Consider the following 57,554-nt stretch of genomic DNA (forward strand, 5'->3'; position numbering starts at 1 on the left):
GCCACGCGCTCGGTCGACGAGTCGATCCGGCAGGCGCGCGGCGACATGACCATCCGCACCGCGATCCTGGAGACGCGCTTCCTTACCGGAGACCGGCCGCTCTATGACGAGCTGGTTGCCCGCTTCGACAAGGAGGTCGTGCAAGGCACCGCGTCCGAGTTCGTCACCGCGAAACTCGCCGAGCGTGAGGAGCGGCATCGCCGCGGCGGCCAATCGCGTTATCTGGTCGAACCCAACGTCAAGGACGGCAAGGGTGCGCTCCGCGACCTGCACACGCTGTTCTGGATCGCGAAGTACGTCTACCGCGTGAGCGACACCGACGAACTGGTCGACCGCGGCGTGTTCGACGCGCAGGAATACCGCACCTTCCGCCGCTGCGCCGACTTCCTCTGGTCGGTGCGCTGCAATCTTCACTTTTACTCCGGTCGCCCTGAAGAGCGCCTCTCCTTCGACCTCCAGCGCGAGATCGCGGTCCGGCTCGGCTACACCTCGCATCCCGGCATGCAGGACGTCGAACGCTTCATGAAGCACTACTTCCTGGTCGCCAAGGAAGTCGGCAACCTCACCGCCATCCTCTGCGCCAAGCTCGAGGACCAGCAGGCCAAGCCCGCGCCGGTGCTGAGCCGGATGATGGCGCGGCTGCGCCCCACCGCGGTGAAGCGGCGAGTGCCCGACAGCGACGACTTCATCGTCGACAACAACCGCATCAACGTCGCCGCGCCCGACGTGTTCAAGCATGATCCGGTCAATTTGATCCGCATCTTCCGCCTGGCGCAGAAGAACAATCTCGCCTTCCACCCGGACGCGATGCGCGACGTGACGCGTTCGCTCGGCCTGATCAACGCGCAGATGCGCGAGAATCCCGAAGCCAACCGGCTGTTGATGGAGATCCTGACATCCGACAACGCGGAAATCGTGCTGCGGCGGATGAACGAGACCGGCGTGCTCGGCCATTTCATCCGTGCCTTCGGCAAGATCGTCTCGATGATGCAGTTCAACATGTATCATCACTACACCGTCGACGAGCATTTGATCCGCTGCGTCGGGTTCCTCCAGGACATCGAACGCGGCGGCATCGAGGAATTCGCGGTGGCGAGCGACCTGATGCGCAAGATCCGGCCGGAGCATCGCTCCGTGATCTACATTGCGACGCTGCTGCACGACGTCGCCAAGGGCCGGCCCGAGGATCACTCGATCGCCGGCGCCAAGGTGGCGCGACGGCTCTGCCCGCGGCTCGGCTTCAGTCCGGCCGACACCGAGCTCGTGGCCTGGCTGATCGAGGAGCATCTGACGATGTCCACGGTCGCACAGTCGCGCGATCTCTCCGACCGCAAGACCATCGAGAATTTCGCCGCCGTGGTGCAGTCGGTCGAGCAGATGAAGCTCTTGACGATCCTGACCACCGCCGACATCCGCGGCGTCGGCCCAGGCGTGTGGAACGGCTGGAAGGCGCAGCTCTTGCGCTCGCTGTACTACGAGACCGAACCGGTGCTGACGGGTGGCTTCTCGGAGGTAGACCGCGGCAAGCGGCTCACGGCCGCGTATGCCGAATTCCGTAACGCCTTCGCGGAATGGCCGGCGGAAGAGCTCGACGCCTATATCGCCCGGCACTATCCGGCCTATTGGCTCAAGGTCGAGCTGCCGCGCAAGATCCGCCACGCGCGCTTCGTCCGTGCCAGCGAGCAGGCGGGCCACAAGCTCGCGATCAATGTCGGCTTCGACGAGGTGCGTGGCGTCACCGAGCTGACCATCTTCGCCGCCGACCATCCCTGGCTGCTGTCGATCATCGCAGGCGCCTGTGCCTCGGCCGGTGCCAACATCGTCGATGCCCAGATCTACACCACGACCGACGGTCGCGCGCTCGACACCATCTCGATTTCCAGGGAATACGACCGCGACGAGGACGAGGGACGGCGCGCCACACGCATCGGCGAGATGATCGAGGACGTGCTGGAAGGCAAGCTGCGTCTGCCCGAAGTGGTGGCCCGGCGCACCGTGCGCGGCAAGGCGCGGCCGTTCGTGATCGAGCCGGAAGTGACCATCAACAACCAATGGTCCGACCGCTACACAGTGATCGAAATGTCCGGCCTCGACCGCCCCGGGCTGCTCTACGAGCTGACCACCGCGATCTCGAAGCTCAACCTCAACATCGCCTCGGCCCATGTCGCGACCTTCGGCGAGCGCGCGCGCGACGTGTTCTACGTCACCGATCTCCTGGGCGCACAGATCAGCGCGCCGACACGTCAGGCCGCGATCAAGAGCGCGCTGACCCACGTGATGGCCGGCGACAAGGCGGTTCAGCCAGCGGCCTGACTTCTCTCGTCATTCCCCGCTGAATCATCGCGCCGACTTTTGTTCGGAGAATCGCAGCGCGTTCACCAGCGCAGACAGCGTCGCCGGTTGATGCCGACGACTGGGATAATACATGAAGAAGCCCGGAATTGGCGGAGTCCAATCCTCCAGCACCCGGACAAGGCGGCGCTTCGCAACATATTCGGCGACCTGCTCTTCATAAGCGAGTCCCACACCAACCCCGGCGAGCGCCGCCTGGATCACCAGGTGGGTATCGTCAATGATGAGTGGGCCGTTCACGTTGATCGTGACCGACTTTCGTCCCTGCTGAAACTCCCACCGATATGGTCCACCCGCAAGACGCAGCGTAACGCACCGATGATCGTTCAGATCCTTTGGTTTCTTGGGGATGCTTCGTGAAGCGAAATAGCTTGGCGAGCCCACTACCGCCAATCGCAGTTCGGGCGTGAGGCGAACCGCGATCATATCCTTTTGAATGTACTCGCCAAGCTGGATACCGGCATCGAACTCGCCTGCAACAAGGTCCACGGGGCCAGTGACGGTAACAACGTCCAGAACGATGTCCGGGTAGGACTCAGCGAAAGCTCTCAACCGCGGCAACAACACCATCACGGCAGCTGATCGTGACATTACGATTCGGAGACGACCTTCGGGTCGCTGCCGAACACTTCGGGCCTTGTCGAGGGCGTGACGAATTTGCTCAAGCGCCGGAGACAAGTCTTCCAAAAGAGCTGCCCCCGCAGCGGTTGGCGCAACGCTCTTGGTTGTTCGAGCGAGCAGCTGCAGCTCAAGCCGTTGCTCAAGCCTCCGGATTGTGTGACTCAAGGCAGACTGAGACACACCCAGCTTTATCGCAGCGCGCGTAAAGCTTCGTTCACTGGCCACGATTGCGAACGTCGCGAGCTCGTTCAATTCGTTTGTCATCGTCTATGAATATCGATCATAAGCCCATGCCGCGCAAGTCGGCTGGCTTCATAAACAACTATGCCGTAGGCTCCCACCCGCAATTCGACGACCTACGGTGCTTTTCTGCACGGGCGCCAGGCTGACGCTCGGCACGGCTGGCCGGGCCGGGCCGCATGAATGCCCGGTGTAACGGCTTTGAGGATGACAATGAATACGGACGTTCCCGCCTTGCACTCCCTTGCGCAAACCTATTTCGATGCTGCCTATGAAATGGATGCCGAGAAATTTGCATCCATATTTCACCCCTTGAGTTCCGTGACGAAGGTCGCCGAGGACGGCAACGTGGGCGTGACGCCGATTGCGACCTGGCTGGCAGCGGTCCGCGACATGAAAGCTCCAAAGCAACAGGGCTTCGAGCGAGACGATCAGATCCTGTCGACGGATGTTGAAGGAGAGCTCGCGCTTTTGAAGGTGAAATTGCGCATCCCGCCGCGTTACTTCACAGACCTGTTGTCGTGCTTGAAGGTGAACGGGACCTGGAAGATCGCGCAGAAAGTAATGACGTCGAACGTCTGATGGATTCGGTCACGGCGGGGGAGAGCGGCCGAAGGCTCGCTCGACGGCCCATCGCCGGCCGCCGCCAATCGCTCAACCGTTGTCAAACAGGCGCTTAGACCGCCACGCCTTCATGCCGCAGCAGCCAGCGCTTGCGCTCGAGGCCGCCGCCATACTTCACCAGAGAACCATCGGCGCCGATCAGGCGGTGGCACGGCAGCACCACGCTGATCGGATTGGAGCCGTTGGCATGGCCGACGGCGCGAATGGCTTTGGGCGTGTCGATCCTTGCGGCGAGCGCGCCGTAACTCATTGTGGTGCCGGCAGGGATTTGCGCCAATGCATTCCAGACCTTCTGCTGGAACGGCGTGCCGGCGATGCGCCAGGCGATGTCTGAGAGCTGGCCGAGATCGCCGTCGAAATAGTCCGACAGCGCAGTCCGCATGGCCGCGGGCGCGGGCTGGTCACTCAGGTCCACCAGACCGTAATGCAGGCGCAAGAGCTCGCGCATGCGGTGCTCGTAATCCTCCCAGTCGAGCGCGCGCAAGGCGCCCTCAGCGTCGGTGATCAGCAGCGCGATCCCGATCGGCGTCGCCAGCCGATCGAGGCCGAAGCTTACAGGCGGTTTGGTCGGTCGCGCGGGCATTGCGGCACCATTGCATCGAAACACGCCATCGCACTTGCCACGCCAGCCGTGCTAGCGTCCACCCGAAAGCTGACGCTGGGGGAGCTCAACTTGATCTGGATCGCGAATATCCTGGTGGCGCTGGTCGCCGCACTGCACGCTTACTTCCTGATCCTGGAGATGTTGCTCTGGGACAAGCCGCAGGGCTTGAAGGTTTTCCGCAACACGCCGGAGAAGGCAGCGATCACCAAGGTGCTGGCCGCGAACCAGGGACTCTATAACGGTTTCCTGGCCGCCGGCCTGGTCTGGGGGCTGGTGCACGGCAATCCGGCCTTCGCGTTCCAGATCAAGGCGTTCTTCCTGCTCTGCGTGATCGTGGCCGGCGCTTATGGCGCGGCGACCGTCAGCACGCGGATCCTGATCGTGCAGGCGCTGCCGGCGGCGCTCGCGCTGTTGGCCTTGTTCCTGACCTGAGATGCCATAGCGCGGCACCGCGATCCTTGCGCGGCGCCTGCCGTTCCTCCACAATCTCCGACAGCGATGGCGACCGTTGGCAATCAACGGGACAAGACCGTCGGTCGGAAATTCCGTCAGGAGGAACAAGCCCACATGAGCAATCGCAGAGCCTTCATCACCGCCACGGCGGCGCTCGCCTTCGCGTTCTCCGCCAACCAAGCTCTCGCCCAGAAGAAATACGACACCGGCGCGAGCGACACCGAGATCAAGATCGGCCAGACCGTGCCGTTCTCCGGGCCCTATTCCGTCTACGCCAATATCGGCAAGACCCAGGCCGCCTACTTCAAGATGATCAACGATCAGGGCGGCATCAACGGCCGCAAGATCAATCTGATCCAGTATGACGACGCCTATTCGCCGCCGAAGACGGTCGAGCAGGTGCGCAAGCTCGTCGAAGGCGACGAGGTGCTGTTCACCTTCCAGATCATCGGCACGGCCGCGAACGCTGCCGTGCAAAAATATCTCAACGGCAAGAAGATCCCGCAACTGCTGGCCTCGACCGGCGCCGCGCGCTTCAACGATCCGCAGAACTATCCCTGGACCATCGCCTATAATCCCAACTACGTGTCCGAGGGACGCATCTACGCCAAGTACATCCTCAAGGAGCATCCGAACGCCAAGATCGGCGTGCTCTACCAGAACGACGACATGGGCCGCGACTATCTCGCCGGCCTCAAGAGCGGTCTCGGCGACAAGGCCGCCAGCATGATCGTCGGCGAGGTGTCCTACGAGGTCACCGATCCGACGGTGGACTCGCAGGTGGTCAAACTGAAGTCGTTGGGCGCCGATCTTTTCTATGATGCCTCGACACCCAAATTCGCGGCGCAGGCGATCAAGAAGGTCGCCGAGCTCGGCTGGACGCCGGTGCACATTCTCGACATCAACGCGAGCCCGATCTCGGCGACGTTGAAGCCGGCCGGTCTCGACATCTCCAAGGGCATCATCTCCACCCAATACGGCAAGGAGCCCGGCGATCCGCAGTGGAAGGACGATCCGGGCGTGAAAGCGTTCTTTGCCTTCATGGACAAGTATTTCCCCGAAGGGGACAAGCTCAATACCGTCAACACCTATGCTTATTCAGTCGCCGAATTGCTGACGCAGGTGCTGAAACAGTGCGGCGACGACCTGTCGCGTGAGAACGTGATGAAGCAGGTCGCTAACATCAAGGACTTCACCCCGAGCTTCGCGCTACCCGGCATCAAGATCAACACCGGGCCGAACGACTACCGCGTCAACAAGCAGATGCAGATGATGAAGTTCAACGGCGAACGCTGGGAGCTGTTCGGCCCGATCATGGAGGATGCGGGTCCAGCGGGTTAGCCTCTCGGATATCTCATAGGGCGGGTTACGCCCGGCGGACTGCACTTCGCGCATCCGCCGGCGCTGCCCACCTTACAAACCTGCTGCGCAGCCGCGCATGCTACGAACTGCGGGCGCACGCCCAAACTTGCGTTGCAACAACGCCTCATCCACTATCGCCGTCAGCGGTGACATCAGGTGCGCACAGGCGCACCTGATTGATCACCGGCAACAAACATTGAGGAAATGCGAATGAGGAATGGAATGCTGCATCTGGCCACGGCAACGGCGCTGACCCTGGCGCTATCGGTCTCGGCGGCCAATGCCCAGAAGAAATATGATCCGGGGGCCAGCGATACCGAGATCAAAGTCGGCCAGACCGTGCCGTTCTCGGGACCGGCATCGGCCTACGCGTCGATCGGCAAGACCCAGGCCGCCTATTTCAAAATGATCAACGACCAGGGCGGCATCAACGGCCGCAAGATCAATCTGATCCAGTATGACGACGCTTACTCGCCGCCAAAAGCAGTGGAGCAGGTGCGCAAGCTGGTCGAGAGCGACGAGGTGCTCTTGACCTTCCAGATCATCGGCACGCCATCGAATGCGGCCGTGCAAAAATATCTCAACTCCAAGAAAGTGCCGCAGCTGTTCGCGGCCACCGGCGCCTCGAAGTTCACGGACCCGAAGAACTTTCCGTGGACGATGGGCTACAACCCTAACTATTTCGTCGAGGGCCGCATCTACGGCCAGTACATCCTGAAGGAATATCCAAACGCCAAAGTCGGCGTGCTCTATCAGAACGATGATCTCGGCAAGGACTATCTGAACGGCATCAAGGCCGGGCTCGGCGACAAGGCCGCCAAGATGATCGTCAACGAGTCCTCCTACGAAGTCTCGGACCCGACCGTCGATTCGCAGATCCTCAAGATCAAGGATGCCGGCGCCGATCTGTTCTTCAGCGCCAGCACGCCGAAGCAAGCGGCGCAGGCGATCAAGAAGATCGGCGAGATCGGCTGGAAGCCGGTGCAGATCGTCGACATCAACGCCACCTCGGTCGGCGCGGTGATGAAGCCTGCCGGTCTCGACGCCGCCAAGGGCGTGATCAGCGTCAATTACGGCAAGGATCCGCTCGATCCGACCTGGAAGGACGATGCCGGCCTGAAGAAGTATTTCGACTTCATGGCGAAGTACTATCCGGACGGCGACAAGGATTCGAACTTCAATACCTACGGCTACGGTACCGCCCAGCTTTTGGCCCACGTGCTGCAGCAGTGCGGCGACAACCTGACGCGCGAAAACGTCATGAAGCAGGCGGCTTCGCTGAAGGACGTGACCAGCGATATCGCCCTGCCCGGCATCAAGGCCAACACCTCGGCGACCGACTACCGCGTCAACAAGCAGCTTCAGATGATGAAGTTCAACGGCGAACGCTGGGAGCTGTTCGGCCCGCTCCTGGAAGATGCGGGTCCGGCGGGTTAGTTTTCTCGGAGCAAGCAGGTGAGGCGTGGATGGCCGAGTCAAGCCCGGCCATCCACCTTGAGGAGGGAGTTCCGCCGACGCCGCTCAGGCCGGCACCTCGCCAAAGTTCTTGCCCACCGGCAGCACCGCGTGCCGAATGAGCCGTGAATCCTCCACGGCGGCCTGCCTGTGCTTAACCGCTTCGCGATAGACGGGATCGCGGATCATCTCGACGAACGCGGCGACGCTTGGGTATTCGGCGATGAAGCAATGGTCCCAGCGCTCAGTCTCGGGGCCGATCAGCATCAACTCGAATTTGCCTTGCCAGACGATGCGGCCGCCGAGGCGTTCGAACACCGGGCCGCTCTCGCGGCCATAGGCCGCATAGGCTTCCGCGCCGCTCGCCTTGCGGCCATCTGGATAGGCTGCCTCCTTGCGTAAGCGCACCAGGTTGAGCATGTGGATCGGGCCGGGACGGTCGTTGTCCCGGAACTGCGCGAAAATCTCCTTGGTTGGATCGATGTGGCCCATCTGAGTTTCCTTTTCTTTTATGCCGGCGATCCTAGCTCTGCCGACCTCCCAGCGGAACTGCGGCCAGCGAATGCCGCACCTCCTAATCGCGCGTTAAGCTCTGGGTAACCGGGCCTTAAACAGCGACCGCTAGCGTGCGGCGGGGCGGGCTGACCGGGCGTTTGCGTATGGGGTTGGGAAAGAAAAAGGGTGGGCGGAAGGAGCCGTTGTTCGGCTTGCCTGCGGCACTCGCCGATCTGCGCCTGACCGCGGCCGACCGCATTCCTGGCGGCGATGAGAAGCCGAAGAAATCAACGAAGTCATCTGCCAAGCGCAAGAGCGAGGATGCCGGCGACGAGCCGCCGCGCGAGCGGAAGGCGCCAGCCGGCCGCGGCAGCCCCAAGCGGCGATCGAAGTCACGCATCGGCGCGAGCCTTGGTCGCCTGGTCTATTGGGGCGCGGTGCTGGGCCTATGGGGCGCCATCGCCGTGATCGGCGTCGTGATCTATGTCGGCGCTCATCTGCCGCCGAGCCAGTCGCTGGAAATCCCCAAGCGGCCGCCGACGATCCAGATCGTCGGCATGGACGGCAGCATGCTGGCGCAACGCGGCGAGATGGCCGGCGCCAACGTCTCGCTGAAGGATCTGCCGCAATATCTGCCCAAGGCGTTCATCGCCATCGAGGATCGCCGCTTCTATTCGCATTTCGGCATCGATCCCGTGGGCATCCTCCGCGCGCTCGTCACCAACGTGCTCCATCGCGGCGTGTCGCAGGGCGGCTCGACGCTGACGCAGCAATTGGCGAAAAACCTGTTCCTGACCCAGGAGCGCACCATGGCGCGCAAGCTGCAGGAAGCGGAGCTCGCGATCTGGCTGGAGCGCAAGCATTCCAAGAACGAGATCTTGGAGCTCTATCTCAACCGCGTCTATTTCGGCTCCGGCGCCTACGGCGTCGAGGCCGCCGCGCAGCGCTATTTCGGCAAATCGGCCAAGAACGTCACCGTCGCGGAAGCGGCGATGCTGGCCGGTCTCGTCAAATCGCCCTCGCGGCTCGCGCCTAACCGCAACCCCGAGGGCGCAGAAGCGCGCGCGAAAATCGTGCTCACGGCGATGGCGGATGCCAAATTCATCACCGAAGCGCAGGCGCAGGCCTCGATCGGCCAACCCTCCTACAATGTGAAGCCGGTCGGCGCCGGCACGGTCAATTACGTCGCCGACTGGATCGGCGAGGTGCTGGACGATCTGGTCGGCCAGATCGACGAGAGCATCAAGGTCGAGACCACGATCGATCCGAAGCTCCAGAGCGTGGCGGAAGCCGCCATCATCGACGAGCTCGCGGCCAAGAGCGTGAAATTCAATGTCAGCCAGGGCGCACTGGTGGCGATGACGCCCGACGGCGCGGTTCGCGCCATGGTGGGCGGGCGGAACTATTCCGAGAGCCAGTACAACCGCGCGGTCACCGCCAGGCGCCAGCCGGGCTCCTCGTTCAAGCCGTTCGTGTACCTGACCGCGCTCGAGCAGGGGCTGACGCCCGACACGGTCCGCCAGGACGCGCCGATCGAGGTCAAGGGCTGGAGGCCTGAGAACTACACCCACGAATATTTCGGCGCGGTGACGCTGACCCAGGCGCTCGCGATGTCGCTCAACACGGTCGCCATTCGCCTCGGCCTCGAGGTCGGGCCGAAGAACGTGGTGCGCACCGCGCACCGGCTCGGCATCTCCTCGAAACTCGAGCCCAACGCCTCGATCGCGCTCGGCACCTCCGAAGTCTCGATGGTCGAGCTGGTCGGCGCCTATGCACCCTTCGCCAATGGCGGCTTCACGGCGACGCCGCATGTCGTCACGCGGATCAGGACGCTCAGTGGCAAGCTGCTCTACATGCGCCAGGCGGACGAGCACAACCAGGTGGTCGACCCGCGCTATGTCGGCATGATGAACGCGATGATGCGGGAAACGCTGATCAGCGGCACCGCCAAGAAGGCGGAGATCCCGGGCTGGCCAGCGGCCGGCAAGACCGGCACCAGCCAGGACTACCGCGACGCCTGGTTCATCGGCTACACCGCCAACCTCGTCACCGGCGTGTGGCTCGGCAATGACGACAACTCGCCGACCAAGAAGGCCACCGGCGGCGGCTTGCCGGTCGAAGTCTGGTCGCGCTTCATGCGCACAGCGCACGAGGGCGTGCCGGTAGCAGCCTTGCCGAGCTCTCCAGGTGGCTGGGGCCTGTCGAACCTGGCGCAGGCGACGTCGCAGGTGTCGCCGCCAACAGCGGCAGCGCCCGGACCCGCACCGGCCAGCAACGGCGGCTATCGCCCACCCCCCACGCGCGCCAATGCGCGACCGGAGGCAGCCGCAGGACTCGATGGCTGGCTGATGGACCGGCTGTTCGGCGGGAATCGCTAGCGCCGACCTGAGGTCCGGGTGACCTCAAAACAAAAACAAGCGAAAACAACCCCATGCACAGTAGCCGAGGATAACGAAATCAACGGCTTGCGTGAGGCGCAAGACGGCTGATTCTGACAGCAAAGCCATTTGACACCTCGGGCAAAACAGAACCGTTCCGCCATCATCCCGAACGCGGCCGCTATCTCGGCTCTCCCGGTTCGCCACCGGTGTCGTCTTCGGCAAGTCCTGCCTACCATGGCAAAATCGGCCGATCCCCGCAGCTCCCGGAACGCAAAAACACCAGTCTCTTCAAGCTCCGGTCGGCGGCCCGGGATTTGCTCTCACAGGTTGAGCAAGTATCGGAGAGCGTTCCATGATGTCGGGTGTATCCAGCGCGGCGTTGCCTCATCTGCGACCCGCATCAACGTCCGCTTCGAATAGGACATCGAGTCTTCAGCCGGCGGGACCGGATGCGACTGATGCTGCGACCGACGGCTTTCGGATTGACGTCTCGCAGGTCAAGCCCCTGACAGGCGCCAAGTCGATATCGGCGGCGGACAATCCTCACCTGCGCGACCTCATGGCATCGAACTGGCTGATGACCCATGACACGAGCGCAACTCAGTCGGTCGTCTCGGACGATGCCCCTGAGAACACCTATGCTCAGGTGAAGGTCGACGGCAAGGTGGTCGCCACCCTGTACAATGGCGGGTCCTCAACGATGACCAACGAGGCGGCTGGAAAGATCGGCAAGCTGGAGGATCCACCCGATCTGAGTGGACCGGATCTGGCGCAGTGGCGGGCCGACAGATACGCCGAGCGGCTCGGTGGCACCGTTGAAAAAGCTTCCACCGCGATCACGCAATCGCAATGGACCCCGCGTGAAAGCAGCTCCGCAACCTATAGCCGCGATCAACTCGACGCAGCCTTCCAGGCGATGCTGGCCGAGGGCCAGAAGGCCGGCGTGCAATTGCAGTCATCCTATCTCGCCTCGCGCACGCAGCCGGGGACAAGCGCGGATGTCAGCGCCTGAGCAGAGGGATGAATTGAGTACGCGCGGACGTCGCTGCATTCTCAACTGTCATTCCCGCGAACGCGGGAATCCAGTACGCCGCGGCCTCTCGGTTCAATAACAACCGCCTCGGAACACTGGATCGCCCGGTCGAGCCGGGCGATGACAGCGTCAGATGGAGGTTGGCAGCGAGGGCCTAATCCTCGACCCCGTAGCGGTGCAGGTCGTTGCCGTACGTATCGAGCCACTTCTTGGCGCGCTCCATCGACGGGCAGACCTTGCCGCAGACGCGCCAGAACCGCGCCGAGTGGTTCATCTCAACGAGATGGGCGACCTCGTGGGCGGCGAGATAGTCGAGCACGTAGGGCGGCGCGAGGATCAGGCGCCAGGAGAACGACAGCGAGCCGGCCGAGGTGCAGGAGCCCCAACGACTGGATTGATCGCGGATCGAGAGCCGCTTGACCTTGACGCCGAGCTCGGCGGCATAGGATTCCGCCGCACGCTGAAGGTCGCGGCGAGCCTCGCGCTTGAGGAAGTCGCTGATGCGACGGTCCGCATGCTCGACGCCGCCGGCGACGCAGAGAATGCGCTCCCCGCTGTCGCGCACTTCCGTCCACACCGTACCGCGCGTGCCGGCGCGATGAACGATGCGATGGGCCGTGCCGCGAAGTGGTATCACTGTGCCAGGCTGGAACGGCGCGGCCTTCGGCAAACGGCCGAGACGTGCCGCGATCCACGCGCCGTGGCGCTGCGCGAAGTCTTTTGCTTCGGCGAGCGTGCCGCGCGGCGGCATGGTGAGGATGGCTTCGCGATCGCTCGGATGAATTCTGAGCGTGTAACGGCGCGCGCGGCGATGCCGGCGCAGTCGAATCGCAAAATATTGCGATCCATGGGTGATCAGGAGGGTCTTCGGCTCGTGGGGCCGCCGATAGAGGAGTGCGCGAGTGGCCATGTCTGTCAGTCCGGGGGGCAGGAGAGCGCCCGGATTCTGCCATAACCGCCGCCAGGGAAAGCGCTCGGCGCAAAAACAAATCATTTGCCCAATATACAGGGGTCTGGCGTCCGGGAGACCCTACAGACTGGGGCTGGAACCGGCTTTTTTCGCCCCCGTTCGGCGCATGTGGCACCTCCAAGGGGTGAGGTTGGACTCACTCCTACAAAGCTACCTAAATACCGCGAATCTAGCGGGAACTCGCCCCTGTCGGAGCCTCCGACAGGGCGTCGATTTTCAGCGGGAAAGCCGAAAAACGCGATTATTCGGCCGCGAGAGCCTGCAATGAGCTCGGATTCGCCGCCGAGACCATGAAGTCGTGGATGCGCGGCACGATTTCCGATTTGAAGCGCGAGCCATTGAACACGCCGTAATGTCCGACGCCCTTCTGGACGTAATGAACGCGGCGGTGATCGGGAATCGAGCTGCACAATGTGTGCGTTGCTTCGGTCTGACCGATGCCGGAGATGTCGTCGTTCTCGCCTTCGACGGTCATCAACGCGACGCGCGTGACCTTGGAGGGATCGACGCGTGTTCCACGATGGGTCATCTCGCCCTTCGGCAGCGAATGCTTCACGAACACGGTGTCGACGGTCTGCAGGTAATACTCGGCGGAGAGATCCATCACCGCGAGATATTCGTCGTAGAAGTCACGATGCTTGTCGACGAGGTCGCCGTCGCCCTTTACCAGGTTGGCGAATAGCTGCTTGTGGGCATCCATATGCCGGTCGAGATTCATGCTGATGAAGCCGTTGAGCTGCAAGAAGCCCGGATAGACGTCGCGCATCATACCCGGATGCGGGAACGGCACCTTGGTGATGACGTGGTTGCGGAACCAGTCGATGCCGCGCTCCTGGGCCAGGTTGTTCACCGCAGTCGGATTGCGCCGGGTGTCGATCGGGCCGCCCATCAGCGTCATCGAGGTCGGCACAAAGGGATCGCGTAGCGCTTCCATAATCGAAACGGCAGCGACGACGGGAACCGAGGGCTGGCACACCGCCAGCACATGCGTGTTGCCGCCGAGGACATGCAGCATCTCGATGACGTAGTCGATGTAGTCGTCAAGATCGAAGCGGCCGTCGCTGAGCGGCACCATGCGGGCATCGGCCCAATCGGTGATGTAGACCTCATGCGCCGGCAGGAAAGCCTCGACGGTACCGCGGAGGAGCGTCGCGTAATGGCCGGACATCGGAGCGACGATCAGCACGCGTGGATGCGGACTGCGCAGTGGACGGGCGAACTTGCGATCGAAGTAGAGCAGGCGGCAGAACGGCTTTTCCCAGACCGAGCGGACCTCGACGGGAACGCGGATGCCGTTGACCTCGGTGTCGTTGAGGCCCCATTCCGGCTTGCCGTAGCGGCGGGTGGTGCGTTCGAACAATTCGCAGGCCGCGGCAACCGACTTGCCAACCTCGGTGCGTGCCCAGGGGTTCAGCGGATTCTGAAACAGGAGCTTGGTCGCGTCCGTGATCGCACGCGCCGGATTGAGAGAGGCTTGCCCCATCTCGTACATCCAGTACATCGGCGTCGTCAGGACAGGACTGCCTTCGGCCACCAGGGGCGGCGCCCCGCCAAACTCACCAATCGGCATCGCTATATTCCTCTTCGCATCGCAGCATACTGCCGAATGCGTAATATTGCGTCAATGCATGGTTCCGTACATCTACGTGGCCGAGGTGCCCAAACCGGGCAGAATCCACGAGAAAGTGACGTTATTCGCCGCCTGACAGCAGCGAGCCCTGCATCCTGGCGCTGCGCAAAAGGGCAAGGAATGCCCCAAAAGATGCAAGCAACAGCACCGCGTTGATGGCCAACGCGCTCAGCATCAGATCGGTCCTGAAGGTGTTTTCGATCAGCAGCGCGCGCATCCCTTCGAACACGTAGGTCGGCGGCAGCGTCCAGGCGATGTATTGCAACCAGACCGGCAGCACGCTGACGGGATAGTAGACGCAGGCGAGCGGCATGATGCCGAACATCAAGGTCCAGACGATGCTCTCGGCGCCGAGGCCGTTTCGCAGCACCAGTCCGGAGACGAAAATGCCGACCGACCAGCTCGTGAAGATCAGATTGCAGAAGAACGCGATCAGCGGCACGCCGAGCGCATAAACATTGAAGTGAAACAGGAATAACGCGAGCAGCGTCATGGGGATGACGCCGATCGCGAGCCGGATCAGGCTCATGATCATCAGGGACAGCAGAAATTCGATCGGCTTCAACGGGCTCATCATGAGATTGCCGAGGTTGCGCGCCCACATCTCTTCCAGGAACGAGATCGAAAAGCCGAGCTGCCCGCGAAACAGGATGTCCCAGAGAATGACGGCGCCGATCAGGGTGCCGCCGGCACGCGCGAAGAAGTTGGCATTCTGCGCGATGTAAAGCTGCAGAAAGCCCCAGGTGATGACCTGCAGCGCCGGCCAGTAGAGCAGCTCGAGCAGCCGCGGCCAGGACGACAGCAACAGGTACCAATAGCGCAGGATCATCGCGCCAATGCGGTGGACGGAGATGCCGCGGTGGAGGGAGAGTTCGGTCATTGCGGCACCGCGTAGCCCGAATGAGCGAAGCGATATCCGGGACCTTGCTGGCGGCGTTCCCGGGTATCGCTTCGCTCACCCGGGCTACGGTCGCAACATACGGCCTGGCTCATCGTGCCACCTCCTGCGCGCCGTTCACCCTTCCGCGCGCGACGTCCAGAAACACCTCTTCCAGCGTGGTGCGGTTGTAGCGGGCCATGATGGCTTCGGGCGTATCGTCGTCCTCGATACGGCCGCGCTTCATGATGATGACGCGATCGCAGAGCCGCTCGACCTCGAGCATGTTGTGCGACGCCAAGAGGATGGTGGCGTTGTTCGCCATGCGATAACGCTCCAGATGCCCCCGGACCCAGTCGGCGGTGTCGGGATCGAGCGAGGCGGTCGGCTCGTCCAGCAACAGCAGCTCGGGCTGGTTGATCAGCGCCTTGGCAAGCGCAACGCGCGTCTTTTGTCCTGCGGAGAGCTTGCCGTTGGCGCGGTCGATGAACTCGGTGAGATCGAGATCGTCGGCGAGCTCAGCGATGCGATCGGAGAGGTTCTTCACCGCATAGAGCTTGCCGAACACCGTGAGGTTCTGACGCACCGTGAGCCGCATCGGCATGTCGACATAGGGGCTCTCGAAGTTCATCCGACCCAGCACGGACGCGCTGTCCTCCGGCATCCGATGCCCGAGCACCTGCACGCGGCCGGAGGTCGGCAGCACGAGGCCCATGATCGTCGCGATGGTCGTGGTCTTGCCGGCGCCGTTGCCGCCCAGCAGCCCGGTGATGCTGCCGCGCGGAAGCGAAAAGGAGATGTCGTCGACGGCGCGGGTCTGCTTGTAGACCTTGACCAGGTGATCGACCGCGATTGCCGCGGAGAGGCTGCGATCCGCGACAGTCGGCCAGCTTGAAGCCTTGTCATTCTCCGTCATGCTGGGCGTTCTTCTGCTATTGCAGCGGAGAGCGCAAGGCTTGTAATCCGGCGGTTCCGTGAGCCGCGCGCTTGTGATCGAGAAGGCACCGCCCCATTGGCCGAAATGACCGAACTTGCCGCTTCCGACTTTCGCCCCGCGCAGCGGCATATCCGCCTGGATACGATCCTGCGACTGCGCTGGCTCGCGGTGCTCGGCCAGCTCGCCGCGATCTTCATCGTGGCGCAGGGACTGGAATTCAATGTCGAGATCGTTCCCTGCGTCAGCATCATCGCCCTGTCGGCGGCGCTCAATCTGGCGCTCCAGACCGTGTCCAATCCGCTGCAGCGGCTGGAGCCGATGCAGGCGGCCGGACTGCTCGCGCTCAACATCGTGGAGCTGGCGGGTCTCCTGTTCTTCACCGGCGGACTCCAGAACCCGTTCTCGTTCCTGTTCCTCGCGCCCGTGCTGATCTCCGCGACGGCGCTGCCGGCCCGCTTCACCTTCGGCCTCGGCGTGCTGGCTGTCGCCTGCGCCTCGGTCCTGTTCTTCTTCCATCTGCCGCTGCCCTGGGATTCTGATGATCCGCTGGTGCTGCCGCCGATCTATCTCGTCGGCGTCTGGCTCTCGATCGCGCTCGCGATCGGCGTGACCAGCCTCTACTCGTTCCAGGTCACCGAGGAGGCGCGCAAGCTCGCCGACGCGCTGGCCGCGACCGAGCTGGTGCTGACGCGCGAGCAGCATCTGACCCAGCTCGACGGCCTGGCCGCAGCCGCAGCGCACGAGCTCGGCACGCCCCTCGCGACGATCTTCCTGATCTCGCGCGAGCTGGAGAAGACGGTGAAGGAGCCGAACTTTGCCGCCGACCTGAAGACCCTGCGCGAGCAGACGCAGCGTTGCCGCGACATATTGAGCAAGATCACCCAGCTCTCCTCCACCGGCGCGCCGTTCGACCGCATGAAGCTGTCGGAGCTGATCGAGGAGGTGGTGGCGCCGCACCGCGATTTCGGCGTCGATATCAAGGTGCGCATCGCCGTCGCCATCGTGGCCGAACCGGTCGGCTCGCGCAATCCGGCGATCCTCTACGGCGTCGGCAATATCGTCGAGAACGCGGTCGATTTCGCCCGCACCACCGTCGAGGTGAATGCGTGGTGGAACAAGGACACAATCGAGCTCGTGATCTCCGACGATGGTCCCGGCATTCCGCCTGACATCCTGAACCGGATCGGCGAGCCCTATTTGTCGCGGCGGCGCAGCAAGGACGAAGGCGGCGGCCTCGGGCTCGGCGTGTTCATCGCGCGCACCTTGCTGGAGCGCACCGGCGCCAAGGTCTCGTTTACCAACCGGACCTTTCCGGACCATGGCGCAGTGGTCCAGATCACGTGGCCGCGAGACCGTTTTGAGGCTATCGAGACCTTCGAAGAAACAATAGGATAGGCCGCGACCTTGCGTCGCACAACGGGGCCGATCGACCATTGGCGCCCTTGGCACCGCCCGATTGCGCCGCCATATGTAGACGCGCTGGAGAGAGGACCAAACCTTGAACGCCATCGCCGAACTGAACGAACAGACCGACCGCTCGCTGCTGATCGTGGAGGACGACAAGCCGTTTCTGGAGCGGCTGTCGCGCGCCATGGAAACGCGCGGCTTTGCGGTGACGTCATGCGACACCGTCTCGGACGGTCTGGCGCAGATCGGCAAGGCGGCGCCGGCATTCGCCGTGGTCGATCTGCGGCTCGGTGATGGCAACGGTCTCGACGTGGTCTCGGCGCTGAAGAAGAAGCGCCCCGACGCCCGCGCGATCGTGCTGACCGGCTATGGCAACATCGCCACCGCCGTCACCGCGGTGAAGATGGGCGCGGTCGATTATCTCTCGAAACCCGCGGACGCCGACGACGTCGTCGCGGCGCTGCTGTCGACCGGCTCGGACAAGTCCGAGTTGCCGGCGAACCCGATGTCGGCCGACCGCGTGCGCTGGGAACACATCCAGCGCATTTACGAGATGTGCAACCGCAACGTCTCGGAGACGGCACGCAGGCTCAACATGCATCGGCGCACGTTGCAGCGGATTTTGGCCAAGCGCGCGCCGCGATAACGGTGCCGTAGGGTGGGCAAGGCGCAAAGCGCCGTGCCCACCATGTCTGCTTCAATCTTTGACCTGGATGGTGGGCACGCTCCGCTTTGCCCACCCTACGGCATCGCGCTCGCGGCGCCGCTATTCCCAAAACTCCGCATGCCCCTGCGGATCGACCAGCCGGTTGATCCGCAACGCCGCCGCCATGGCGAACCGCACCGTCATCTGCTTGCGCGTGGCCGCAGCGAGCTTGTGCTCGGGCGCCTCGCATTGCAGGTGCGCACCATAGGCATCCGCGATGATCAAGCCGGTATCTTGCGGAAAGATCTCGCAAGGCAGGTCCTGCGTGAAGGCGAAGAACAGCCGGTCGCAATGCGCCCGGTATTCGTGCCATTTCTGATCGGCGCGCAAATCCTCCACCGACGATTTGATCTCGACGATCCAGACCTCGCCGCGTTCGTTCAGCGCGACGAGATCGGCGCGTCGCCCCGAGGGCAGCGGCAATTCGCTGATGCAGGTGAAGCCGAGCGAGCGCAGCAACCGCGCCGTCCCGCGCGCGATCGCCAGCGCCGTCTCGGATTGTCGGCGGTCCGGCGGCGGTACGAGGGCAATGCGGGCGGTGTTGTCCATCGGGGGAGGATAGCCGATTCCTCCGTCGTCGTCCTGGCCTAGTGCGCAATTGCGCACGGGAGCCAGGACCATGACCCCAAGGGATCGTTGGTGCACGAGGGGATCACCACCAGTCCTCGTCAAATTTCGGCCTGTGGTATTCGGTCCTGGATCTGCGCTTCGCTTGTCCAGCACGACGGCGGGGTACGGAACCGCTCTCGCTCTTAACACTTATCACGCAGCCGCCGCACCTCGGCGGAACCACCGAGGCTGCGCGCGCATGATCGACGATCTCTGGTACAAGAACGCCATCATCTATTGCCTGTCCGTCGGCACCTATATGGACGCCAACGGCGATGGCATCGGCGATTTCAAGGGCCTGTTGCGCCGGCTCGATTATCTGCACGGCCTCGGCATCACCACGATCTGGCTGATGCCGTTCCAGACCTCGCCCGGCCGCGACGACGGCTACGATGTCGCGGATTATTACAGCGTCGATGCCCGCTACGGCACGCTCGGCGATTTCGTCGAGTTCACTCATGGCTGCAAGCAACGCGGCATTCGCGTCATCATCGATCTCGTCGTCAACCACACCTCCGACCAGCATCCCTGGTTCAAGGCGGCGCGGAGCGACAGGAATTCGCCCTACCGCGATTGGTATGTCTGGTCCGACAAGAAGCCGGCCAACGCCAATCAGGGCATGGTCTTTCCCGGCGTTCAGAAATCGACATGGACGCGCGACAAGGAAGCCGGCGCCTGGTACTTCCACCGCTTCTACGATTTCCAGCCCGACCTCAACACCTCGAACCCGCGCGTGCAGGCCGAGATTTTGAAGATCATGGGCTTCTGGATCCAACTCGGCGTCTCGGGCTTTCGGATGGATGCCGTGCCTTTCGTCATCGCGACCAAAGGCGCCAAAGTGAAAAAGCCGGCCGAACAATACGACATGCTGCGGACGTTCCGTGAATTCCTGCAATGGCGGCAGGGCGATGCCATCATCCTCGCCGAGGCCAACGTGCTGCCGAAGACGGACATGGAATATTTCGGCCGTGATGCCGACCGCATGCATATGATGTTCAATTTCCAGGTCAACCAGCATCTGTTCTATGCGCTGGCCTCGTCCGATTCCCGCCCGCTGGGGAAAGCGCTGAAGGCGACCAAGCCGCGGCCCGCCTCGGCGCAATGGGGCCTGTTCCTGCGCAATCATGACGAGCTCGATCTCGGGCGATTGACCAAGGCGCAGCGCGACACCGTGTTCAAAAGCTTCGGTCCTGACAAGGACATGCAGCTCTACGACCGCGGCATTCGCCGTCGCCTGGCACCGATGCTCGGTGGCGACCGCCGGCGGCTCGAGCTCGCCTACAGCCTGATGTGCACGCTGCCGGGAACGCCCGTGATCCGCTACGGCGACGAGATCGCGATGGGCGATGATCTTTCGCTCCCCGAGCGCAATTGCGCGCGCACGCCGATGCAATGGTCGACGGAGCCGCATGGCGGCTTCACCACCAGCGACAAGCCGGCCTTGCCCGTCATCGACGAAGGACCGTACGGCTATCCGCACGTCAACGTCGCCAAGCAGCGGCGCGATCCCAACTCGATGCTGAACTGGACCGAGCGCATCGTCCGCATGCGCAAGGAGGTGCCGGAGATCGGCTGGGGCGATTTTTCGATCATCGCGACGCGCGATCCCGCCGTGTTCATCATGCGCTATGACTGGCGCAACAATTCCGTGCTGTTCGTGCACAATCTCGACGAGAAGCCGCGCGAGATCGCGTTCTCGGCGGGGCTGCCAGGCGAGGCCGGCGCGCACCTGATCAATCTGCTCGCGGAGGACCACAGCCACGCCGACAAGCGCGGCCAGCACCGCGTCGTGCTGGAGCCCTATGGCTATCGCTGGTACCGCGTCGGCGGATTGGACTATCTGTTGAAGCGGAGCGATATCGACGGGACGGTGCGAGGGAACAAGCATCCGGGGTAGTCAGTGCGACCACGCACTCCGTTGTCGTCCTGGCGAAAGCCAGGACCCATTACCCCAATAGGTGATTGTTGTACGAAGCTATCACCACGAATCTTCGTCAAACCACTCCCTGGGGCAATGGGTCCTGGATCTGCGCTTCGCCTTGTCCAGGACGACGGTCAGGGTGGCGTGATGATCACGCCCTCGTTGCCGCGCAGATCCAGCACGCCTTCGATCCGCTCTCGCTCGCGATCCAGGAATGTCGACAGCAGAATCTCGCTGCCGAACCTGATCGCGCTGGTGGTGACCGCGATCGGCTCAGGGCCGAGATTGAGCACCACGGTCACCGCCCTGCCCTCGGCCTCGCGGCGATAGATCAGGAGATCGCCTTGCGCGGCAAGCGGATGATAGTCGCCCGCGACCAGCGGCGGACAGCCCTGCCGCAACGCGATCAGACGCTTATAGAGCGTCAGGATCGAACGTGAATCGGCCTCGAGATCGACGACGTTGTTGCGGATGTGATCCTCCGGCAGCGGCAGCCATGGCCTGACGTCCGAGAAGCCGGCGAAGTTGGAAGAATCCCACTGCATCGGTGTGCGGCAGCCGTCGCGGCCGACACCGATGCCGGGCACGTTCTTCTCGAAGGGGTCGCGCACGTCCTCGGGCGCGATCGCGAGCTGATGCATGCCGATCTCGTCGCCATAGTAGAGCGTCGGCGTGCCACGCAGCGTCAGCAGCAGCATGGCGGCGACGCGGGCCTGCTCCGGCCCGACGCGGCTTGCGACGCGTGGACGGTCATGATTGCCGAGCACCCAGTTCGGCCAGGCGCCCTTCGGCAGCGCCTTCTCGTAATCCTCGACGATTTTCTCGATCGAGCGCGCGCTCCAGAAGGTCGAGAGCAGCGCGAAGTTGAACGGCATCTGCGCGCCGGTGAGATCGTTGCCGTAATAGGCCATGAGGCGATGCAGCGGCAGATAGATCTCGCCGATCAGGACGCGGGCATCATAGGCATCCGTGACGCGGCGCATCTCGGCGATGACGTCGTGCACCTCCGGCTGGTCGGTGGAATATTGCGTCATTATCTTTTCGTTCGGCGGCCGGCCCTCGGCATAATGCGGATTGGGCGGGTTGTCGCGGAACTCGGCGTCCTTAATCAGATGCCAGATCACGTCGACGCGAAAGCCGTCGACGCCTTTCTCCAGCCAGAACCGCATCACGTCATAGATTGCCGCGCGGACATCGGGATTGCGCCAGTTGAGATCCGGCTGCTGGGCGAGGAAGGCGTGATAGTAGTATTGGCCGGTGGTCTCGTCGAACTGCCACGCGCTACCGCCGAACTCGGACAGCCAATTATTCGGCACGCCGCCACCCTCGTCCGGGTCGCGCCAGATGTACCAGTCGCGTTTGGGATTGTCGCGCGAGGAACGGCTCTCGACGAACCAGGGATGCTGGTCCGAGGTGTGGTTCGGCACGAGGTCGAGGATCAGCTTAAGGCCGTTGTCGTGCGCGGCGGCGAGAAGCGCATCGAGATCCGCCATCGTGCCGAACAGCGGCTCGATGCCCGTGTAGTCGGAGATGTCGTAGCCGAAATCGGCCATCGGCGAGGGGAAGATCGGCGACAGCCAGATCGCGTCGACGCCGAGCGATTTCACATAAGGTAGCCGCTGCAAAATGCCGGCGAGATCGCCGACACCGTCGCCGTTTGAATCCTGAAAGGAGCGCGGATAGACCTGATAGAAGATGCCGTCGCGCCACCAATCGCTGCCGCCCTGAGCCATGCGGGAAATCCATCCAAAACTGCTTGTTGCGCGGGAGAACGCGGAAGGAGCGCTCCGGTTCAAACCAGCAGGCGAATTGGGACGGCCGTGTGACGATGTCTGCGGTTGTTCCCAGGCCCCGGGGAGAAATCTTTTGCTTGGCGGCATGGCAAAAATCGGCATTGTGGCGCCATGACCGAGCAAAACGAGACACAAGCTGAGGCCAGCGCGAAGGCAGGCGCGATCATCGTCCCCGTGACGCTGTTCGAGCAGAATTGCACCATCATCTGGGACGAGCCTTCCAAGAAGGCCGTGGTGATCGATCCCGGCGGCGACGTGCCGAAGATCCTGGACGCCATCAAGCAGACCGGCGTCACCGTGGAGAAGATCTGGCTCACCCACGGCCATATCGACCATGTCGGCGGCGCGGCCGAACTGCGCGACGAGCTGAAGGTGCCGATCGAGGGCCCGCACGTCGCGGACAAATTCCTGCTCGACAACGTGGTCGAGAGCGGCGCGCGCTTCGGCATGACGGGGGTGCGCAATTTCGAGCCGGACCGCTGGCTCGACGAAGGCGACAGCGTGGCCATCGGCGATCTCCAGTTCGAGATCTATCATTGCCCCGGCCACTCGCCCGGCAGCGTGGTGTTCTTCAACAAGGACTTGCGCTTCGCCCATGTCGGCGACGTCCTGTTCGCGGGCTCGGTCGGTCGCACCGATCTGCCCGGCGGCAGTCACGCGACGCTGATCGACTCGATCAAGACCAAGCTGCTGCCGCTCGGCGACGATGTCGGCTTCATCTGCGGCCATGGCGCCGGCTCGAGCATCGGCCAGGAGCGGATGACAAATCCGTTCATCACCGGCGAGATGTGAGCGCCTATTCCGCGGCGTCTGCGAACGCCGCGGGCTGGCTCAGGTTGCGGTCACCCCATTCGCGGATCGCAGCGACGACGGGCACAAAACTCCTGCCTTATCGGCGCGACGGCCTGAGTTACTTCATCAATCCCGCGGCCGTGAGCGCGCGCGTAATGATCTGGCCGAGATCGAAGCCGCGGGCCTCCTCGCGCTTCGGCTCGGCCGGCTCTTCGGCGATCGCGGCGCGGATCGAGCGCGCCAGATGCGGCGCGGGCGAGCGGGCCGGCGTCGGCTTTGCCTCCGCCTTCTTCGCAGCGTCGGGAATCCAGCCGGTGAGGCCGAAGAATTTGGCGATGTGATAAGACGAGGAGATGCCGGCCTCGATCAGGAACGCGCCTTCCACGCCATAGCGCTGGTCGTTGTCGGCAAGGCCGAGCGGCGTGCCGTGGGCCATGTCGGTGATGGCGTAGGACTCGACGAGCGTCTCGCCGTCCTTGTTCCACCAGGCCTGGCGCGGATAGCCGTCGATGTCAGTTTCCGCCATCGGCGCCTCGGGCAGATCGTGCAGGTCGAGCCATTGCTTGACGATCTCGTTGGCATTGCCGGGATTGACGGTGCGATCGGCGCTGCCGTGCCACACCGAGATCCTCGGCCAGGGCCCGCGATGATTCGAGGCCCGCCGCACCAGATCGCCAAGTTCACGCGCCGGCCGCTCCGGGGAATGAAACATGCCGTCGAGCGCCTCGCGCAGATTGGTCGCGATGCCGTAGGGAAGTCCCGCGATCACCGCACCGGCCGCGAAGACTTCAGGGTAGGTCGCGAGCATCACCGACGTCATGCCGCCGCCGGCCGACAGGCCCGTGATGAAGATGCGCTTGGGATCGACGCGATGCGTTTCCGTCATATGCGCGATCATCTCGCGAATCGAACAGGCCTCGCCACTGTCCCGCGCCGTGTCTTCCGGATGGAACCAGTTAAAGCAGGTGTTGCTGTTGTTGATGCGCTGCTGCTCGGGCATCAACAGCGCGAAGCCGTAGTGCTCGGCGAGCGTCGACCATCCGGCACCGAGGTCGTAGCTTGCCGCCGTCTGACCGCAGCCGTGCAGCACGACGACGAGCGCGCGCGGCTTCTGCAGTTGCGGCGGCACGAACGCGAACAGGCGCAGATTGCCGGGATTGTCGCCGAAGCCCGTGACCTCTTGCAACGGACTGGACGCATCGGCGCTCCGGCCAAACTCGGCGAAGCGCAATCCGTCCAGCTTTGGCAGACGTCTCAAGAGATCGACATTTCTGGTTAACGACACGGCAGCTCCTAGCAGGCGACGTTCAACGTCCACCCAAACCAAATAGTTGCTGCAGCGCAAAATAAAAAGACCGTGTGCTGTCGATGAGGTGCTAAATCTCAGGAAAGCCTGCAGAAATCAGCACGCATTAACCGCAATGCCTCAACTTCATGCAGATACCCGGCGCATCCACGCCAGGAATGCGGCGCAGATCATGATTAATGTTGCGAACAGTGCGAGCGAGACGAGAAATCCTGCGCGCGCTGATTGCACCGCTTCGACGGCGAAAAACATGGCGCCGATTGCGGCCACTCCGGCCGCATTTCCGACTTGCGCCGTGGTGCCGTACATGCCGGAGGCAGAACCGGCGGCCACAGGCTTCACCGTCGAGAGCACCGCGCCGGAGAGCGGCGCCATCACCAGCCCCTGACCGTAGCCGAACACGATCATGGTGAGCGCGAGCAGGAGCGCGGACGGCGCGTCGACAGAGAACGCGACCAGCGCAAGGGCCGCGAGGCCCGCGATCTGAAGCGCGCAGCCTTCGATCAAGACCCTGGTGCCGCGATGGCGCGCCCGTGCGCCACTATGGCGCGAGGCCACGACGAAAGCGAGCGCGAGCGGAATGAAGGCCATGCCGGCCGCGAGCGGCGGGATTTCAGCCCTCGCTGCATGAACAGCGTCATGACCAGATAGAACGAGAGATTGGCGGAGAAGAAAAAGAACGCCGCGCCAAGGCCGCGCAGGAAAGCGGCGTCCGCCAGCAGCGAGAGATCAATCAGCGGCATGCCGCCGGCGCGTGTCACCGCATGCTCCAGCTTCGGGAACCCCAGGAGGATCGCGGCGCCGACCGCCATCACCAGCCACAGCCACGGTGCCCAGCCGACATCGTGACCCAGCAGCAGCGGACCGATCATGCACAGCAATCCGGCGAACAGGACGATGCTGCCCGTGATGTCAAGCCGTGTGCCGGCGCGATGCGGTGCCGAGGGCATGATGCGCCAGGCCGCCACCGCGATCACGAGACCGCACGGCACATTGACGAAGAACACCGAGCGCCAGCCGGTGCCGGCGAGATCGATCGTGACCAGGAGACCACCGAGCAGAAAGCCCGCGGCACCCGCGAGTCCCAGCACGATGCCGTAGATGGCGAAGGCGCGGTTGCGCTGTTCGTCGGTGAACAGGAGATGCAGCGTCGCCAGCACCTGCGGCACCATCAGCGCGGCGGAGGCACCCTGCGTCAATCGCGCGACGATCAACTCCGAACCGGATCGCGCCAGTCCGCACCACAGCGACGTCAGGGTGAAGCCGAGCAGACCTGCCAGGAACACGTTCCTGGTGCCGTGAATGTCGCCAAGCCGGCCGCCGGTGACGACCAGCGTGGCATAGGCGATCAGGTAGATCGCGATGACGGATTCGATCTGAGCCGGCGACGCCTTCAACTCGACCGCGATGGTGGGAATGGCGACGTTGACCACGAAGGCATCGACGCCGAACATGAACTGGGCGGCCACGACGATCGCCAGCACCCACCAGCGACGCGACGTGTCGACCTGCTTTGTGACGGTTTGATGCATCGGCGCGTGATCCTCGGATGTCCTTGCCGATCATCTCAGACCGCATGCGGCGCCGCGATTACCTCGAAGGTAGGATCCTCGCGCGTTCCGCCTCTCTCAGCGTGCCGGGAGAGGAAGACGACATACGCATGGCTGCATTCCGCCGCGCGGGACATCGCACGATTGCGTTCGCTGTCTCCAGCACGTAGCTTCGCGCCACAAACAAAAAAATGTAAGCCGGAGAGAACGCCATGGCGCGCCTGAAGTTCGGAGCCTTCCTTGCCCCGCATCATCCGATCGGGGAGCATCCGATGCTCCAGTTCCGGCGCGATCTCGACCTGGTCGAGCAGTTGGATAGCCTCGGTTATGACGAGTTTTGGTGCGGCGAGCATCATTCCTCCGGCTGGGAGATGATCGCCTCCCCCGAGATGTTCCTGGCGGCCGCCGGCGAGCGCACCAAGCGGATCAGGCTCGGCACCGGCGTGGTGTCGCTGCCCTACCATCATCCCTACAACGTCGCGCAGCGCATGGTGCAGCTCGACCACATGACCGGCGGCCGCGCCATCTTCGGCTCGGGTCCCGGCGCGCTCGCCTCCGACGCGCATACGCTCGGCATCGATCCGATGACGCAGCGCGACCGCCAGGACGAAGCGATCGGCGTGATCCGCCGCCTCTTCAGCGGCGAGCGCGTCACGGCGAAGAGCGACTGGTTCACCATGAACGACGCCGCGCTGCAGCTCCTGCCGTTGCAGGAGGAAATGCCCTTCGTCGTGGCCTCGCAGATCTCGCCCTCCGGCATGACGCTCGCCGGAAAATACGGAATCGGCATCATTTCGCTGGGTTCGATGACGACTCAGGGGCTGATGTCGCTGCAGCAGCAATGGCAGTTCGCCGAGGACGCGGCGAAAAAGCACGGCACCAAAGTCGATCGCGCGAACTGGCGCGTGCTGCTGACCTGGCACATCGCCGAGACCCGCGAGCAGGCGCGCCGCGAGGCCGGCCCCGGCCTAATGCGCTGGCACAATGAATATAATGTCGGCACGCTGCAACGGCCCGGGCTCACCGCGTTCGCCTCACCCGACGAGGCCGTGGACAAGACCGCTTTCGTCGACGGCGCGGCCTCCGTCATCGGCACGCCCGACGACCTCGTCAAGATGATCAAGAACGTGATGCAGGTCTCCGGCGGAATCGGCGCCGTCATCGGCTTCGTGCACGACTGGGCCAATCCGGAGAACACGCGCCGGAGCTGGGACATGGTCGCGCGCTACGTGGTGCCCGAGATCAACGGCTACATCGACGGCTTGCGCAAGTCGCAAAAATTTGTGATCGAGAACCGCGCGATCTTCGAGCGCGCGGGACAGGCCGTGATGGCCAAGATCATGGAAAACGAAAAGGCCGCCGAGGCGCTGAAGGTGACCGGCGCCGGCCGCGTTGCGATTCCGGCCGTCAATGCGCCGGATTTGCAGAAGGAAGCGGCGAAGCGGTAAGCGCGGAGTCATCGCAGCTGGATTGTGTTATGTTGGCCGGGTCTAGCCAACCGGAGCAATCGTCATGTCGATGCAGAATGTGGCCGCCCCTGCGCACGGCTTCACTCCGCCCAAGCGCAACGAGCTGACCCACATCCCCGGCGACGAAGGCTGGCCGATCATCGGCAAGACCTTCCAGGTGCTCGCGGACCCCAAAGGGCATATCGAGGCGAACGGCGCCAAATACGGCCTCGTCTATCGCACGCATTTCTTCGGCGAGACCAATATCGTGCTGCTCGGCCCCGAGGCCAACGAGCTCGTGCTGTTCGACCAGCAAAAGCTGTTCTCCTCGACCCATGGCTGGAACAAGGTGCTCGGCCTGTTGTTTCCGCGGGGATTGATGCTGTTGGATTTCGAGGAGCACCGGCTGCACCGCAAGGCGCTGTCGGTCGCATTCAAGTCCGGCCCGATGAAGTCGTATCTGAGCGATCTCGACCGCGGCATCGCCGCCCGCGTCGCGCAGTGGAAGGCCAAGCCCGGCGAGATGCAGCTTTATCCGGCGATGAAGCAGCTCACGCTCGATCTCGCCGCCGCGTCCTTTATCGGCGCCGATATCGGGCCGGAGGTCGACGAGATCAACCGGGCCTTCGTCGACATGGTCGCCGCTGCCGTCGCCCCGATCCGCCGACCGCTGCCCGGCACGCAGATGGCGGCCGGCGTCAGGGGACGCAAGCGCATCGTGGCTTATTTCCGCGAGCAGATTCCGCTGCGACGCGGCAATCTCGGCGGTGATGATCTGTTCTCGCAGCTCTGCCGCGCAACCCACGAGGACGGCGCGCTGCTCTCGGAACAGGACATCATCGACCACATGAGCTTCCTGATGATGGCGGCGCACGACACGCTGACCTCGTCGCTGACGTCGTTCATTGGCGAACTCGCGGCAAATCCCGGCTGGCAGGACAAGCTTCGCGCGGAAGTCATGGCGCTGGGGCTCGCCCCTGACGCGCCAAGCAGCTTCGACGATCTCGAAAAGATGCCGCTGTCGGAGATGGCGTTCAAGGAAGCGCTGCGGATCAAGCCGCCGGTGCCCTCGATGCCGCGCCGAGCCGTGCGCGATTTCAGCTTCAAGGGTTTTTCGATTCCGGCCGGCACTGCGATCGGCGTCAATCCGCTCTACACCCACCACATGAAGGACATCTGGCCGGAGCCGGATCGCTTCGATCCGCTGCGCTTCACCGAAGAGGCCCAGCGCAACCGCCACCGCTTCGCCTGGGTGCCGTTCGGCGGCGGCGCGCATATGTGCCTCGGCCTGCACTTCGCCTACATGCAGGCCAAATGCTTCGCGCGGCACTTCCTGCAGAACATCGAGGTGTCGCTGGAGCCCGGCTACAAGCCCGACTGGCAGATGTGGCCGATCCCGAAGCCGCGCGACGGATTGCGGGTGCGGGTGAAGGCGGTTTGAGCATCGCAGTCGTCATTGCGAGCGAAGCGAAGCAATCCAGACTGCGTCCGCGGAAGCGGCCTGGACTGCTTCGTCGCTTCGCTCCTCGCAATGACGAAACTATCCGCCCCCCTGATCGAACGCCTTGCGCAGGGCCACGTAGCCCTGCTGCTGCTGGCTCCAGTTGCGGCCGCCGGTCATCGCGCCGTCGATGACGAGGTCATGGCCGTTGATGAAGCTGGATTCGTCGCTGGCCAGGAACACCGCAGCATGGGCGATGTCATCGGGAAGGCCGGCGCGCGGGATCGGCTGCGCGGTCTTGTAGACCTCGCGCATCACCGCCGGCGTCTTCTCCGCCGCGTCGGTCGAAAGCCCGAGCGCCTTGCCGAAAATGCCGGTCGCGATGGCGCCGGGCGAGATCGAGTTGACGCGGACGTTGGATTCGCCGAGCTCCATCGCCACGCATTTGGTGAGATGGATCACCGCCGCTTTGGCTGCACCATAGACCATCGATGACGAGAAGCCGGCAAGACGGCCGGCGATGCTGCCATTGTTGATGATGCTGCCAGATCCCTGCTTCTTCATGTGCGGCGCGGCGTGCTTCATGCCGAGCATGACGCTGCGCAGCAGGGTCGCCATCGCCGCGTCAAAGCGCTCGACCTCGAGGCCTTCGATGCCGCCGGTCTGCGCCGGACCGCCGGCATTGTTGAACAGGCAGTCGATGCGGCCGAATTTGTCCACCGCGAGCGCGATCACCGCCTGCATCTGCGCTTCGACCGTCACATCCGTCTGGCGGAAGACGCAATTCGCCCCGAGCTGCTTCGCCAGCGCCTCGCCTTCCGGTATGCGCCGGCCCGCGATCACAATTTTGGCACCTTCGGCAACGAAGACTTCTGCAGTCCGCAACCCGATCCCGCTCGTCGCGCCCGTGATCACCGCGACCTTGCCATCCAGCCTGCCCATGGAATGTCCCTGTTTTCGAACCCCTTGACGCCAAATGGCGGACACCGATCGACGACGGCGCCGCGACGGTCGGCGCCGCGGCAGGCACTATTCCTGCCGGCTTCCGACAAGGCAAGCTTTGCTTGGGGCCGGCGACATGCGTAACATTCCTGGCGATCGCTCGATTGTCGAACGCATATCGCGACCGGACTGCGCATGGGGAAGCTGATCGACGAATTCCGCAAGGGCTGGCAGGGCGTGGCACCGCCGTCGCTCGGCCTGAGCCTTGCGTTTGCGGTCGCCTGCCTGCTGGTTGCGACGCTGGCGCGCTGGGCCCTCGCCCATGTGCGGCCCGACGTCTATTTCACGCCGTATTTCCCGGCCGTGTTCTTTGCAGCCGCGTTCGGCGGCTTCCGCATCGGCATCATCACGGCGCTGGTGGGCGGCGTGCTCGGCGTCGTCGTGAATTTCGGCGATGCCTTTGCCGATAACGCGCGATTCGCCCTGCTGGCGCTGTATTGGGCGGTCTGCGCGCTCACCATCTGGGGCGTCGAGCACTATCGCTCGCTCCTCGTCGAGCAGCGGCGGATTTCCAGACGCCTGATCGAGGAAGAAGACTACCGCAAGCTGCTGGTCGACGAGCTCCAGCACCGGCTGAAGAACAAGCTGTCGACGGTGCATGCCGTGCTGCATCAGGTGCTGCACGATCAGCCGCAAATCTGGGCCCGGATCGATCCGCGGCTGCGGTCGCTTGCCGCGACCGACGATTTGATCTCACGGATCGACAAGGCCGGCTGCGACATTCGCGACCTCCTGATCTCCGAGCTCGGCCCTTACGGCCATGTCCGCTTCACGCTCAACGGCGACCGGCTGTTCCTGCCGCCGAAACTTGCGGTCACGCTGTCCCTGATGTTTCACGAACTCGCCACCAACGCGGGGAAATATGGCGCGTTCTCCGCGCCGCGCGGGTTGTTGCAGGTGTCATGGACCGTCAGCGACGATCGCCTGACCGTGACCTGGGATGAAACCGAGGGTCCGAGCGTCGACAAGATCTCCGAGCCGGGTTTCGGCACCAAGCTGTTGAAGTCGGCGCTGTCGGCCTTCGACGGCAAGACTGAGGTTTCCTATCTCAGGACCGGACTTCATTGCACCATGCAATGCCGTATCCCCAAGGACGGTTAGACGCGGCGCCAACGAAACCCGTTCGCGCGCGTCGTTCGCGGTTTCACCGGACGCGTTGACGCCCTGTTAATGACGATAGGCTGCGCGCGTCGCATCGCCGCAAAACACCACCGTAATTCTCCGGGCCCCTTAACCAAACTTAAGAGGGAACCGCGCAAGATCGCGGCCATTGCAAAGGCGCGCTGAAACAACAAGATTCATGACTTCTATGAACGACAACAAATATTCCGGCGCGAGCGAAGCCGAACTCGGATTTCTCAAGGAAATCGTTAGAATGCTGCCTGCCGGCCTGACCGTGCAGGACGCGCAAGGCGAACTTCTCCTGGTCAACGATGTCGCGGCTGCCCAGCTCGGCATGGACGGCAGCCGCCCCTCGCGCGATCTAGCGTCGCGCCTCGAAGCCTGCCGGCAGGCCCTGAGCTCCGGCCAGGCGGTCGTCGCCGAGGAAGCGCTCCACGACGGAGCCGCACGCCAGGTGCTGCTGACCACCCATCGTCCGGTCCGCCTCGACGGACGCGAGCTGCTGATCTCGGCCTCCTCTGACATCACCGAGCAGAAGAATTTCGAAGACCAGCTGTTCCGCTCGGCCTATTTCGACGATCTGACCGGCCTGCCCTCGCGGCGCGTGATCGAGCATCGCGCCACCAGCCTGCTCGCGCAGGGTCGCACGGGCGATCGCTTTGCGCTCGCCTTTCTCGACGTCGACAATTTCAAGCACATCAACGACTATTACGGGCACGCCGTGGGCGACGCCCTGCTGGTCGAGCTGTCGAAGCGGCTTGGACGCGGCTTGCGCGACTCGGACATGCTGTCGCGCATCTCCGGCGACGAATTCCTGCTGCTGCTATCGCCGATCCAGAACCAGGAGGAAGTCGCCGAATTCATGCAGTCGACGCTGGAGCGGCTGACCGCGCCGTTCTTCATCGACAATTCGGAAGTGTTCGCCTCAACCTCCGTCGGCATCAGCCTCTACCCCGATCACGGAAGCAGCTTCGAGACACTGCGCCAGAACGCCGACATCGCGATGTACCGCATCAAGAATGACGGCAAGGGATCGGCGGCCTTCTTCGATTCCAGCATGGAACGCGAGGCGCTGGCGCGGATGAAGATCGAGCAGTCGCTGCGGCAGGCCATCCTGGAGAAGCGCTTCTGCTGCGCCTTCCAGTCCAAGGTCGACATCCGCACGCAGGACGTGAAGGGCATCGAGGCCCTGGTGCGGCTGCGCGACGACGAGGGCGTGATCCAGGCGCCCGGCTCGTTCATCAATCTTGCCACCGAACTCGGGCTGATCGACGAGCTGACCCATCTCGTGCTCGCCGAGATCGTCAAGTCGATCGACCTGATCAACGAGACGTTCGGTGCGGAAGCGACCATCAGCATCAACGTCGCGGCCAAGCAGGCCGGCAACCCGGAATTCATGCGCAGCTTTGCCCAGGCGCTCGACGACACCGGCTTTCCGCAGCGCTTCATGATCGAGGTGACGGAAGACGCCTTCGTCGCCAAGAATCATTTCCAGGCCGAGATCCTGCCGATGTTCCGCAAGCTCGGCGTCGCCATCTCGATCGACGATTTCGGCACCGGCTATTCCTCGCTCTCGGCGCTGGCCGACATCACCGCGGACGAGATCAAGATCGACCGCTCCTTCATCACCGATATCCATAAGCGTCCACGCAACCAGGGCATCCTGCGCGCGATCGAATCCCTGAGCGAAGCGCTCGGCATGACCGTGATTGCCGAAGGCATCGAATCCTACGAGGAGCTCGCCTACCTCCAGGCTGCGACCAAGATCCGTTACGCGCAGGGCTATTACTTCTCCCGGCCGATCTTCCTGGAGGAGCTGAAGCTCGCAACGCCCATTTCCAGCGAAGCACGCGCCAGCGTCACAAACCGCTCGACGCAGCAGAACCGGCAGGGCTATTCCCGCGCGAACGGATACCGGCGGTAACCCCGGGCCTGAGTCGTTACTTTGCAAAGCCTGAGCAACCCGTTCCACGGGTGAGGTCAACAATTGCATCTGCCGATTTCTTCGGCAGAAGCGATCCGGCTCGGCCGGGCCGGACAATATCACACATGCCCGTCGCGTGGTCCGCCGGAAGGTGGAATTGCAATGTCCGCACGGTTGTGCAAATCGCTATGGCCAAAGAACTCATCAGGAGGGACCATCGTGCGCCGATCGCTCATCTTAACAACAACCATCCTCGCCCTCGCCGCGGGCACCTCCGCACAGGCCGACGATCTCAAGATCGCGCTGATCTATGGCAAGACCGGCCCGCTCGAGGCCTATGCCAAGCAGACCGAGACCGGCCTGCAGATGGGGTTCGAATACGCCACCAAGGGCACCATGACGCTCGACGGGCGCAAGATCGTCGTCATCACCAAGGACGACCAGGGCAAGCCGGATCTCTCCAAGGCCGCGCTCGCGGAAGCCTATCAGGACGACAAGGTTGACATCGCGATCGGCACGACCTCGTCGGCCGCGGCACTCGCGATCCTGCCTGTCGCCGAGGAAAACAAGAAGATCCTGATCGTCGAGCCCGCGGTCGCGGATCAGATTACCGGCGAGAAGTGGAATCGCTACATCTTCCGCACCGCGCGCAACTCGTCGCAGGACGCGATCTCGAACGCGGTCGCGATCGGCAAGCAGGGCGTCACCGTCGCGACGCTGGCGCAGGACTACGCCTTCGGCCGCGACGGCGTCGCCGCCTTCAAGGAGGCGCTCGGCAAGACCGGGGCGACGCTCGCCGCCGAAGAATATGCCCCGACCTCGACCACCGACTTCACCGCGGTCGGCCAGCGCCTGTTCGACGCGCTGAAGGACAAGCCGGGCCGCAAGGTGATCTGGGTGATCTGGGCCGGCGCCGGCAATCCGCTGGCGAAACTCCAGGACATGGATCCGAAGCGCTACGGCATCGAACTGTCCACCGGCGGCAACATCCTGCCGGCGCTCGCCGCCTACAAGGGCCTGCCCGGCATGGAAGGCGCGACCTATTATTTCTACGCGATCCCGAAGAACCCGGTAAATGACTGGCTTGTCGCCGAGCACCAGAAGCGCTTCAACGCGCCGCCGGACTTCTTCACCGCGGGCGGATTCGCCGCGGCGATGTCCGTCGTCGCCGCCGTCACCAAGGCGAAGTCGACCGACACCGAGAAGCTGATCACGGTCATGGAAGGCCTGGAGTTCGATACGCCCAAGGGCAAGATGATGTTCCGCAAGGAAGACCATCAGGCGCTGCAGAGCATGTATCACTTCAAGGTCAAGGTCGATCCGAATGTCGCCTGGGCCGTGCTCGAGCCGGTGCGCGAGCTGAAGATCGAGGACATGGACGTTCCGGTCAAGAACAAGCGCTGATCTTTCTTCCTTCACCTCTCCCGCTTGCGGGAGAGGCCGGGAGAAGGCTCTGTCCTCTTGGGGTTCTCGCCTGAGGAGACACCCTCTCCCACCCTCTCCCGCAAGCGGGAGAGGGAGCGCAGCCTGATCGCGGACAAATTCTCCTCTCATCATTTGCCAGATCCGCCATGACGCTGACCCTCGAAACCCGCGACCTCACCATCCGCTTCGGCGGCCATGTCGCGGTCAACAGCGTCACTTGCAGCTTCCGCCCGGGCGAACTCACCGCGATCGTCGGCCCGAACGGCGCCGGCAAGACCACTTATTTCAACCTGATCTCCGGCCAGCTCCGCGCATCGAGCGGCAGCATTCTGTTCGACGGCACCGACATCACCCAGCATTCCGCGCCGATGCGGACGCGCGCAGGCCTGGGGCGCGCCTTCCAGCTCACCAACCTCTTTCCGAATCTGTCGGTGGAGGAAAACGTCCGCCTCGCGGTGCAGGCCGCCAACGGCACTCACTACGACATGTTGCGGCCCTGGATGGTCCGCCGCGATCTGATCGCCCGCGCCGATGCTATCCTGGATCAGGTCGCGCTCGGCGGCCGCCGTGGCGTCGCCGCGACCGCACTGTCGCATGGCGATCAGCGCAAGCTCGAGGTCGCGCTGATGATGGCGCTCGAGCCAAAGGTGTTCATGTTCGACGAGCCGACCGCGGGCATGAGCATCGACGAGGTGCCGGTCGTGCTGAACCTGATCGCGCAGCTCAAGCAGGACAAAAGCAGGATCATTCTCCTGGTCGAGCACAAGATGGACGTGGTGCGATCGCTCGCCGACCGCATCATCGTGTTGCATAACGGGCAGCTTGTTGCGGACGGCAGGCCTGCCGAGGTGATTGCGTCACCGATCGTGCAGGAAGCCTATCTCGGCGTCGCGCCCAATAAAGTTGCAGGGAGCGCAGCATGACCGATCTGTTGAGGCTCTCCGGTGTTCACACTCATATCGGCCGCTATCACATCCTCCAGGGCATCGATCTCGCTGTCGCGCAGGGGCAGACCACGATGCTGCTCGGCCGCAACGGCGCCGGCAAGACCACGACGTTGCGCACCATCATGGGCCTCTGGCAGGCCTCCTCCGGCGAGATCAGCCTCGCCGGCGAGCGCATCGAGAGCCGTGCGACGCCCGACATCGCGCGGCTCGGCGTCGGCTACGTGCCGGAGAGCATGGCGGTGTTCTCCGACCTCACGGTGAAGGAAAATCTGGTGCTGGCGGCGCGCGACGGACCACTCGACGACGCCCAGCTGGACTGGATTTTTGGCTTCTTCCCCGCGCTGCGCCGGTTCTGGCTGTCGCGCGCGGGAAGTCTCTCGGGCGGACAGAAGCAGATGCTGTCGATTGCCCGCGCCATCATCGAACCCCGCAAGCTCCTGCTGATCGACGAGCCGACCAAGGGGTTGGCGCCGGCGATCGTGATGGCGCTGATCGAGTGCCTGAAGGAGATCAAGCGCAAGGGCGCCACGATCCTGATGGTCGAGCAGAATTTCTTTGCCGCCCGCGAGCTCGGCGACAACGTGCTGGTGATGGACAACGGCACCATCGTTCATCGCGGCGAGATGGCGGCCTTGGCCTCAGACGTGCCGCTGCAGGAGCGGCTGCTCGGCCTGAGCCTGGAGACGCATCAATGACCGAGCTCGCCGCAACCGATCCGCTGCCGAAGCCGAAGCGCGACATCGCGCCGATCCTGCTGCCGATCGCGGTCGCCCTGGTGATGATCCCGCTGATCGGCTCGCCCAGCACCTGGCTGACGCTGACGGCCGCGAGCCTCGCGATGGGCATGATGATCTTCATCATGGCCTCCGGCCTGACGCTCGTGTTCGGCCTGATGGACGTGCTCAATTTCGGCCATGGCGCCTTCATCGCGGTCGGGGCCTATGTCGCGACCCTGGTGCTGGCGCCGTTCGCCGCTTCCCTCCAGGCGGATTCGCTGTGGACTAACCTCGCGGTGCTGGCGCCGGCGGCACTGCTGTCGATGGCGGTATCCGGCGCGCTCGGGCTGGTTGTCGAGCGGGTGCTGATCCTGCCCGTCTACGGTCAGCATCTGAAGCAGATCCTGATGACGACGGGCGGCCTGATCGTCGCCGAGCAGACGCTCTATGCGGTGTGGGGGCCGCAGATCATCCCGACGCCGCTGCCGACGTCGCTGCGCGGCTCCTTCATCCTCGGCGACGTCGCGATCGCGAAATACCGCGTGCTGGCGACGCTGATCGGCCTCGCCGTCTTCATCGCGATCCAGCTCGTGCTCAACCGAACCAAGCTTGGCCTTCTGATCCGCGCCGGCGTCGAGAACCGCGAGATGGTCGAGGCGCTCGGCTATCGCATTCGCCGTCTGTTCCTCGGCGTGTTCATGACGGGATCGGCGCTCGCCGGCCTCGGCGGCGTGATGTGGGCGCTGTATCGCGAGCAAGTCCACGCCTCCATGAGCGACGACCTCACCGTCCTGATCTTCATCGTCGTCATCATCGGCGGCCTCGGCTCGATCGGCGGCTGCTTCATCGGCGCGATCCTGGTGGCGATGATTGCCAATTACGGCGGCTTCCTGGTGCCTAAGCTCGCCCTCGTCTCCAATATCCTGCTGATGGTCGCCATTCTGATGTGGCGGCCGCGCGGCCTCTATGCGGTGACCAGCCGATGATGATCCTGTCAGGCGATCCGCCGCGCAGCCGCGTGCTCACGCTCGTTCTCGTCCTCATCATCCTGGCGCTGGTGGCGACGCCGTTCCTGTCTCCCGGGGCGAAGGCGCTGAACGTCGCGGCCAAGATCTGCGTCTTCGCCGCGCTGGTCGCCTCCTACGACCTCCTGCTCGGCTATACCGGCTCGGTGTCATTCGCACACACCATGTTCTACGGGATCGGCAGCTACGCGATCGCGATCGCGCTGTACGGGATGGGCCCGAATTGGGGCGCGGTCGCAACCGGCATCGTGGTCGGCCTGCCGCTTGCCGCGCTGCTTGCGCTTGCGATCGGACTGTTCTCGCTGCGGGTTGCCGCGATCTTCTTTGCCATGATCACGCTCGCGGTCGCATCCGCCTTCCAGGTGCTGGCCTCGCAGCTGTCCTGGCTGACCGGCGGCGAAGACGGGCGCAGCTTTCAGCTGCCCGAGCTGCTCAGGCCCGGCACGGTGCTGATCTCGAAGAACGTGCTGGGATTCGAGGTCAACGGCCGCCTCCTGACCTACTATCTGGTGTTCGCCGTCTCGGCCCTGATGATCCTCGCTTTGCTGCGGGTGGTGAACTCGCCGTTCGGGCGCGTGCTGCAGGCGATCCGCGAAAACCGCTTCCGCGCCGAGGCGCTCGGCTTCCGCACCGTTTTCCACCTGAGCTACGCCAACTGCATCGCCGCACTGGTCGCCGCCGGCGCCGGCATTCTCAATGCACTGTGGCTGCGCTATGCCGGTCCCGATACCTCGCTCAGCTTCTCGATCATGCTGGACATCCTGCTGATGGTCGTGATCGGCGGCATGGGCACGATCTACGGCGCGATCATCGGCGCCACCATCTTCATCCTCGCCCAGAACTATCTGCAGGCGCTGATGGGCGTCGCCTCCAAGGCGGCCTCGGAAGCCGGCCTGCCACTGCTGCCGGGGCTGTTGCATCCAGACCGCTGGCTGCTGTGGCTCGGGCTGCTTTTCATCGCCAGCGTCTACTTCTTTCCGACCGGCGTGGTCGGACGGCTGCGCAATCTCGGCGGCGACAAGAGCGCGAGCGGATCGCATTAACGCGTGATTCATGATGCAGCGCGGCGGCTCGCTCGGCGCAACCGTATTCGTGCAACGAGATTAACGCCCAGGTAACTGGCTTTCCTAAGCTTTACGCCATTTGTGCGGTGTATTCCTGTCCTTCCAGGGGGAGGGAATGCGCCAGGTCTTTGCAGAGATTGCGTCACGAATGTTCCTAGCCGCGAAGCACGGCTGGGAGGCAGCCATCCGGCGCGGACCGGTGCTGTGGCTTACTTTGTGCGGCGTGTTGCTGGTCGCCGGGATCTTCGCGGTGACCGCCATGGCCGTCGGCGAATTTCGCGAACGTACCCTGACCAACCGCGAGCGCGAGCTGGAAAACACGGTGCAGCTGATCGCGCGGCACTTCGATCAACAATTCGAAGATGCGGACGTCGTCGCCGCCGATGTGATCGGGCAGATGAATCTGCCGGAGATCAGTTCCGCCACGGCTTTCCGCGAGCGCATGTCCGGACCCGCGACGAACCAGATGCTGCGGAGCAAGATCAGCTCGGTGTCTTATCTCGGCGACATCGCGATCTACGATGCCGACGGCGAGCTGATCAACTGGTCGCGAGCCCAGCCGCTGCCCAAGATCAACATCTCCTCGCGCGCCTACTTCCAGACCTTCAAATCCGATCCGATGGCCGAACCGGTGATTCTGGAGTCGGTCCGCAGTTTCATCATCGGCAAATGGACCACGATTGTCGCACGTCGGCTGAGCGGCGTGGACGGCAGCTTCCTCGGCACGATGGTCCGCCGGATCGATCCGGACAGCTACCAGAACTATTTCGCATCCGTTGCGCTTGCGGAGGGCACGGCGATCTCGCTGTTCGACCGCAATGGCAAGATGCTGTCGCGCTACCCGCATGTCGAAGAGCTGATCGGCAGGGACTTCAAGGACGCGCCGCTGATGCGCAAGATGCTGGCCGAAGGTGGCCGGCACACCCTGCGCGTCAGGGGCCCGATCGACGGCGACGAGCGCCTCGGCTCCGGCGCCTCGCTTTCGCATTTCCCGCTGGTCATCGTCGCGACCAACACCACGAGCGCGGCGCTGGCCGACTGGCGGCAGCAGACCGGTTTCATGGTCACCACCGCCGCGCTTTCGGCGACCGTGATTGCGCTGATCCTGTTCCTGATCGTTCGCCAGATCAGCCGTCAGAATCGGGAGGCGCAGCAGCGGCTGGAAGCGGAGCGAGGGCGGCTCGACACCGCCTTGAACAACATGTCGCAAGGGTTGATCCTGTACGATGCAGCCGGATACATCGTCACCTGCAACCGCCGCTACGCCGACATGTTCGGCCTCTCCCACGACGTCATCAAGCCCGGCTGTCACATCCGCGAGGCGATGTATCATCGCAAGGAGCGCGGCGCGTTCGAAGGCGATGTCGAGGCATTTTGCGCCGACGTCATGAGGATCGTCGCGGAGGGCACGGTCTCCACCAGAAGCCATCACTTGCCGAGCGGCCGCGCTTTCCAGGTCATCAACACCCCACTCGCGCAGGGCGGATGGGTGGCCACGATCGAAGACATCACCGAACGCCGCAATCTGGAGCAGGAACGCGACCGCAACTACATGTTCCTGCGCGAGATCATCGACCACATCCCATCGCAGATCACGGTGAAGGATGCTCAAACGCGGCAATATCTGCTGGTCAACCGGACCGCGGAAGAGCAATTCGGCCAATCGAGTGAAAACATCGTTGGCAAGACTCCCTTCGACATTTACCCGGATGCCTCCGCCAGAGTCGTCACCGACGACGACAGCAAGGCGCTGCAGATGACCGAGGGATTGTTCAAAGACGAACATGCCTGGCAGAGCCAGGCCAAGGGAATGCGCTACATCACCTCGACCCGGATCGGGATCCGCGACAATTCCGGCGAGCCGCGTTACCTCATCAACGTGGTCGAGGACGTCACCGAACGACGGCGCGCCGACGAGAAGATCGCGCATATGGCGCATTACGATGCGCTCACCGACCTGCCCAACCGGACGCTATTCCGCGAGCAGATCGAGCGCGAACTTGAGAAGGTCGGCGGCGGCAGTCAGTTCGCGCTGCTCTATATCGACGTCGACGAGTTCAAGGGCATCAACGATTCGCTCGGCCATCACGTCGGCGACGAGCTGTTGAAGGGAATCGCCGCCCGCATCCGCGGCTGCCTCGGACAGGACGACCTGATCGCGCGGCTCGGCGGCGACGAATTCGCGGTGATCCAGACCGGCATCAAGTCGTCCGCCGACGTGGTGTCATTCGTGACGCGGATCTTCGAGGCGATCCGCCGGCCCTATCACTGCTTCGGCCATCAGCTCTCCACCGACGCCAGCATCGGCATCGCGATGGCGCCGCAGGACGGCACCGATCTCGACCAGCTCATCAAGAATGCCGATCTCGCGATGTACGGCGCCAAGGCCGGAGGACGCCGCGCTCACCGCTTCTTCGAGCCGGAGATGGATGCGAGCGCCAAGGCGCGCCTGAGCCTGGAGCAGGATCTGCGGCAGGCCCTGGTGAACGGCGGTTTCGAGATCCACTATCAGCCGCTGGTCGACTTGCGCACCAATGAGGTCACAGGCTGCGAGGCGCTGCTGCGCTGGCGGCATCCCGAGCGCGGCATGGTGTCGCCGGCGGAGTTCATTCCGATTGCCGAGGACACCGGCCTGATCAACGAGCTCGGCGACTGGGTGCTGCGCATGGCCTGCAACGAGGCCGCGACCTGGCCGGCGCATGTGCGTGTCGCGGTCAACGTCTCGCCGGTGCAGCTCAAATGCGACACGCTGGCACTGCGGATCGCCGGCGCGCTCGTCGCTTCCGGACTTGCCCCCTCCCGGCTCGAGCTCGAGATCACCGAGGCCGTGCTGATCCGCGACGACGAGGCGGCGCTCTCGATCCTGCACCAGCTCCGCGCCATCGGCGTGCGCATCGCGCTCGACGATTTCGGCACCGGCTACTCCTCGCTCAGCTATCTGAAGCGCTTTCCGTTCGACAAGATCAAGATCGACCGCTGTTTCGTCGCTGATATCGCCGAGACGAGCGGCGCGCCCGTGATCGTGCAGGCGGTGGTGAACATCGCCGCCGCCAGCGACATGACCACGGTCGCGGAGGGCGTCGAGACCGAGGCGCAGCGCGAGATGCTGCGTGCGCTCGGCTGCACGGAGATGCAGGGTTATCTCTTCAGCAGACCGAAGCCGGCCAGCGAAGTGCGAAAGCTGTTCGGTTCGAGCCATGCCTTGCCGGTGGCGGCGGTGGCCTGAGATGGCGAAGCCGGGGAAAACGCCAGCCAAGACGGTCGACGTTGCGGATTCCTATGCCGTGCGGCTGATGCAGCATCTGGTGGTGCCGACCTTCGTGATCGACCCCAAGCGCCGCGTCGTGATCTGGAACAGGGCCTGCGAGCGGCTGACCGGTGTCGCCGCCTCCGAGGTGATCGGCACCAATAAGCACTGGCAGGCCTTCTACGAGACCAGGCGCCCTTGCCTCGCTGACCTCGTCGCGCTCGACCGCCCGGAACAGCTGCCGGCGTTCTATTCGGAATATGCCGCGCGCGGTCATAACGGGCTCGGCTTCAGCGCCGAAAACTGGTGCGTGATGCCGAAGCTCGGCAGCCAGCTCTATCTCGCCATCGACGCCGGCCCCATTCACGACGAGGCCGGCCATCTGATCGCGGTGGTGGAGACTTTGCGCGACCTTGCCGACCAGAAGCGCGCCGAGATGGCCCTGAAGGAGCTTGCCACCAAGGACGGGCTGACCGGCCTGTCGAACCGCCGCGCGTTCGACCAGATGCTGATGAGTGAATGGGCCCGCGCCCAGCGGACGCAGAAGCCCATGGCGCTGCTGTTCGTCGATGTCGATCATTTCAAGCTGTTCAACGACCGCCACGGCCACCAGAGCGGCGACGAATGCCTGCGCGCGGTCGCGTCCGTCGTCAGCCGGTATGCCGTGCGCCCGCTCGATCTCGCCAGCCGTTATGGCGGCGAGGAATTCGCGCTGATCCTGCCGGACATGGGTTGCGATGCCGCCTGCGCCATCGCCGACGAAATCCGCTGCGCGGTGATGGCCTTGCGGGTCACCCACGGCGCCATCGGTGCCGGCGAGCACGTCACCCTGAGTGTCGGCGTCGCCAGCCACATTCCGGACGAAACCGACGACAGCCCCCAACGGCTGCTGGGCGCGGCCGACCAGGCGCTCTATGCGGCCAAACGGCTCGGCCGCAACCGCGTCATGTGCTCCGAACGGCTGCTCGCCGAGTTCGCCAAGCTCGGGCGGGACGGCGTGCCGGTTCCTGACCGCGCGACTCGTAAATCAGCCTAGCCCAAATCAGCCTGGACGAAGCCGGCGGAAGCGGTTGCCCACCCTCCGCCAATCGGCTAAATGAACCTCGACTAGCACCCGTAGCTCAGCTGGATAGAGCGTTGCCCTCCGAAGGCAAAGGTCACACGTTCGAATCGTGTCGGGTGCGCCAGTCTCCTCCAGTGCGCGCTGGAGGCACCCTCACCCGATTTGCGTTGTTACCCCGCCCGCTCAGGTCATCGCCTGCTCGGCGCAAGCCCACCTCAATTCAGCATCGAGATGATCGCCTGAACCTGGTCGGAAGCCGACGTGACCAGTCCGTCGTAGGACGTCTGACCGTGTGCGGCCGCCTTCAGGATGCATTCGGCGACCGCCGCCTTCAGGCCGAACACCGACTGATCGGGCGGCACGCTGGCCATCACGGCCTCCAGCGCCTGACGCATCGTTCGAATGAGTTCGGAGCTGTATTGCATGGGCTGTCCTCCGCAGCCTCATATTAGAGCGCGTGGCCATGCTGGCCACTCACAAGCCTGAGATTGTTTTTTGATGAAGTGGGACATCCCGGAGCGGCGGCCAGCCTGTCTCGAGCGCTGAACCACACCCACCTCGCGCTTCTCATCGCTCGATTGTATCATCTTGCCATGAGCGAATCCGACACGGCGACCGGCGAAGCTTCGCCCGTCCGCAAGATCATCCATATCGACATGGATGCCTTCTACGCGTCCGTGGAACAACGCGATCATCCGGAGCTGCGCGGAAAGCCGGTCGCCGTCGGAGGCTCCGCGGAACGTGGCGTCGTCGCGGCCGCCAGTTATGAGGCCCGCGAGTTCGGCGTTCGCTCTGCCATGCCATCCGCGACGGCGAAGCGACAATGTCCCGATCTGATCTTCGTCAAGCCGCGCTTCGAGGTCTACAAGGCGATCTCTAGGCAGATCCGCGACATCTTCGCGGAGCATACCCCCATCATCGAGCCGTTGTCGCTCGACGAGGCCTATCTCGACGTGACGGAAAACCTGCAGGGCATCCCGCTGGCGCGTGATGTTGCGCTCAGGATCCGCGAGAGGATCAAGGCCGAGACGGGCCTCAACGCTTCGGCCGGCATCTCCTACAACAAGTTCCTGGCCAAGCTCGCCTCCGATCATCGCAAGCCCAACGGTCAGTTCGTGATTTCACCGGAGATGGGACCCGCCTTCGTCGAGACCCTGCCGGTCGGAAAGTTCCATGGGATAGGCCCGGCCACGGGTGCGAAGATGAACGCGCTCGGCATGTTCACCGGTCTCGATATTCGTCGTCAGACGCTGGAGTTCATGAATGCGAATTTCGGCAAGTCGGGCGCCTATTACTACTGGATTTCGCGCGGTGTCGACGAACGGCCGGTCCGGGCCAACCGGGTCCGCAAGTCCATCGGCGCGGAGACCACGTTCTCAAGCGATCTCACCGAATTCGACGCGCTGGTCGCCGAGCTCAAGCCGCTCGTCGACAAGGTGTGGCGCCATTGCGAGGCGACGGGCAGCCGTGGCCGCACCGTCACCTTGAAGATCAAGTTTGCCGACTTCGAGATCATCACGCGCAGCAGGTCCGCTCTTTCGCCGGTTGCAGGCCGGGACGATCTTGAGCGGCTGGCTTGCGGCCTGCTCGAAGTCGAGATTCCGCTGCCCAAGAGCGTCAGGCTGCTGGGGGTCTCGCTGTCTTCCCTCCAGGCCGGGGACGATGCGGAGCCGCCGCAGCTGACTCTCGGCATCTGAACCAAACCGACGGGCTTTCGGCGGACGCAGAGAGCCACGTCGAGCGCGCTCGCAACGCGAATCTACGGTGGCGGGTTTTCAGACTCGCCGCCGAAGGACGATCCGCTGGGCCCGATCAATGCCTCACGTGCTCGAACACGACGATCACGCCCGTCGGTTCGGGCTCGTGTGCCATCAGGCGGGTCAGCTCGGAATCGCCCCAATCGGCGAGGCTGACGACTTCGCCGCTCTGACGCTCGGTGCCGGGCGGCGCCGTGGGCTCGACGACCTTCAGCCCCGTCTCATCGACGAAGAAAGTGTGCTCGCCGAACATGCTGTTGAGCTGCGGCATCGCGGGATGCTCGTCGGGCAGCACTTGAGCGCCGAGCTGGTTGACGGTCTGCTTCACCTGTTCGGATGTGAGCTTCATGAGCTGCTCCGTTTCTGTCACGTCGGTTTCACTGAGCTGAGCCAGAGCGGGCGTTCCCTGCGCTGATGTTCGCCTGGCCCAATCTTCCGAACAGGTGCTACGCACAAATGTTCCGGAGAAATGCATTTCGTGATCGCGCGTCGCGTCTGCCGCGCTTGCGGCACCAGATCGCCACAGGATGCACATGATTCAACATCCCAAGAGCCAAATTCCAAGAGCTGATTTCAAGAGCCGAATTCGTTACGCGCTTCTGTTCTCGCCAACAGAGAGCGCGCAGATGCGTGACAGATATGTGTAGGACAACCCGGTCTCCTCGGCCCAGGCGTTGAACTGCGCCTGCACCTTGGCGAGATCGCCCTTCGACTTGACCTCTTCGGCAATGTCGAGACCGGCATCGCGCAGGCAGGCCACGACGTCCCTGGACGTCACAAAGCCGTCCCAGCCGACGAACCGCAGCAGCATCTGGCCGGTATTGCCACCCAAACGGCTGCCGCGCTTGCTTAGAAGCTCGAGCAGGCCGATCTGGTCGGACGGCGGCCACTTCGTCAGAAACCTGCCGAAGCTGCCGTGCTCTCTTGCGATCTCCTGGACGAAGGCCGCGTTGTCGCGCACCGACATGATCTTGGCACCGTTGCGCACGATGCGCGCGTCGCGCAGCAGGTCCTCCCAATAATCCTCCGGCTGGAAGGTGAGCTTGGCCGGTTGGAAACGCAGGAAGGCGTCTTCAAACCCGTCCCATTTCGTCTCGATCACGCTCCAGGCAAAGCCCGCGCAAAACACACGCTTCGTCATCTCTGCGAGGATGCGGTCGTCGCCGCGTTTGGCGAGGCCCTTCAGGTCGGGCTTTTCCGGCATCAGCTTTTCGGGCGCCTTGGGCCCGCCCTTGCGTTTTTCGGCGCGCGCACGAATGGTCTTGAAGGAGGTCATTGGGAGACACGCGATTGAGGGTGTGCCACGACACCAGAATTCGACGCTCGGGTCCAGCTCCGCCACGTCCGCCGACTTCGGTCGCGCTTGCTCGGTTCGCGGCAAGCCCGGCTATCGCGACAGACGCTTCGCGAGATGGACCGACTGCCAGTCTCCGAGACCGGTGTCCTCGAACCCCGCTTTCTTCGCAAGACCGCGCATCTCGGCGTTCACGCGCGCGGTCTCGGCTGCAATCATCTCGTGACCGAGATCGCTCGCGTGCCTCTCCATCGCCGTCATCATCTGGAGGCCGACGCCCTGGCGCTGAAAGCCATCGGCAACAGAGATGGCGAAATCACCATGCCGTGCAGCCGCATCGTAGGCGTATCTGGTTTCGCCGATGATCGTGCCCTGCCCTTCGTGCCTGATCTCGGCGAGCAGGGTGAAATGACCGGGATTGCTGGTCTTGGCGACGCATTCGGCCGCGATCATTGCAAAGTCCGCCCGCGCGCCCATGAAGCGCTTGTTGCGCGATGTCGTGGAGAGGCTCGTGAAATAGATCGAGAGGATCTCGACATCGGACGCGCTGGCCGGCCTGATACGAAGCGTGGCGTTGCCTTCGGCTGACTCGACAATGGCATCCAGCAACGGCTGTGACATGCGCGCGGCTCTCGGCAGGTTGCATCGAATGCACACCTAGCCGAGACCGCGCGCTTACCGCTTGGACGGTGCTGCCAATCTTGCGGCCGAAAACGAACAGTTCGTTGCTCGGTGCCGGGCGTCACACGCGAGAGAGTGAAGGCACCTCCTCCGGCACGATCGCCTGGAGGCCGCCGAAGCGACGCTCGCGGCCGTGGAAGGAGGCCAGGGCCGCAGCGAGATCGCCTGCGTCGAATTCGGGCCACATCCGCTCGGTGAAGTGCAGCTCGGCATAGGCACCTTCCCAGAGCAGGAAGTCCGACAGCCGTTTCTCACCCGAGGTGCGGATGATGAGGTCGACGTCGCGCAAACCGGCCTCGCCGGTGACGAGCTGCGAGAACGCCTCGCGGGTGAGACTCGTCAGCGCCGCCGCCTTCGCCGCCGCGTTGAGGATGGCGTCGCGGGCGGAATAGTCGACGGCGATGCGCAGATGAAGCGTGCCACCGTGCGCGGTGGCGTCTTCCGCGCGCGCGATCGCATTGGCGATACCGTCGGGCAGGCGGTCTCGCCGGCCGATCACGGTGAGGCGCACGCCGTTCTTGACCAGGCTCTGCACCTCGTTGCCGAGGTAGAATCTCAGAAGCGTCATCAGCGCGGCGACCTCGGCCTTCGGCCTTCGCCAATTGTCGGTCGAGAAGGCGTAGAGCGTCAGCGTGCCGATGCCCTGCTTGGGCGCGGCCTCGACGATGCGGCGGATCGCCTCGACGCCGGCCTCATGGCCGCGCACGCGCGACAGGCCGCGCCGCGTCGCCCATCTGCCGTTGCCATCCATGATGATGCCGACGTGAAGCTTGTCGTTGCGGGACACAAGGTCACTTTGCATTGCAAAGTCTCCGGTCAAAAAAGGGGGAGGATCAGGTCGAGACGATACCGAGACGGCCGAGCGGCGCCGCCTCGCGGCCGGCAGCCTTGGCTGCGTCGCGCACCAGGCGTTCGAGCACGGCGAGATAGTCGAGGAAGCGGCGGCGGCCGGCCTTGGTCAGGCGGCAGGTCGTGTGCGGGCGATTGCCCTCATAGCCCTTGGTCACCTCGACGAGGCCGGCTTCCTGGAGCACGGCGAGATGCCGGCTGAGATTGCCGTCGGTGAGGCCGCAGAGCTGCTTGAGATCGGCGAACGCCAGACCTTTCGGATGCGCCATCAGCGAGGTCAGAAGTCCGAGCCTCGCCTTCTCGTGGATCACGCGGTCCAGTCCTTCATAAGAGAAGGGTGCGCTGTCAATCTTCGACATCATGGTCTCCCGATGCGAAATACAGAATGCCCGCCATCACCGATTGCCCGATCACGAAGGGCAGGCCCATGGTCCATGGCGACAGCGTATGGGTCTGGCTCGCGAGCACCACCACCGCAAAGCCGGATATGAAATACCAGGCGCCGGCGAGCGCCACGGTGCGCGGCAGCGAACGGACGGAGGCAAAAATGCCGAGCGACACCAGGATCTGCCACAGGCCCGGCAGCAGCCACAGCGTTTCGCCCGCGAACTTCCACATCACCACCGCAAGCAGCACACCGGCAACGCCAGCGGGCAGGAATTGCTCGACGGCCTGGTGGATCATGGCATCAGCGAGGCCCGAATGATGGCGGCGCGAACGCGCGCGCATCTCGATGCCGATGATCAGGCCGGAGAGCGCGGCGGCAATGAACCAGCCGAAGAAGAAGCCGAGCGGTTCGCTGGTGGCATCACCAAGCAGCCAGAATTCCAGGATCGCGGTGAGAAGCGCGACCGCGCCGGTCGCGGCCATCGTCGCCGGGCCGTAACCGCGAAATGCCGTGCCTGCCGCAATCTGGCTGCGGATCGCCACGATGTCGGCCAGTGCCTTGTCGAGATCGCGCATTGGCAACGCCAAAACCTCGCTCCGCCTATCCCTGCCGGGTCTATCCGTCTGTTACTTTGTACCGCAAAGCATATCGGATTGCAAAGTAAAGGCAAGTCCCGAAGGTCGCCCGAGAGGATCCGTCCTCAACAGACAACTGCCGGTTGCGCGAGACGTCCTCCCGCGGATAAGATGCGCGCGAACGCGCTGGGGGGAGAGTATGTGGCTTAAGCCATTCATCGTTGCGTCATTATTGCAGGTGAGCGTCGTCACCGCAGCACAGGCAGCCGGCCCATTCGGCAGCGTCAAAATCGGCAACTGGGTCGGCGGCGCGTTCAGCAATGACGAAACGGGAGCCTTCTCGCATTGTGCCGCGACGGCGCCTTATGCCAACGGCGTCATTCTCGTCGTCGGCCAGAATGCTGGGGGCTCGTGGATCTTGAGCTTTGCCAGTCCCAGCTACCGCTTCAAGCAGGGCGAGAATGCCGCGATCGACGTCATCTTTGACGGACAGGAGCAAGCCAGATTGTTCGCCACGGCCAACCAGACGAACATGCTCAGCTCCGTCATGCCTGCCAACGTGGTACGAACGTTTCAGAAGGCAAGCCTGATGGTCGCGACGAGCGGCCGCACCGTGCTGAATTTCGACCTGACCTCGGCCGGGCCCGTGATTGCGGCACTGGCCAATTGCGTCACCAAGGTGAAAGCCGACGGGCTCGACAAGGCCGGCGACTTCACCAAGATCGCCGCCAAGCCGCAGCCAGCGCCGGACAAGCAGGGACCGCCAGCCAACGGCAGCAAACCTGCCAGAGCCAAGAGCGGCACCGGGTTCGTCGTGAGTGCCAGCGGACACGTCGTCACCAATAACCATGTGATCAATGGCTGCGTCGGCGACATCAAGGGCAATCTCACGGGCGAAGCCGGAATGGTTTTGCGCGTGGTGTCGAGCGACGCCAACAACGACCTCGCCTTGCTGCAGGCGCCGTCGACGACCATGTTCAAGGAGTTCGCCCGGATCCGCGACCGCTCGATCCGCTCCGGCGATTCCGTCGTCGCGATCGGCTTTCCCTTCCATGGGCTGCTGACTTCGGACTTCACCGTCACGACCGGCATCGTCAGCTCGCTCAGCGGCATGCGCAACGATTCGCGTTTCCTGCAAATCAGTGCGCCGGTGCAGCCCGGCAATAGCGGCGGCCCGCTGTTCGACACCACCGGGCAGATCGTTGGCGTCGTTACGGGAAAGCTGGACGGATTACGGATGGCCGCTGCGACCGGCAACATCCCCGAAAACATCAACTTCGCGATCAAGACCGGCGCGTTGCGCGACTTCCTCGACAACTCCGTGGTGCCTTACCAGACTGCCGAACCGAAAGGCGAGATCAAGACCACAGACATCGCGGGCAATGCGCGGCCCTACACGATGCTGATCTCGTGCAACGGAATCGAGCAGGCCGACGCGAAGCGGTAGCGGCAACGCGGGCCGGCTGGAGGCGTCGAGCCTATACGAGGCGCTCCAACCGGGCTGAAGTCAGCCAGCTCGCTAGTACGGCGCGACGGGGCGCGGCCGCCGGTGCGATCGCGGTTGCGCCGGAGAAACCTGGCTGTAGGCAAAGCGGGGATTGCGATCGCAGTACAGCAGCCGGCCGGACACGCTGGCTTGGCATTGTTCATAGCTGCTGTAGGAGCATTCCCCCGGATAATCATACTCACCGCCCTGGGCACACCAAGGATAGTCGCGCGCCGCTGCCGGCGTAACCGTCGCGAAGCCGGCAAGGGCTGTCACGCCGAGTGCCACCAGCACCAATTGCGTCTTACGCATGATCTACTCCTCTCCTCACAGCGCATCATACGCGCCATATACCCATCAGGTTTCACGAAGCCGCTTTATTCCAGCTCAATGGCACGGCATCCAAGAAAAAAGCCCTGCCGAACGGCAGGGCTCCATTCCCGGACATCACAAGATCGCTACTCGACCTTCAGGCCGGCGAACTCGACCACCTTCTTCCATTTCTCGGTCTCGGCCTTGATCTCGTCGCCGAACGCCTCGGGCGTCTGCGCCCGCGGCTCGCCGCCGAGTTCGACCAGGCGCTTGGCCATGTCCGGCTCCTTTATCAGCGTGTTGATCTCGCTGTTGAGCTTGGCGATGATCTCCTTGGGCGTGTTCTTCGGCGCCCCCATGCCGAACAGCGCGCTCGCCTCGTAGCCCTTCACGGTCTCGCCGATCGCCGGCACGTCGGGCAGCTGCGGCGAGCGCTCCGCCGTGGTGACGCCGATGGCGCGGAGCGAGCCGGAGCGGATGTGCTGGATGATCGAGGGCATGTTGTCGAAGATCACCTGCACCTGGCCGCCGAGCATGTCGGTGATCGCGGGTGCGGCGCCGCGATAGGGCACGTGCTGCATCTTGCAGCCCGTCAGCGCCATGAACATCTCGCCGGACAGATGCACCGAGGTGCCGTTGCCCGAGGAGGCCATGTTGACCTTGCCGGGGTTGGCCTTCACGTATTCGATGAACTCGGCGACGGTCTTGGCCGGCACGTCCTTGTTGACGGTCATCACGTTCGGCACGCGCTGGAACGAGGCGACCGGCGCGATATCGCGCACGAAGTTGAATTTCAGGTTGGTGTAGAGCGAGGCGTTGATCAAGTTGGCCGGATTGACCAGTTGCAGCGTGTAGCCGTCGGGTTCGGCGTTGACGACCGATTCGGTGGCGATATTGTTGCCGGCACCCGGCTTGTTTTCGATCACGAATTGCTGGCCGAACTTCTCCGACAACCGCTGGCCGATCAGGCGCGCCAGGATGTCGGTGGCTCCGCCCGGCGGATAGCCGACCACCCATTTCACCGGATGGGTCGGGTAATCGGCGGCAAGGGCCTTCGACAGCGGGCTGGCTGCAAGCGGACTGGCGGCGAGCAGGCTCAGCGCGGTACGGCGTGTGATCATCTCAAGGGTTCTCCCAACGTGTTGTTCTTGAAGCCAGATAGCTTGAAAATGGCGTCGGCGCGGTTGTAACAAAGCTTGCCGCAGGCGCAAAGTACACGGGGTGCATCACGACGAAAGGATAAGGCATGGCGGTCAAGGTCGAAGCCCTCGATCATCTCGTGATCAACGTCGCGAACGTCGCAGTGACCGCCGAGTGGTACGGCAAGATTCTCGGCATGGAAGTCAAGGTATTCGACCCCGGCGGCGGCAAAGCGCCGCGGACGTCGCTACAATTCGGTAACCAGAAGATCAACGTCCGGCCGCGCGATGCCGACAAGGTGGAGTGGTTCACCGCGGACCACCAGACCGCCGGCAGCGAGGATCTGTGCTTCCTCACCTCCGCCAGCCCCGACGAGGTGGTGGCGCATTTGAAGGCACATGGCGTTGCGATCGAAGAGGGCCCGGTTCCCAAGCAGGGCGCCCGCGGCACGCTGCGCTCGGTCTATTGCAGGGATCCGGATGGCAGCCTGATCGAGATTTCGTCATACGAGGACGGCGGCCGGTAAGGCCAAGCCGCCTGCCCCACGCACCGTCGCATGAGGGCTGAGAGAGCAGGAAGACGCAATCATCAAAACGCGGCCGCCGGCAAGATGCAGGCTGCACGGGAGGACATATGCCGACTTCGCAAGCCGCCGCCGGAATCGTCGGCCCATTCGACGGGCTCGATGTGCCTTGGCTGCTGAAGATGCGGGCTGACGTGCGCAGCTCACATCCGTTCCTGATCTGGGCGCCGTTCGACGCGCCTGCGCGGCGCTGGAGCTATGGCGAGTTTCACGAGCGGGTCGGCGCGCTCGCGGCGGGACTGACGAAGCGCGGCGTGAAGCCGGGCGAATATGTGCTCATTCACCTCGACAATTGCATCGAGGCGCTGCTGGCCTGGTTCGCCTGTGTCGAACTCGGCGCCATCGCGGTGACCACCAACACGCGCTCGGCGCCGGCCGAACTCGACTATTTTGCCGATCATTGCGGCGCGGTCGCCGCGATCACACAGCCGGCCTATGCCGAGATCGTCGCGCAGAATTGCCGCAACATCCGCTGGATGGCGGTGACTTCGCACGATGCGGGCGCGCCGCCCGGGAACCCGGTCTCACGCGGCGACAGCTTTGAGGAGCTGTTCGCCGATAGCGCCGACCGTCCCAGGCGCGCGATCGATCCGCTCGCGCCGTGCAGCGTGCAATACACCTCGGGCACGACATCGCGCCCCAAGGCGGTGCTGTGGACCCACGCCAACGCGCTGTGGGGCGCCAAGATCAACGCCGCGCACGAAGACCTGCACGCAAGCGACGTGCATCAGGCCTATCTGCCGCTGTTCCACACCAACGCGCTGGCCTATTCGATGCTGGCGACGCTATGGGTCGGCGCCACCTGCGTGATCCAGCCGCGCTTTTCCGCCAGCCGGTTCTGGGGCGCTGCGCGCGAGCACGGCTCGACCTGGACCTCGACGATCCCGTTCTGCATGAAGGCGCTGCTCGAGCAGGAGATCCCGAGCGATCACAAATTCCGTCTGTGGGGCACCGCGATCAACGAGCCGCCGGCCTTCGCCGCCTTCGGCGTCAAGATCATCGGCTGGTGGGGCATGACCGAGACCATCACCCACGGCATCGTCGGCGAGATCGACCAGCCCAACATCCCGATGTCGATCGGCCGCGCCGCGCCGGAATATGAAATCCGCATCACCGACGACGACGGGCGGCCGACCGAAATCGACGGCACCGGAAATCTCTCGATCAAGGGCATTGTCGGCCTGTCGCTGTTCGCCGCATATCTGCACAACGAAAAGGCGACGCGCGAGAGCTTCGACGAGCACGGCTTCTTTCTCACCGGTGACCGCGTGGGGCGGCTGGAGAACGGCTACATTCGCTTCGCAGACCGCAGCAAGGACATGCTGAAGGTCGGCGGCGAGAACGTCGCCGCGTCGGAGATCGAGCAGGTGGTCGCACTGGTCCCCGGCGTGCGCGAGGCCGCCGTGGTGGCGAAGACGCATCCAATGCTGGACGAGGTGCCGGTCGTCTTCATCATCCCGCAGGGTGGCGTCGCCGGTGCCCGGCCTGATCTGCACGACGCCGTGATGGCCGCCTGCCGCGCCGGCCTCGCCGACTTCAAGATGCCGCGCGAGATCCGCTTCGTCGACGACATGCCGCGCTCGACGCTGGAGAAGGTGGCGAAGGCGGAGCTGAGGAAGATGGTGGGGTAGCACGAGCGATTACCACAACGTCGTCCTGGCTTTCGCCAGGACGACACCGGAGTTCAGAACGACCCCAGCGCCACCGGGCGGAACGCTTGCAACAGCTGCTGGTCCAGCTTGCCGCCCATGCCTTCCATCATCGCAAACGCGCGCGAGTGGGTGAAAGGCATGCGATAGGCGCGCTTCTCCACGAGTGCCGCGTAGATGTCGACGATGGTCGTGACCCGCACGATATCGCTGATCTGGTTCGACGAGAGATTGTTGGGATAGCCGGAGCCGTCGAGGAATTCGTGGTGATGCAGCACGACGTCCAGCATCTCCGGCGGGAAGCCGCCTTGAGCCGCGAGCGCGTCATAGCCGCGGCGCGGATGCTGGCGGACTTCAGCCATCTCCTCGTCGGTGAGCTTGCCGGGCTTGTCGAGCAGCGCGGAGGGAACGAAGGCCTTGCCGACATCGTGCAGCAGCGCGGCACGGGTCAGCCGGCGCTGGTCGTCCTCGCGCATGCCGAGGTGCTGGGCGAAGGAGACCGCAAATCCGGTCACGAACAGGCAATGCCGGTAGCTGCCGACATGGTGGCAGCCCACCGTGGTGAGCCACTCGCGCAGCGAGGAGTGCTTGATCGCCTTCAGGATCTTGCTCTCGGCGGCGATGACGTCGTCGAAGGTCAGGGGCACGCCGAGCGGCAGCTTCTCGAACATCTTCTTCAGCACCGCGTGCGCGGCCTCGACGCCGCGATTGAGCGTCTTGCCACGATCGGTCGCGTCATAGACGGCGGTGTCGGGGAAGGCGGCACGGATGCGCTGCAGGATGTCCTCAGGCTGAAGCGGCCGCGAGATGGTGTCGGTGGCGCCCAGCGCCCAAGCCTGCATGGTGCCGTGATGCAGGGCGTCCGCAAGCACGAACAGACGAGGCATGGCGCGATAGGCGTCGCCGCGCAGCTTGTTGCGCACCCGCTGCACGCTGTCGGGCGAGCGCAGATTGATGTCGACCACGAGGCCGGAGAGATCGCGCGAGGGCTGCTCGGGGAGCTCCTGCGTCGTTACCGTGGCAACGTCGCCGACCGCCTTGAGAATGCTGGCGAGCTCGGTGCTCTCGTCGCTCCGGTCGGAGGCGAGCAGAAGCCGGCGTTTGGCGGCGGGTTTGGCTGAGGCGTTCATGGCTTCCCCAAGAGCACGGGCGTGTTTCGGGCAAAAGCCTAAGCCGGATCAGGTTCTCCGGCCCTTAAGAGGCGTGCTCAATGGAACCCTGCGGAATCTGGGACAATTTTACGGAATTCGCGTCCCCGGCGGTTCCAATCAAAAACCTCGAAAACAACCCCATGCACAGTAGAGATGTGGTTGCAAACACAGGGCTTTTTTAACGACGAATCCGCCGGGGGCTGCCCCCGGCGGATCATGTCAGGTCAACAATCGCAACCAGCCTTACGCCTTCATCGCGCCCTTCACGGCTTCGGCCGTGATCGGCAGGGCCCGGACGCGGGCGCCCGAGGCGTTGAAGATGGCATTGCCGATCGCGGGTGCGATCACTGTCACCGCGGGTTCGCCGACGCCAGTGGCCTTTTCGCCATTGGCGATCACGGCGATCGCGACCTCCGGCACCTGGCTCATGCGCAAGGGCGTGTAGCTGTCGAAATTGGTCTGTTCGATGCCACCGTCCTTCAGCGTCGCCTTCTCGTACATCGCCAGTGACAGGCCCCACAGCGCCGCACCCTCGACCTGGGCGCGGATGTTGTCGGGATGCACCTGCGTGCCGACATCGGTGGCGACCGTGAGCTTCTTCACGGTCACTTCGCCCGATGGCGCCACGGCGACGTGAGCGACGCAGGCCGTCCAGCTTGCGGTCGCGCGTTCCTGCGACGAGACGCAGGCCACGCCCATGCCCTCACCTTTCGGCAGCTTCCTGGTGCCGTAGCCGGCAAGACCCATCGCGGCGAGCAGCGTATTGCGCAGCCGCTGCGCACCGCCGTCGTTCTTGCCGGCGCCGTCGAGCAGCGAGATGCGGAACTGCGCGGGGTCCTTGCCCGCCGCCGCCGCGATCTCGTCGATCATGCTTTCGACCGCCCAGAAGGTCCAGCCCGGCGCGACCGAGCGGAGCTGGCCGGACGGCGTCGCGTTGTGCGCCATCTCGTTCTTGATCGCGCGCACATGATGGTTGGGCACGGTGTAGAAGAAGTCGGCCCCGTTCACCGTGAAGGAGTCGAGCGGACCCTTCTTGTCGACCGAGGGCGTCAGGAAATCGGGTATTCCCCAGCGCTGGGTCGGCCACGCCGAAACCACGTCGTGGCTGAGCGCGATGAGCTTGCCGTCGCCGTCCACGCCTGCCTTCACTTTCTGGTAGGTGAGCGGACGCGAGAAATCCATCGTCATGTCGTTCTCGCGCGTATAGATCACCTTCACCGGCTTGCCGATGGCCTTCGCCGCCTGCACCGCCGGAATCATCATGTCGGCATCGAGCCTGCGGCCAAAGCCGCCGCCGAGCCACATCTGATGCATGACCACGAACTTCGGATCGATCCCGGCCGCACCCGCCGCGATCGCGCCGGAGCGCGTTGCGAACTGGTTGCCGGAATAGATGTGCAGGATCTCGCCCTTGAACTCCGCAGTGGCGTTCATCGGCTCCATCGGCGCATGGATATTGATGCTGGTGGTGTACTCCGCCTCCAGCACCTTGGCCGCCGTGCCGAACGCCGCCGCGGGATCGCCGTCCTTGACGAAGAACTGGCCGGAATCCTCCTGCTTCTGAAGCCGCATGGCCTCGTCGAGCAGCGACTGGCTCGACACCTTCGCGTTTGGACCGCCGTCATAGGCGATCTTGAGCGCCTGCGCCGCCTTCTTGGCGTTGGCATATGTGCCGGCGACCGCGACGACCCAGCCCGAGGTCGTTCCGGTCTTGTCGTCGAGGGTGACGGCCTTGATGAAGCCCGGCACTTTCTTGGCGGCACTGTCGTCGACCGATTTCACCGTGGCGCCGAAGCGCACGGGCGGCGTCACGACCGCGCCATAGGCCATGCCTAGCAGCATCACGTCGATGCCGTATTTGGCCGTGCCGTTGGTCTTGGAGGGAATGTCGAGCTGCGGCACCGACACGCCGATCATGGTGTATTGATCCGGCGTCTTCAGCTTGATCGCCTTCAGCTCGTCCGGCGTGAAGGTTTTTGTCGCCTTGCCGCTCTTGACGACATCGGCGAAGGACATCGCCTTCTTCGACTTCGGGTGCGAGATCATGGAATCGCGCACCACGAGCTCCGACGCCGGCACGCCCATCGCGGCGGCCGCGCCTTCTGTCAACGCCATCCGCCCGGCAGCGCCGGCGCGGCTCATGGCCTCGAAGTTCATCATGGTCGACCAGCTGCCGCCGGTGATCTGAGCGCCCAACACGGGATCGTTGAACTTCGGATCGTTGGAGGCAAGCTGTACGCGCATGTCGCTCCACTTCGCGCCCAGCTCTTCGGCCACGATCTGCGCCATGGTGGAGGCGATGTGCTGGCCCATGTCGGCCTTGCCGCAGGTGACGGTGACGAGACCATCGGGCGCGATCGCGTACCAAACGCTCGGCTCGAAGTTCGAAGGCGCCGCAAGCGCCTCACCGATGCCGGGCACGCCGGCATAGCCGAGCACGAGGCCGGCGGCCGCTGTGCCGACCAGGAAGGAGCGGCGGCTGAGATCGGTCGCCTCGGGCGCAACGTTGTTCACGTGCTTGTTCATGTGGGCCTCCGCTCGTTGCCGGAGGCGGATGCGGTGCGCATCTCGGTTGCGGCGCGCATGATTGCCTTCTGGATCCGCGAATAGGTCATGCAACGGCAAAGATTGCCGTCCATATGCGCCACGACCTCTTCCTTGGTCGGGTTGGGATTCTTCGCCAGCAGCGAGGCCGCCTGCATGATCTGACCGGACTGACAGTAGCCGCATTGCGGCACCTGTTCGGCGATCCATGCCTTCTGCAAGGGATGGTCGCCCTTGGCGGCGAGGCCTTCGATGGTGGTGATCTTCTTGCCGGCGACATCGCCGACCATGGTCTGGCACGAACGCACGGCTTCACCGTTGACGTGCACGGTGCAGGCCCCGCACAGGCCGGCACCGCAGCCGAATTTGGTGCCGGTCATCTGCAATTGCTCGCGGATCGCCCAGAGGAGCGGCGTGTCGTTCGCCGCATCCACGGACAGACTCCGCCCGTTGATGGTGAGAGTTGGCATAGGCGTCTTCCCCTGCCGGTGCATGAAGCCGCTTACGGCGGCAACTTGAGTAGCGGACGCCCACCGGGCCGGCGCCAGCCTTGATCGCAAGAATGATCGCGTTCAGGCGCGGAGGCAAATGCAATTTGGAATC

The 57,554-nt window shown here is 63.9% G+C and carries 49 protein-coding genes, 1 tRNA gene and 1 pseudogene (1 of these 51 cut by a window edge); 27 read left to right on the top strand and 24 right to left on the bottom strand.

The features are described 5' to 3' along the window. Positions 1–2,313 carry the 3' portion of a [protein-PII] uridylyltransferase gene (locus tag IVB07_RS37275; RefSeq protein ID WP_247767423.1) on the top strand. Its footprint begins 477 nt before the window's first position, so the window shows 2,313 of its 2,790 coding nt (coding positions 478–2,790); its start codon lies beyond the left edge, outside the window; the stop codon is at positions 2,311–2,313. A 24-nt stretch (positions 2,314–2,337) separates the two neighbouring features. Here the strand turns inward: IVB07_RS37275 and IVB07_RS37280 are convergent, their stop codons facing one another. Continuing rightward, positions 2,338–3,237 (bottom strand): LysR family transcriptional regulator, encoded by a 900-nt coding sequence (locus tag IVB07_RS37280; protein WP_018455891.1) that lies wholly within the window; start codon positions 3,235–3,237, stop codon positions 2,338–2,340. A 189-nt stretch (positions 3,238–3,426) separates the two neighbouring features. On the opposite strand from IVB07_RS37280, the gene IVB07_RS37285 reads away from it, so the two are divergent. Further along, positions 3,427–3,795: a nuclear transport factor 2 family protein gene (locus IVB07_RS37285; RefSeq protein WP_247295911.1), complete on the top strand. Its 369-nt coding sequence runs from the start codon at positions 3,427–3,429 to the stop codon at positions 3,793–3,795. Between the two features lie 94 nt (positions 3,796–3,889). On the opposite strand, the gene IVB07_RS37290 is transcribed toward IVB07_RS37285, so the two are convergent. Beyond that, on the bottom strand, positions 3,890–4,420 hold the full coding sequence (locus IVB07_RS37290; RefSeq protein WP_018455889.1) for a methylated-DNA--[protein]-cysteine S-methyltransferase: 531 nt from the start codon (positions 4,418–4,420) through the stop codon (positions 3,890–3,892). Positions 4,421–4,510: 90 nt separating this feature from the next. Here IVB07_RS37290 and IVB07_RS37295 point away from each other — a divergent pair, with 90 nt between their 5' ends. From IVB07_RS37295 to IVB07_RS37305, 3 genes are all read left to right on the top strand, one after another. Further along, the gene (locus tag IVB07_RS37295) at positions 4,511–4,873 is read left to right on the top strand and encodes a DUF1304 domain-containing protein (RefSeq protein ID WP_231189569.1); all 363 of its coding nucleotides are present in this window, start codon (positions 4,511–4,513) and stop codon (positions 4,871–4,873) included. 135 nt (positions 4,874–5,008) lie between these two features. Then, positions 5,009–6,235, top strand: a complete 1,227-nt coding sequence (locus IVB07_RS37300) for an ABC transporter substrate-binding protein (protein ID WP_026233046.1) — start codon at positions 5,009–5,011, stop codon at positions 6,233–6,235. A 231-nt stretch (positions 6,236–6,466) separates the two neighbouring features. Further along, the gene (locus IVB07_RS37305; protein ID WP_085385519.1) at positions 6,467–7,693 is read left to right on the top strand and encodes an ABC transporter substrate-binding protein; all 1,227 of its coding nucleotides are present in this window, start codon (positions 6,467–6,469) and stop codon (positions 7,691–7,693) included. Between the two features lie 84 nt (positions 7,694–7,777). Here the strand turns inward: IVB07_RS37305 and IVB07_RS37310 are convergent, their stop codons facing one another. After that, on the bottom strand, positions 7,778–8,203 hold the full coding sequence (locus tag IVB07_RS37310; protein WP_018455884.1) for a DUF1330 domain-containing protein: 426 nt from the start codon (positions 8,201–8,203) through the stop codon (positions 7,778–7,780). A gap of 167 nt (positions 8,204–8,370) precedes the next feature. Here IVB07_RS37310 and IVB07_RS37315 point away from each other — a divergent pair, with 167 nt between their 5' ends. Together IVB07_RS37315 and IVB07_RS37320 are read left to right on the top strand one after the other, a co-directional pair. Then, positions 8,371–10,584 carry a penicillin-binding protein 1A gene (locus tag IVB07_RS37315; protein WP_247767424.1) on the top strand — a complete coding sequence of 738 codons (2,214 nt, stop codon included), beginning with the start codon at positions 8,371–8,373 and terminating at the stop codon, positions 10,582–10,584. Between the two features lie 355 nt (positions 10,585–10,939). Then, positions 10,940–11,599: a hypothetical protein gene (locus IVB07_RS37320; protein ID WP_247295909.1), complete on the top strand. Its 660-nt coding sequence runs from the start codon at positions 10,940–10,942 to the stop codon at positions 11,597–11,599. A 175-nt stretch (positions 11,600–11,774) separates the two neighbouring features. Here IVB07_RS37320 and IVB07_RS37325 read toward each other — a convergent pair whose 3' ends face one another. From IVB07_RS37325 to IVB07_RS37340, 4 genes are all read right to left on the bottom strand, one after another. Next, on the bottom strand, positions 11,775–12,614 hold the full coding sequence (locus IVB07_RS37325; protein ID WP_026233044.1) for a SprT family zinc-dependent metalloprotease: 840 nt from the start codon (positions 12,612–12,614) through the stop codon (positions 11,775–11,777). Between the two features lie 217 nt (positions 12,615–12,831). Then, the gene (gene phaZ, locus IVB07_RS37330) at positions 12,832–14,160 is read right to left on the bottom strand and encodes a polyhydroxyalkanoate depolymerase (protein WP_018455880.1); all 1,329 of its coding nucleotides are present in this window, start codon (positions 14,158–14,160) and stop codon (positions 12,832–12,834) included. 121 nt (positions 14,161–14,281) lie between these two features. Beyond that, positions 14,282–15,100, bottom strand: a complete 819-nt coding sequence (locus IVB07_RS37335) for an ABC transporter permease (protein ID WP_018455879.1) — start codon at positions 15,098–15,100, stop codon at positions 14,282–14,284. Positions 15,101–15,209: 109 nt separating this feature from the next. Beyond that, a complete protein-coding gene (locus IVB07_RS37340) occupies positions 15,210–16,013 on the bottom strand; it encodes an ABC transporter ATP-binding protein (RefSeq protein WP_085349757.1) in 804 nt (267 codons plus the stop codon). 105 nt (positions 16,014–16,118) lie between these two features. On the opposite strand from IVB07_RS37340, the gene IVB07_RS37345 reads away from it, so the two are divergent. Then, the gene (locus IVB07_RS37345) at positions 16,119–17,429 is read left to right on the top strand and encodes an ActS/PrrB/RegB family redox-sensitive histidine kinase (RefSeq protein ID WP_018455877.1); all 1,311 of its coding nucleotides are present in this window, start codon (positions 16,119–16,121) and stop codon (positions 17,427–17,429) included. A gap of 103 nt (positions 17,430–17,532) precedes the next feature. Then, positions 17,533–18,087 (top strand): ActR/PrrA/RegA family redox response regulator transcription factor, encoded by a 555-nt coding sequence (locus tag IVB07_RS37350; RefSeq protein ID WP_007598178.1) that lies wholly within the window; start codon positions 17,533–17,535, stop codon positions 18,085–18,087. 120 nt (positions 18,088–18,207) lie between these two features. Here the strand turns inward: IVB07_RS37350 and IVB07_RS37355 are convergent, their stop codons facing one another. Further along, positions 18,208–18,696 (bottom strand): MmcB family DNA repair protein, encoded by a 489-nt coding sequence (locus tag IVB07_RS37355; RefSeq protein WP_018455876.1) that lies wholly within the window; start codon positions 18,694–18,696, stop codon positions 18,208–18,210. A gap of 259 nt (positions 18,697–18,955) precedes the next feature. On the opposite strand from IVB07_RS37355, the gene IVB07_RS37360 reads away from it, so the two are divergent. Beyond that, complete coding sequence (locus IVB07_RS37360) at positions 18,956–20,653, top strand: alpha-amylase family protein (RefSeq protein ID WP_018455875.1); 1,698 nt, start codon at positions 18,956–18,958, stop codon at positions 20,651–20,653. Between the two features lie 158 nt (positions 20,654–20,811). On the opposite strand, the gene IVB07_RS37365 is transcribed toward IVB07_RS37360, so the two are convergent. Beyond that, complete coding sequence (locus tag IVB07_RS37365; protein ID WP_018455874.1) at positions 20,812–22,410, bottom strand: alpha-amylase family glycosyl hydrolase; 1,599 nt, start codon at positions 22,408–22,410, stop codon at positions 20,812–20,814. Between the two features lie 171 nt (positions 22,411–22,581). Between IVB07_RS37365 and IVB07_RS37370 the strand changes: the two genes are divergently transcribed. Further along, complete coding sequence (locus IVB07_RS37370) at positions 22,582–23,262, top strand: MBL fold metallo-hydrolase (RefSeq protein WP_018455873.1); 681 nt, start codon at positions 22,582–22,584, stop codon at positions 23,260–23,262. 118 nt (positions 23,263–23,380) lie between these two features. Here the strand turns inward: IVB07_RS37370 and IVB07_RS37375 are convergent, their stop codons facing one another. Further along, on the bottom strand, positions 23,381–24,547 hold the full coding sequence (locus tag IVB07_RS37375) for a PHB depolymerase family esterase (RefSeq protein ID WP_026233043.1): 1,167 nt from the start codon (positions 24,545–24,547) through the stop codon (positions 23,381–23,383). A 147-nt stretch (positions 24,548–24,694) separates the two neighbouring features. Further along, positions 24,695–26,100: pseudogene (locus IVB07_RS37380) on the bottom strand (MFS transporter). 230 nt (positions 26,101–26,330) lie between these two features. On the opposite strand from IVB07_RS37380, the gene IVB07_RS37385 reads away from it, so the two are divergent. Both IVB07_RS37385 and IVB07_RS37390 read left to right on the top strand, forming a co-directional pair. After that, a complete protein-coding gene (locus tag IVB07_RS37385; protein WP_018455870.1) occupies positions 26,331–27,566 on the top strand; it encodes an LLM class flavin-dependent oxidoreductase in 1,236 nt (411 codons plus the stop codon). Positions 27,567–27,630: 64 nt separating this feature from the next. After that, entirely contained in the window at positions 27,631–29,007 is a 1,377-nt protein-coding gene (locus IVB07_RS37390) for a cytochrome P450 (RefSeq protein WP_018455869.1), read from the top strand. A 99-nt stretch (positions 29,008–29,106) separates the two neighbouring features. On the opposite strand, the gene IVB07_RS37395 is transcribed toward IVB07_RS37390, so the two are convergent. Beyond that, positions 29,107–29,949 carry a glucose 1-dehydrogenase gene (locus tag IVB07_RS37395; protein ID WP_018455868.1) on the bottom strand — a complete coding sequence of 281 codons (843 nt, stop codon included), beginning with the start codon at positions 29,947–29,949 and terminating at the stop codon, positions 29,107–29,109. A gap of 195 nt (positions 29,950–30,144) precedes the next feature. Here IVB07_RS37395 and IVB07_RS37400 point away from each other — a divergent pair, with 195 nt between their 5' ends. The 10 genes from IVB07_RS37400 (at position 30,145) to IVB07_RS37445 (ending at position 42,666) form a co-directional block, all read left to right on the top strand. Continuing rightward, a complete protein-coding gene (locus IVB07_RS37400) occupies positions 30,145–31,110 on the top strand; it encodes a sensor histidine kinase (RefSeq protein ID WP_085349750.1) in 966 nt (321 codons plus the stop codon). Between the two features lie 208 nt (positions 31,111–31,318). After that, positions 31,319–33,055, top strand: a complete 1,737-nt coding sequence (locus tag IVB07_RS37405; RefSeq protein ID WP_018455866.1) for an EAL domain-containing protein — start codon at positions 31,319–31,321, stop codon at positions 33,053–33,055. Between the two features lie 219 nt (positions 33,056–33,274). Further along, positions 33,275–34,459 carry a substrate-binding domain-containing protein gene (locus IVB07_RS37410; RefSeq protein WP_018455865.1) on the top strand — a complete coding sequence of 395 codons (1,185 nt, stop codon included), beginning with the start codon at positions 33,275–33,277 and terminating at the stop codon, positions 34,457–34,459. Positions 34,460–34,626: 167 nt separating this feature from the next. Next, positions 34,627–35,403 carry an ABC transporter ATP-binding protein gene (locus IVB07_RS37415; protein WP_018455864.1) on the top strand — a complete coding sequence of 259 codons (777 nt, stop codon included), beginning with the start codon at positions 34,627–34,629 and terminating at the stop codon, positions 35,401–35,403. Beyond that, a complete protein-coding gene (locus IVB07_RS37420; RefSeq protein WP_018455863.1) occupies positions 35,400–36,122 on the top strand; it encodes an ABC transporter ATP-binding protein in 723 nt (240 codons plus the stop codon). Before IVB07_RS37415 ends, IVB07_RS37420 begins: the two co-directional genes overlap by 4 nt. Continuing rightward, entirely contained in the window at positions 36,119–37,129 is a 1,011-nt protein-coding gene (locus IVB07_RS37425) for a branched-chain amino acid ABC transporter permease (protein ID WP_247295907.1), read from the top strand. The genes IVB07_RS37420 and IVB07_RS37425 overlap by 4 nt, the downstream gene beginning before the upstream one ends. Beyond that, positions 37,126–38,211, top strand: a complete 1,086-nt coding sequence (locus IVB07_RS37430; RefSeq protein WP_026233042.1) for a branched-chain amino acid ABC transporter permease — start codon at positions 37,126–37,128, stop codon at positions 38,209–38,211. Before IVB07_RS37425 ends, IVB07_RS37430 begins: the two co-directional genes overlap by 4 nt. A 136-nt stretch (positions 38,212–38,347) precedes the next feature. Further along, positions 38,348–41,458, top strand: a complete 3,111-nt coding sequence (locus IVB07_RS37435; RefSeq protein ID WP_247295905.1) for an EAL domain-containing protein — start codon at positions 38,348–38,350, stop codon at positions 41,456–41,458. A gap of 1 nt (position 41,459) precedes the next feature. After that, complete coding sequence (locus IVB07_RS37440; RefSeq protein WP_018455859.1) at positions 41,460–42,515, top strand: diguanylate cyclase; 1,056 nt, start codon at positions 41,460–41,462, stop codon at positions 42,513–42,515. Between the two features lie 74 nt (positions 42,516–42,589). Next, positions 42,590–42,666, top strand: a tRNA-Arg gene (locus tag IVB07_RS37445). A gap of 91 nt (positions 42,667–42,757) precedes the next feature. Here IVB07_RS37445 and IVB07_RS37450 read toward each other — a convergent pair. Beyond that, positions 42,758–42,967 carry a hypothetical protein gene (locus tag IVB07_RS37450; RefSeq protein WP_007598219.1) on the bottom strand — a complete coding sequence of 70 codons (210 nt, stop codon included), beginning with the start codon at positions 42,965–42,967 and terminating at the stop codon, positions 42,758–42,760. Between the two features lie 168 nt (positions 42,968–43,135). Between IVB07_RS37450 and dinB the strand changes: the two genes are divergently transcribed. Further along, entirely contained in the window at positions 43,136–44,239 is a 1,104-nt protein-coding gene (dinB, locus tag IVB07_RS37455; protein WP_247364330.1) for a DNA polymerase IV, read from the top strand. A 115-nt stretch (positions 44,240–44,354) separates the two neighbouring features. Here the strand turns inward: dinB and IVB07_RS37460 are convergent, their stop codons facing one another. The 6 genes from IVB07_RS37460 to IVB07_RS37485 all read right to left on the bottom strand — a co-directional run bounded on the left by IVB07_RS37460 (position 44,355) and on the right by IVB07_RS37485 (position 48,086). Next, a complete protein-coding gene (locus IVB07_RS37460; RefSeq protein ID WP_007598221.1) occupies positions 44,355–44,648 on the bottom strand; it encodes a hypothetical protein in 294 nt (97 codons plus the stop codon). A gap of 240 nt (positions 44,649–44,888) precedes the next feature. Next, a complete protein-coding gene (locus IVB07_RS37465) occupies positions 44,889–45,575 on the bottom strand; it encodes a DNA-3-methyladenine glycosylase I (protein WP_247767425.1) in 687 nt (228 codons plus the stop codon). Between the two features lie 111 nt (positions 45,576–45,686). After that, entirely contained in the window at positions 45,687–46,214 is a 528-nt protein-coding gene (locus IVB07_RS37470; RefSeq protein ID WP_085385541.1) for a GNAT family protein, read from the bottom strand. Positions 46,215–46,335: 121 nt separating this feature from the next. Next, a complete protein-coding gene (locus IVB07_RS37475) occupies positions 46,336–47,076 on the bottom strand; it encodes a di-trans,poly-cis-decaprenylcistransferase (protein ID WP_018455855.1) in 741 nt (246 codons plus the stop codon). A gap of 31 nt (positions 47,077–47,107) precedes the next feature. After that, positions 47,108–47,482: a transcriptional regulator gene (locus IVB07_RS37480; RefSeq protein ID WP_007616058.1), complete on the bottom strand. Its 375-nt coding sequence runs from the start codon at positions 47,480–47,482 to the stop codon at positions 47,108–47,110. After that, on the bottom strand, positions 47,469–48,086 hold the full coding sequence (locus IVB07_RS37485) for a hypothetical protein (protein ID WP_018455854.1): 618 nt from the start codon (positions 48,084–48,086) through the stop codon (positions 47,469–47,471). Before IVB07_RS37485 ends, IVB07_RS37480 begins: the two co-directional genes overlap by 14 nt. A gap of 199 nt (positions 48,087–48,285) precedes the next feature. Between IVB07_RS37485 and IVB07_RS37490 the strand changes: the two genes are divergently transcribed. Next, the gene (locus IVB07_RS37490; protein ID WP_026233040.1) at positions 48,286–49,533 is read left to right on the top strand and encodes a serine protease; all 1,248 of its coding nucleotides are present in this window, start codon (positions 48,286–48,288) and stop codon (positions 49,531–49,533) included. 72 nt (positions 49,534–49,605) lie between these two features. On the opposite strand, the gene IVB07_RS37495 is transcribed toward IVB07_RS37490, so the two are convergent. Both IVB07_RS37495 and IVB07_RS37500 read right to left on the bottom strand, forming a co-directional pair. Next, complete coding sequence (locus tag IVB07_RS37495) at positions 49,606–49,884, bottom strand: DUF3551 domain-containing protein (RefSeq protein WP_083926408.1); 279 nt, start codon at positions 49,882–49,884, stop codon at positions 49,606–49,608. 146 nt (positions 49,885–50,030) lie between these two features. After that, positions 50,031–51,005 carry a tripartite tricarboxylate transporter substrate binding protein gene (locus IVB07_RS37500; RefSeq protein ID WP_247364338.1) on the bottom strand — a complete coding sequence of 325 codons (975 nt, stop codon included), beginning with the start codon at positions 51,003–51,005 and terminating at the stop codon, positions 50,031–50,033. Between the two features lie 125 nt (positions 51,006–51,130). Between IVB07_RS37500 and IVB07_RS37505 the strand changes: the two genes are divergently transcribed. Then, complete coding sequence (locus tag IVB07_RS37505) at positions 51,131–51,550, top strand: VOC family protein (protein WP_018455851.1); 420 nt, start codon at positions 51,131–51,133, stop codon at positions 51,548–51,550. Positions 51,551–51,657: 107 nt separating this feature from the next. After that, a complete protein-coding gene (locus tag IVB07_RS37510) occupies positions 51,658–53,238 on the top strand; it encodes an AMP-binding protein (protein ID WP_018455850.1) in 1,581 nt (526 codons plus the stop codon). A 53-nt stretch (positions 53,239–53,291) separates the two neighbouring features. Here IVB07_RS37510 and IVB07_RS37515 read toward each other — a convergent pair whose 3' ends face one another. The 3 genes from IVB07_RS37515 to IVB07_RS37525 all read right to left on the bottom strand — a co-directional run bounded on the left by IVB07_RS37515 (position 53,292) and on the right by IVB07_RS37525 (position 57,421). Then, positions 53,292–54,386, bottom strand: coding sequence for an HD domain-containing phosphohydrolase (locus tag IVB07_RS37515; protein WP_085349734.1), 1,095 nt, complete (start codon positions 54,384–54,386; stop codon positions 53,292–53,294). Between the two features lie 264 nt (positions 54,387–54,650). Next, positions 54,651–56,933 carry a molybdopterin cofactor-binding domain-containing protein gene (locus IVB07_RS37520; protein WP_247295899.1) on the bottom strand — a complete coding sequence of 761 codons (2,283 nt, stop codon included), beginning with the start codon at positions 56,931–56,933 and terminating at the stop codon, positions 54,651–54,653. Next, the gene (locus tag IVB07_RS37525) at positions 56,930–57,421 is read right to left on the bottom strand and encodes a (2Fe-2S)-binding protein (RefSeq protein WP_007616069.1); all 492 of its coding nucleotides are present in this window, start codon (positions 57,419–57,421) and stop codon (positions 56,930–56,932) included. Before IVB07_RS37525 ends, IVB07_RS37520 begins: the two co-directional genes overlap by 4 nt. Positions 57,422–57,554: the final 133 nt, after the last annotated feature.

It is taken from the genome of Bradyrhizobium sp. 172 (genome assembly GCF_023101065.1).
GTDB lineage: Bacteria > Pseudomonadota > Alphaproteobacteria > Rhizobiales > Xanthobacteraceae > Bradyrhizobium > Bradyrhizobium canariense_D.

Excerpts from the sequence above, each read along its gene's own strand:
- IVB07_RS37315 (WP_247767424.1), top strand. The coding sequence starts at position 8,371 with ATGGGGTTGGGAAAGAAAAAGGGTGGGCGGAAGGAGCCGTTGTTCGGC.
- dinB (WP_247364330.1), top strand. The coding sequence starts at position 43,136 with ATGAGCGAATCCGACACGGCGACCGGCGAAGCTTCGCCCGTCCGCAAG.
- IVB07_RS37335 (WP_018455879.1), bottom strand. The coding sequence starts at position 15,100 with ATGACCGAACTCTCCCTCCACCGCGGCATCTCCGTCCACCGCATTGGC.
- IVB07_RS37465 (WP_247767425.1), bottom strand. The coding sequence starts at position 45,575 with ATGACCTCCTTCAAGACCATTCGTGCGCGCGCCGAAAAACGCAAGGGC.
- IVB07_RS37345 (WP_018455877.1), top strand. The coding sequence starts at position 16,119 with ATGACCGAACTTGCCGCTTCCGACTTTCGCCCCGCGCAGCGGCATATC.
- IVB07_RS37395 (WP_018455868.1), bottom strand. The coding sequence starts at position 29,949 with ATGGGCAGGCTGGATGGCAAGGTCGCGGTGATCACGGGCGCGACGAGC.
- IVB07_RS37290 (WP_018455889.1), bottom strand. The coding sequence starts at position 4,420 with ATGCCCGCGCGACCGACCAAACCGCCTGTAAGCTTCGGCCTCGATCGG.
- IVB07_RS37515 (WP_085349734.1), bottom strand. The coding sequence starts at position 54,386 with ATGAACGCCTCAGCCAAACCCGCCGCCAAACGCCGGCTTCTGCTCGCC.
- IVB07_RS37430 (WP_026233042.1), top strand. The coding sequence starts at position 37,126 with ATGATGATCCTGTCAGGCGATCCGCCGCGCAGCCGCGTGCTCACGCTC.
- IVB07_RS37365 (WP_018455874.1), bottom strand. The coding sequence starts at position 22,410 with ATGGCTCAGGGCGGCAGCGATTGGTGGCGCGACGGCATCTTCTATCAG.
- IVB07_RS37470 (WP_085385541.1), bottom strand. The coding sequence starts at position 46,214 with ATGTCACAGCCGTTGCTGGATGCCATTGTCGAGTCAGCCGAAGGCAAC.
- IVB07_RS37310 (WP_018455884.1), bottom strand. The coding sequence starts at position 8,203 with ATGGGCCACATCGATCCAACCAAGGAGATTTTCGCGCAGTTCCGGGAC.
- IVB07_RS37300 (WP_026233046.1), top strand. The coding sequence starts at position 5,009 with ATGAGCAATCGCAGAGCCTTCATCACCGCCACGGCGGCGCTCGCCTTC.
- IVB07_RS37420 (WP_018455863.1), top strand. The coding sequence starts at position 35,400 with ATGACCGATCTGTTGAGGCTCTCCGGTGTTCACACTCATATCGGCCGC.
- IVB07_RS37280 (WP_018455891.1), bottom strand. The coding sequence starts at position 3,237 with ATGACAAACGAATTGAACGAGCTCGCGACGTTCGCAATCGTGGCCAGT.
- IVB07_RS37285 (WP_247295911.1), top strand. The coding sequence starts at position 3,427 with ATGAATACGGACGTTCCCGCCTTGCACTCCCTTGCGCAAACCTATTTC.
- IVB07_RS37485 (WP_018455854.1), bottom strand. The coding sequence starts at position 48,086 with ATGCGCGATCTCGACAAGGCACTGGCCGACATCGTGGCGATCCGCAGC.
- IVB07_RS37390 (WP_018455869.1), top strand. The coding sequence starts at position 27,631 with ATGTCGATGCAGAATGTGGCCGCCCCTGCGCACGGCTTCACTCCGCCC.
- IVB07_RS37475 (WP_018455855.1), bottom strand. The coding sequence starts at position 47,076 with ATGCAAAGTGACCTTGTGTCCCGCAACGACAAGCTTCACGTCGGCATC.
- IVB07_RS37435 (WP_247295905.1), top strand. The coding sequence starts at position 38,348 with ATGCGCCAGGTCTTTGCAGAGATTGCGTCACGAATGTTCCTAGCCGCG.
- IVB07_RS37405 (WP_018455866.1), top strand. The coding sequence starts at position 31,319 with ATGAACGACAACAAATATTCCGGCGCGAGCGAAGCCGAACTCGGATTT.
- IVB07_RS37355 (WP_018455876.1), bottom strand. The coding sequence starts at position 18,696 with ATGGACAACACCGCCCGCATTGCCCTCGTACCGCCGCCGGACCGCCGA.
- IVB07_RS37500 (WP_247364338.1), bottom strand. The coding sequence starts at position 51,005 with ATGATCACACGCCGTACCGCGCTGAGCCTGCTCGCCGCCAGTCCGCTT.
- IVB07_RS37325 (WP_026233044.1), bottom strand. The coding sequence starts at position 12,614 with ATGATTTGTTTTTGCGCCGAGCGCTTTCCCTGGCGGCGGTTATGGCAG.
- IVB07_RS37320 (WP_247295909.1), top strand. The coding sequence starts at position 10,940 with ATGATGTCGGGTGTATCCAGCGCGGCGTTGCCTCATCTGCGACCCGCA.
- IVB07_RS37340 (WP_085349757.1), bottom strand. The coding sequence starts at position 16,013 with ATGACGGAGAATGACAAGGCTTCAAGCTGGCCGACTGTCGCGGATCGC.
- IVB07_RS37495 (WP_083926408.1), bottom strand. The coding sequence starts at position 49,884 with ATGCGTAAGACGCAATTGGTGCTGGTGGCACTCGGCGTGACAGCCCTT.
- IVB07_RS37510 (WP_018455850.1), top strand. The coding sequence starts at position 51,658 with ATGCCGACTTCGCAAGCCGCCGCCGGAATCGTCGGCCCATTCGACGGG.
- IVB07_RS37415 (WP_018455864.1), top strand. The coding sequence starts at position 34,627 with ATGACGCTGACCCTCGAAACCCGCGACCTCACCATCCGCTTCGGCGGC.
- IVB07_RS37505 (WP_018455851.1), top strand. The coding sequence starts at position 51,131 with ATGGCGGTCAAGGTCGAAGCCCTCGATCATCTCGTGATCAACGTCGCG.
- IVB07_RS37360 (WP_018455875.1), top strand. The coding sequence starts at position 18,956 with ATGATCGACGATCTCTGGTACAAGAACGCCATCATCTATTGCCTGTCC.
- IVB07_RS37460 (WP_007598221.1), bottom strand. The coding sequence starts at position 44,648 with ATGAAGCTCACATCCGAACAGGTGAAGCAGACCGTCAACCAGCTCGGC.
- IVB07_RS37425 (WP_247295907.1), top strand. The coding sequence starts at position 36,119 with ATGACCGAGCTCGCCGCAACCGATCCGCTGCCGAAGCCGAAGCGCGAC.
- IVB07_RS37520 (WP_247295899.1), bottom strand. The coding sequence starts at position 56,933 with ATGAACAAGCACGTGAACAACGTTGCGCCCGAGGCGACCGATCTCAGC.
- IVB07_RS37490 (WP_026233040.1), top strand. The coding sequence starts at position 48,286 with ATGTGGCTTAAGCCATTCATCGTTGCGTCATTATTGCAGGTGAGCGTC.
- IVB07_RS37400 (WP_085349750.1), top strand. The coding sequence starts at position 30,145 with ATGGGGAAGCTGATCGACGAATTCCGCAAGGGCTGGCAGGGCGTGGCA.
- IVB07_RS37450 (WP_007598219.1), bottom strand. The coding sequence starts at position 42,967 with ATGCAATACAGCTCCGAACTCATTCGAACGATGCGTCAGGCGCTGGAG.
- IVB07_RS37480 (WP_007616058.1), bottom strand. The coding sequence starts at position 47,482 with ATGTCGAAGATTGACAGCGCACCCTTCTCTTATGAAGGACTGGACCGC.
- IVB07_RS37385 (WP_018455870.1), top strand. The coding sequence starts at position 26,331 with ATGGCGCGCCTGAAGTTCGGAGCCTTCCTTGCCCCGCATCATCCGATC.
- IVB07_RS37525 (WP_007616069.1), bottom strand. The coding sequence starts at position 57,421 with ATGCCAACTCTCACCATCAACGGGCGGAGTCTGTCCGTGGATGCGGCG.
- phaZ (WP_018455880.1), bottom strand. The coding sequence starts at position 14,160 with ATGCCGATTGGTGAGTTTGGCGGGGCGCCGCCCCTGGTGGCCGAAGGC.
- IVB07_RS37440 (WP_018455859.1), top strand. The coding sequence starts at position 41,460 with ATGGCGAAGCCGGGGAAAACGCCAGCCAAGACGGTCGACGTTGCGGAT.
- IVB07_RS37370 (WP_018455873.1), top strand. The coding sequence starts at position 22,582 with ATGACCGAGCAAAACGAGACACAAGCTGAGGCCAGCGCGAAGGCAGGC.
- IVB07_RS37305 (WP_085385519.1), top strand. The coding sequence starts at position 6,467 with ATGAGGAATGGAATGCTGCATCTGGCCACGGCAACGGCGCTGACCCTG.